General features: G+C 55.0%; 40 protein-coding genes and 6 pseudogenes (1 of these 46 running past the window's edge). 10 read left to right on the top strand and 36 right to left on the bottom strand.

Annotation, left to right across the window (positions count from 1 at the left end; translation table 11 throughout):
* Positions 1–290: 290 nt before the first annotated feature.
* Positions 291–1,013: a HAMP domain-containing sensor histidine kinase gene (locus NDI65_RS20115; RefSeq protein WP_310894178.1), complete on the bottom strand. Its 723-nt coding sequence runs from the start codon at positions 1,011–1,013 to the stop codon at positions 291–293.
* Positions 1,014–1,581: 568 nt separating this feature from the next.
* Here NDI65_RS20115 and NDI65_RS20120 point away from each other — a divergent pair.
* On the top strand, positions 1,582–2,400 hold the full coding sequence (locus NDI65_RS20120; RefSeq protein ID WP_310894179.1) for a helix-turn-helix domain-containing protein: 819 nt from the start codon (positions 1,582–1,584) through the stop codon (positions 2,398–2,400).
* Positions 2,401–2,463: 63 nt separating this feature from the next.
* On the opposite strand, the gene NDI65_RS20125 is transcribed toward NDI65_RS20120, so the two are convergent.
* Positions 2,464–2,769 carry a nickel-binding protein gene (locus NDI65_RS20125; RefSeq protein ID WP_310894180.1) on the bottom strand — a complete coding sequence of 102 codons (306 nt, stop codon included), beginning with the start codon at positions 2,767–2,769 and terminating at the stop codon, positions 2,464–2,466.
* A 246-nt stretch (positions 2,770–3,015) separates the two neighbouring features.
* A pseudogene (locus tag NDI65_RS20130) lies at positions 3,016–3,402 on the bottom strand (transposase); the annotation flags it as partial.
* A 1,007-nt stretch (positions 3,403–4,409) separates the two neighbouring features.
* Here NDI65_RS20130 and NDI65_RS20135 point away from each other — a divergent pair.
* Positions 4,410–4,694, top strand: a complete 285-nt coding sequence (locus tag NDI65_RS20135) for a PadR family transcriptional regulator (protein ID WP_310894181.1) — start codon at positions 4,410–4,412, stop codon at positions 4,692–4,694.
* Positions 4,695–5,302: 608 nt separating this feature from the next.
* Here NDI65_RS20135 and NDI65_RS20140 read toward each other — a convergent pair.
* The 7 genes and pseudogenes from NDI65_RS20140 to NDI65_RS20170 form a co-directional block, all read right to left on the bottom strand.
* Entirely contained in the window at positions 5,303–6,457 is a 1,155-nt protein-coding gene (locus NDI65_RS20140; protein ID WP_310894182.1) for a PQQ-binding-like beta-propeller repeat protein, read from the bottom strand.
* 223 nt (positions 6,458–6,680) lie between these two features.
* On the bottom strand, positions 6,681–7,580 hold the full coding sequence (locus NDI65_RS20145) for a DNA-binding protein (protein WP_310894183.1): 900 nt from the start codon (positions 7,578–7,580) through the stop codon (positions 6,681–6,683).
* A gap of 1,108 nt (positions 7,581–8,688) precedes the next feature.
* A pseudogene (locus NDI65_RS20150) lies at positions 8,689–9,827 on the bottom strand (orc1/cdc6 family replication initiation protein); the annotation flags it as partial.
* Between the two features lie 226 nt (positions 9,828–10,053).
* A complete protein-coding gene (locus tag NDI65_RS20155) occupies positions 10,054–10,962 on the bottom strand; it encodes a nucleotidyltransferase (RefSeq protein ID WP_310894185.1) in 909 nt (302 codons plus the stop codon).
* A complete protein-coding gene (locus NDI65_RS20160) occupies positions 10,959–11,546 on the bottom strand; it encodes a hypothetical protein (protein WP_310894186.1) in 588 nt (195 codons plus the stop codon). Before NDI65_RS20160 ends, NDI65_RS20155 begins: the two co-directional genes overlap by 4 nt.
* A gap of 9 nt (positions 11,547–11,555) precedes the next feature.
* The gene (locus tag NDI65_RS20165; RefSeq protein WP_310894187.1) at positions 11,556–12,608 is read right to left on the bottom strand and encodes a CBASS oligonucleotide cyclase; all 1,053 of its coding nucleotides are present in this window, start codon (positions 12,606–12,608) and stop codon (positions 11,556–11,558) included.
* A complete protein-coding gene (locus tag NDI65_RS20170; RefSeq protein WP_310894188.1) occupies positions 12,605–13,441 on the bottom strand; it encodes a hypothetical protein in 837 nt (278 codons plus the stop codon). The genes NDI65_RS20165 and NDI65_RS20170 overlap by 4 nt, the downstream gene beginning before the upstream one ends.
* A 161-nt stretch (positions 13,442–13,602) precedes the next feature.
* Here NDI65_RS20170 and NDI65_RS20175 point away from each other — a divergent pair, with 161 nt between their 5' ends.
* Both NDI65_RS20175 and NDI65_RS20180 read left to right on the top strand, forming a co-directional pair.
* Entirely contained in the window at positions 13,603–14,475 is an 873-nt protein-coding gene (locus NDI65_RS20175) for a DUF6293 family protein (protein ID WP_310894189.1), read from the top strand.
* Positions 14,476–14,541: 66 nt separating this feature from the next.
* A complete protein-coding gene (locus tag NDI65_RS20180; protein WP_310894219.1) occupies positions 14,542–14,991 on the top strand; it encodes a hypothetical protein in 450 nt (149 codons plus the stop codon).
* Here the strand turns inward: NDI65_RS20180 and NDI65_RS20185 are convergent.
* The 17 genes and pseudogenes from NDI65_RS20185 to NDI65_RS20265 form a co-directional block, all read right to left on the bottom strand.
* Positions 14,922–15,113 (bottom strand): annotated as a pseudogene (locus tag NDI65_RS20185) (hypothetical protein); the annotation flags it as partial. The gene NDI65_RS20180 and the pseudogene NDI65_RS20185 sit on opposite strands and share 70 nt — an antisense overlap.
* Positions 15,113–15,403, bottom strand: a complete 291-nt coding sequence (locus NDI65_RS20190) for a hypothetical protein (RefSeq protein WP_310894190.1) — start codon at positions 15,401–15,403, stop codon at positions 15,113–15,115. The pseudogene NDI65_RS20185 and the gene NDI65_RS20190, both read right to left, overlap by 1 nt.
* Positions 15,404–15,615: 212 nt before the next feature.
* Entirely contained in the window at positions 15,616–16,080 is a 465-nt protein-coding gene (locus NDI65_RS20195) for a nucleic acid-binding protein (RefSeq protein WP_310894191.1), read from the bottom strand.
* Complete coding sequence (locus tag NDI65_RS20200) at positions 16,077–16,328, bottom strand: ribbon-helix-helix protein, CopG family (protein ID WP_042662721.1); 252 nt, start codon at positions 16,326–16,328, stop codon at positions 16,077–16,079. Before NDI65_RS20200 ends, NDI65_RS20195 begins: the two co-directional genes overlap by 4 nt.
* A gap of 214 nt (positions 16,329–16,542) precedes the next feature.
* Positions 16,543–16,965 carry a hypothetical protein gene (locus tag NDI65_RS20205; RefSeq protein ID WP_345784715.1) on the bottom strand — a complete coding sequence of 141 codons (423 nt, stop codon included), beginning with the start codon at positions 16,963–16,965 and terminating at the stop codon, positions 16,543–16,545.
* A 546-nt stretch (positions 16,966–17,511) separates the two neighbouring features.
* Positions 17,512–19,023 carry a primase-associated protein gene (locus tag NDI65_RS20210; RefSeq protein ID WP_310894193.1) on the bottom strand — a complete coding sequence of 504 codons (1,512 nt, stop codon included), beginning with the start codon at positions 19,021–19,023 and terminating at the stop codon, positions 17,512–17,514.
* Positions 19,020–19,904 carry a DNA primase gene (locus NDI65_RS20215; RefSeq protein WP_042664192.1) on the bottom strand — a complete coding sequence of 295 codons (885 nt, stop codon included), beginning with the start codon at positions 19,902–19,904 and terminating at the stop codon, positions 19,020–19,022. Before NDI65_RS20215 ends, NDI65_RS20210 begins: the two co-directional genes overlap by 4 nt.
* Positions 19,901–23,740, bottom strand: a complete 3,840-nt coding sequence (locus NDI65_RS20220) for an ATP-binding protein (RefSeq protein ID WP_310894194.1) — start codon at positions 23,738–23,740, stop codon at positions 19,901–19,903. Before NDI65_RS20220 ends, NDI65_RS20215 begins: the two co-directional genes overlap by 4 nt.
* Complete coding sequence (locus NDI65_RS20225; protein ID WP_310894195.1) at positions 23,733–25,937, bottom strand: transferase; 2,205 nt, start codon at positions 25,935–25,937, stop codon at positions 23,733–23,735. The genes NDI65_RS20220 and NDI65_RS20225 overlap by 8 nt, the downstream gene beginning before the upstream one ends.
* Entirely contained in the window at positions 25,930–27,051 is a 1,122-nt protein-coding gene (locus NDI65_RS20230; protein ID WP_310894196.1) for a hypothetical protein, read from the bottom strand. Before NDI65_RS20230 ends, NDI65_RS20225 begins: the two co-directional genes overlap by 8 nt.
* A 2-nt stretch (positions 27,052–27,053) precedes the next feature.
* Entirely contained in the window at positions 27,054–28,115 is a 1,062-nt protein-coding gene (locus NDI65_RS20235) for a hypothetical protein (RefSeq protein WP_310894197.1), read from the bottom strand.
* 2 nt (positions 28,116–28,117) lie between these two features.
* Positions 28,118–28,984 (bottom strand): hypothetical protein, encoded by an 867-nt coding sequence (locus NDI65_RS20240; protein WP_310894198.1) that lies wholly within the window; start codon positions 28,982–28,984, stop codon positions 28,118–28,120.
* The gene (locus NDI65_RS20245) at positions 28,981–30,717 is read right to left on the bottom strand and encodes a hypothetical protein (protein WP_310894199.1); all 1,737 of its coding nucleotides are present in this window, start codon (positions 30,715–30,717) and stop codon (positions 28,981–28,983) included. Before NDI65_RS20245 ends, NDI65_RS20240 begins: the two co-directional genes overlap by 4 nt.
* A gap of 27 nt (positions 30,718–30,744) precedes the next feature.
* Complete coding sequence (locus NDI65_RS20250; protein WP_310894200.1) at positions 30,745–31,161, bottom strand: hypothetical protein; 417 nt, start codon at positions 31,159–31,161, stop codon at positions 30,745–30,747.
* A gap of 5 nt (positions 31,162–31,166) precedes the next feature.
* Positions 31,167–31,415: a hypothetical protein gene (locus NDI65_RS20255; protein ID WP_310894218.1), complete on the bottom strand. Its 249-nt coding sequence runs from the start codon at positions 31,413–31,415 to the stop codon at positions 31,167–31,169.
* 175 nt (positions 31,416–31,590) lie between these two features.
* A complete protein-coding gene (locus tag NDI65_RS20260; RefSeq protein WP_042664175.1) occupies positions 31,591–31,908 on the bottom strand; it encodes a hypothetical protein in 318 nt (105 codons plus the stop codon).
* Positions 31,909–31,913: 5 nt separating this feature from the next.
* Positions 31,914–32,307, bottom strand: a pseudogene (locus NDI65_RS20265) (helix-turn-helix domain-containing protein).
* 556 nt (positions 32,308–32,863) lie between these two features.
* Here NDI65_RS20265 and NDI65_RS20270 point away from each other — a divergent pair.
* Together NDI65_RS20270 and NDI65_RS20275 are read left to right on the top strand one after the other, a co-directional pair.
* Positions 32,864–34,075: an orc1/cdc6 family replication initiation protein gene (locus NDI65_RS20270; RefSeq protein ID WP_042664173.1), complete on the top strand. Its 1,212-nt coding sequence runs from the start codon at positions 32,864–32,866 to the stop codon at positions 34,073–34,075.
* Positions 34,076–34,675: 600 nt separating this feature from the next.
* Positions 34,676–35,360, top strand: a pseudogene (locus tag NDI65_RS20275) (SOS response-associated peptidase).
* A 189-nt stretch (positions 35,361–35,549) separates the two neighbouring features.
* Here NDI65_RS20275 and NDI65_RS20280 read toward each other — a convergent pair.
* The 7 genes and pseudogenes from NDI65_RS20280 to NDI65_RS20310 all read right to left on the bottom strand — a co-directional run bounded on the left by NDI65_RS20280 (position 35,550) and on the right by NDI65_RS20310 (position 43,414).
* Positions 35,550–36,950, bottom strand: coding sequence for a hypothetical protein (locus NDI65_RS20280; RefSeq protein WP_042664171.1), 1,401 nt, complete (start codon positions 36,948–36,950; stop codon positions 35,550–35,552).
* Positions 36,951–36,972: 22 nt separating this feature from the next.
* Complete coding sequence (locus tag NDI65_RS20285) at positions 36,973–37,095, bottom strand: hypothetical protein (RefSeq protein WP_008528531.1); 123 nt, start codon at positions 37,093–37,095, stop codon at positions 36,973–36,975.
* A gap of 153 nt (positions 37,096–37,248) precedes the next feature.
* Positions 37,249–38,496 (bottom strand): SAVED domain-containing protein, encoded by a 1,248-nt coding sequence (locus NDI65_RS20290; RefSeq protein ID WP_310894202.1) that lies wholly within the window; start codon positions 38,494–38,496, stop codon positions 37,249–37,251.
* On the bottom strand, positions 38,493–40,829 hold the full coding sequence (locus NDI65_RS20295) for a ThiF family adenylyltransferase (protein WP_310894203.1): 2,337 nt from the start codon (positions 40,827–40,829) through the stop codon (positions 38,493–38,495). The genes NDI65_RS20290 and NDI65_RS20295 overlap by 4 nt, the downstream gene beginning before the upstream one ends.
* A gap of 8 nt (positions 40,830–40,837) precedes the next feature.
* Positions 40,838–41,962 (bottom strand): hypothetical protein, encoded by a 1,125-nt coding sequence (locus NDI65_RS20300; RefSeq protein ID WP_042664167.1) that lies wholly within the window; start codon positions 41,960–41,962, stop codon positions 40,838–40,840.
* Between the two features lie 24 nt (positions 41,963–41,986).
* A pseudogene (locus tag NDI65_RS20305) lies at positions 41,987–43,016 on the bottom strand (Cdc6/Cdc18 family protein).
* 170 nt (positions 43,017–43,186) lie between these two features.
* Positions 43,187–43,414 carry a hypothetical protein gene (locus tag NDI65_RS20310; protein WP_042664165.1) on the bottom strand — a complete coding sequence of 76 codons (228 nt, stop codon included), beginning with the start codon at positions 43,412–43,414 and terminating at the stop codon, positions 43,187–43,189.
* A 303-nt stretch (positions 43,415–43,717) separates the two neighbouring features.
* On the opposite strand from NDI65_RS20310, the gene NDI65_RS20315 reads away from it, so the two are divergent.
* Positions 43,718–47,530 (top strand): helicase-related protein, encoded by a 3,813-nt coding sequence (locus tag NDI65_RS20315; RefSeq protein ID WP_042664162.1) that lies wholly within the window; start codon positions 43,718–43,720, stop codon positions 47,528–47,530.
* A 29-nt stretch (positions 47,531–47,559) separates the two neighbouring features.
* Here the strand turns inward: NDI65_RS20315 and NDI65_RS20320 are convergent, their stop codons facing one another.
* On the bottom strand, positions 47,560–51,192 hold the full coding sequence (locus tag NDI65_RS20320) for a DNA methyltransferase (protein WP_310894204.1): 3,633 nt from the start codon (positions 51,190–51,192) through the stop codon (positions 47,560–47,562).
* Positions 51,193–51,442: 250 nt separating this feature from the next.
* Here NDI65_RS20320 and NDI65_RS20325 point away from each other — a divergent pair, with 250 nt between their 5' ends.
* Positions 51,443–53,536, top strand: coding sequence for a type II restriction endonuclease subunit M (locus NDI65_RS20325; RefSeq protein WP_052367976.1), 2,094 nt, complete (start codon positions 51,443–51,445; stop codon positions 53,534–53,536).
* A gap of 39 nt (positions 53,537–53,575) precedes the next feature.
* Here NDI65_RS20325 and NDI65_RS22235 read toward each other — a convergent pair whose 3' ends face one another.
* On the bottom strand, positions 53,576–54,244 hold the full coding sequence (locus NDI65_RS22235; RefSeq protein ID WP_082256404.1) for a tyrosine-type recombinase/integrase: 669 nt from the start codon (positions 54,242–54,244) through the stop codon (positions 53,576–53,578).
* Positions 54,245–54,379: 135 nt separating this feature from the next.
* Between NDI65_RS22235 and NDI65_RS20330 the strand changes: the two genes are divergently transcribed.
* A complete protein-coding gene (locus tag NDI65_RS20330) occupies positions 54,380–56,965 on the top strand; it encodes a PD-(D/E)XK nuclease family protein (RefSeq protein ID WP_042664158.1) in 2,586 nt (861 codons plus the stop codon).
* Positions 56,962–57,671: the 5' portion of an ATP-dependent DNA helicase gene (locus tag NDI65_RS20335; protein ID WP_310894205.1), read on the top strand. Its footprint extends 2,140 nt past the window's final position; only the first 710 of its 2,850 coding nucleotides appear in the window; its start codon is at positions 56,962–56,964; its stop codon lies beyond the right edge, outside the window. The genes NDI65_RS20330 and NDI65_RS20335 overlap by 4 nt, the downstream gene beginning before the upstream one ends.

Consider the following 57,671-nt stretch of genomic DNA (forward strand, 5'->3'; position numbering starts at 1 on the left):
CCTCGTCAAGTCGGTTGACGAGGAAGTTAAGGAGCTGGTCCTCGTGGATTTCACTGTCTGCTTGCTTGGTATTAGACACACCTTCTGCAAGCAGACGTCTCAACTAACCGGCTTTGTGATGTACTGAAGTTGGTTCCTGGTGTAGCGAACACAACTGTTGCTACTATACCAGTGATTCCGAGAACCACATAGTGATATGTGTAGATTTGAGTGTATAGTCGGAACCATTTCGCCATATCTACCCAAAGGCTACTGTTGACAAGACATCTTTGGCGTCCGGTTTAGGTAGGCTATTTATCACGCTTATTTCTCGAGAAGATCGAGAAGAAAGAAGAGCTCTGAGGAAGTATCAACCGAACAATCGCGCCCTGTGGTTCATTTTCGGCAAATTCAACTCTCCCACCAGACATTATTAATGTCCAATATATAATCCACATTCCAAGTCCTTCAGTATGGGTAAGAGGAGTCTCAGTAGGAATTTCCATCGCCTCTCTATCTACAGCTGAAATCCCCTTTCCTGTATCTGAAATCTCAACGATTACTGTCTCATCGTTCTGCGTGTTGACCGAGATAGTTATCCTGACATCTGCTGAATTGTGGTCAATCGCGTTTAGAACAGCTTCCTCGATTGCGAGCGAAAGTGATGGATGTGCCTGCACTTCACATTGCTCCGGAAGTTCTGTAGTAATCGTTATCTCCGGGTACTCCTCTCGAAATTGTCCGAGTTGTGTTTTGACGATTTCAGTAAGGTCAACTGTGTGTAAGCCATCATTTTCCCATATCGTCACGATCTCTCGAGTCCGCTCAGTTGTCCCAAGAAGTTCATTCAGATGCCGACGAATGATCTGATTCGTTTCAGGTATCTCCTCGACATCGTCGACTGTTTCGAGATTTTCTAGATAGCCAAGAGCGATGGAGAGTTCGTTCCTAATGTTGTGGCGTAATACACGTTGATTGATCATGAGTAGTTTAGAGAGTTCTTGGGACTCTTTCAGACGCGCCTCCTCAGCCATGGCATAAAGACTGGTTTGGGTCCCGACGACCGCTCCTAAAACGGTGGCAAAGGAGATTAGAAACGAGAATTCTCGAGCCGGGTCTCTTATACTCCAGGTCAACCAGACAGCGAGGGCAAGAGTTGCAAATGAGGCTGCCACACCGACGCTTAATAACAGGGCCCTCCAGCGGCTGACAGGAGACAAATCCCGATTCGGCAGTCTATATGCGGTAAACAGCACGAGTACGGCCAAGCTCAATATGATGATTGATTCTAGTGCCGTTTCTAATCCACGACCCTCCAATAGAGCGTGCTGGGTACCAAGACAAAAACAGAAAATCCCCAAAGCGTAAAATCCTGTTTGTGGAGATACTTTGGGCGACATAAATGGAAGTGACCAGATACCCATAAAGCGTTTGGGCCTGATTTATTCGCAGGCGGGAGTTACCCCACCGGAGCGCGAACTCTCTGGACTCTGTCAGTACTCGCGTGCTGAATGTAGAGCGTATATCTCGAAAAGATTCATTTCCAGCGGGCGAAAACGGCGAGTATAACCTCTTTGTACATCGCTACCGAGAGTCACAACCATGTTCGAGGACATCCCAGTCGATTCCGACCTTCTCATCGAGGTGGTCAACAGATCACCGATGATCGCGGCCTTGCGCGAGGGAGCGAAAGATCGGCGCGAGTTAGAACAGAGTCTTGGAATCTCGAAGTCGACCGCCCATCGAAACACCAGTTCCCTCGCCGATCGGGGCCTCGTCGAGCGAAAGGACGGGGAATACAGCCTCACCGAATTTGGTGAGGCTGTCGCTGAGGTTGTCGCTGGGTTCGAAGCGGACATGCGAACGACCGTTCGCCTTGCCCCCTTGTTCGAGGCCGTTTCCGGTATTCAACCGCCGTGTCCTATCGACGCCTTCTCAGACGCGACGGTCACGACAGCCGACCGAGGTGATCCGTTTGGTCCGCTGGCGCGGTTCGTCTCCCTCGTTCAGGAGACGGAGTCGTTGCGAATGTTCGATTCATACGCCATCGCCCCGACCTACATGGACGAAATCCACGGCCGGATTCTTGATGGGCTGGAGACGAAAGTCGTCGAACGACCGGACGTAGCGGAGGACGTCATGGAAAACTATCCAAGGAAGTGCATTGAGCTGTGTGCCAGCGAGTTTCTCACAATGCGGATCCACGAGACTCTCCCTTTCGGACTCATCATTTGTGACTCCCACATCGGAATCGGTCTCCGCGACCCTGATACCGGCGCTCCGCGAGCATTTATCGATACGGACGACCCAGAGGGACGCGCCTGGGCGAAGACCCTCTTCGAATCGTATTGGTCCCGTGCGATTCAGTTGCCACGGTTCAATCCAAAGTCCCTCAAGGAGGCACTTGAGTCCGAGTCGTAACGTACTCCCCTCCTCGAACGGATGTGCCGTTCTCTGTTCCTGAATCGGTGCTCGAGTCGCTGTCTATCCATCCGGCCCGACGACGTGCTCCCCCCGGCGATGAACCTGTGAGACTGGAAGCCCGGCACAGTTGGCGTGCTCGTGGAGTGTTTCCTCCGTCTCCGCTCGGAAGTGACAGAGTGTCCCGGTCACCATGTCATCTTCATTCGTCATGATCTCGGATTTGACCCATTCGATAGCATCGCCGTCGTCACGGACCGTGTCTAGCGCCGCAATCGACCGCTCGCTGGCGCGTTCTCGCTCGGCGTGGGTCACGGGTGGATCGATCTCACGGAAGATAAGATAATCCACCAGTTCTCGTTCGCTCATCATCTCTCCCTCTGCTTCTCCGGTAGGATTTCTGTGTGATGCCCTGCCGGTGGTGTCATGTCTCGATGCGACATAGAAGAAGCTACGTGGCGTTGACGTTTGTAGTTAATCGACGGGATTTTCCCCCACGATGAGACGCTCCAGTGATGTGAAACGGTTCGGGTTCAGATGAACGGGTTAGTGAGCAGTCGGGATGACATTCTCCCCGCCGTGAACGGCGGAGTTTCCTCGTGATGGTGGTATCGCTTACCGACCCACGGAGGCAACTTGCGGGTTCGTATGCTCCTCGTTGGGACGATGAGAGTGTGATGACTCCAACCATTCATGGTTGTCCCACTTGAGGCATACAGGCCGTGCTATCGGCCTTGCTACGTCGGTCTGCCGTCTCAGGAACGTCTCGGACGCAACGAGGTCTGCGTGACCCTCAAAGCCACACTCGCACGTCAGCGTGTGCTTGTGGCGCGTCGTCCGGTCGGTCGACCCGCAGTTCGGACACGTCTGCGACGTCCACGCCTCCGAACGCACCTCGACGGTGATGCTGTATTCTTCGGGGGTGTGTGCGAGTCGGTTGATGAACCGGCGGAACGCCCAGAAGTTGTGTGTCTTCTCGTTCGCCCGGACGGACCAGCCACTGATGGCAAGACGACCGACCTCGTGGTCAATGATGTCAACATCAGGCGTTCGGGTCAGGTCCACACTTCGGGGTTCGACACACGGAACACCGCCAGATCGGCTCTCCAGCCCACGCCACGGGTTGGCTGTCGTCGCGTGAGTCGAACCGATGCGGTGTCTGCTCACCACATGACTGACAGCGGAGCCGTTGCCGTGTTGGTGAGGTAGATGTCGGCTGTGATGGCGACGTATCGGGAGACGCTCGTCGAAGCGCAATCGCTGGAACAACCCACGTCTCCGAGTCAGAGAGTAACTGTTCACGCCGCGTCCGGTCGGTGATCTGCGCTCCAGCAGCGTCGTACCACCGGGAGGAAGAGCCCTCCGTCGAAGGAGGAGCGGACCACAGCGGAACTGTCCTCGCTTTCTCTACGAACCCACTCGAACGTGACTCAGTCGCTGGAACGACGTCCGGGAGATGACCCCACCGCGTTCGGAGTGGCTCCGCGAGCGACTGTTCGAGCGCTGCAACAGGTGTACACTCATCGATGGTCGACGAGTGAGAACGCTGCAGTAATCGTGTGGCTGCAGTCCCTTTTGCGAGTGCACCCTGAGATGACTGTGACGGAACGAGCAGACAGATGATGCCGTAGAGTGATTGCTCGTGGGGCGCTGAGGTGTTGTCTGGCCCCGAAACGTCTTGTTCGAGGCAGAACCGACACTGGCTCTGGGTCGGAGGAATGGCCCGCTCACAGGTCTGACAGATGTCTGTGTCCAGATCGTCACCTGCGGGGTAGTCACGCTCCGGAATCACGTCGCCGTGCTCGGCGTGATCGGGTTTTAGCTGTACGTCGGGAATCTGCGTCGCTTCGCCATACGGTCGAAATTCCGCGGTCGGATCACGATAGGGTGGCATACCGCGTCGTGGCTGTACGTTCCGATATAAACGTTCGTCCAGCGAGGTCACTGTGAAAGCCTGACCGGAGGCCAACAGACGTTTATGTATTCTTAAACTAGCTGTGGGCAGCAAAATGTACGATCTGACCGGGTTCCAACGCGACCTGCTGTATGTCACCGCCGGCTTGGACGAGCCACACGGCCTCGCAATCAAAGACCAACTCGAGGGCTACTACGAAACCGAGATCCACCACGGCCGGCTATACCCCAATCTCGATACGCTCGTTGAGAAAGGTCTCCTCGACAAGGGTGAAAAGGACCGCCGAACGAACGTCTACGCAATCACCGCTCGCGGTCGCCGAGAAATCGAAGCCCGCGACGACTGGGAACAGCAGTATACGAGCGAACTCACCACCTGACTGCTGCTACGAGACGAGTGAGCGTTTTCTTCGACACCCAGTACAAGTGAGGCAGGCACCTATTTTGATCCGAGGTTCACGAACCTGTCCTGAAACGTTTGAGTCCTAGTCCAAGTGAGCCACCGAGGGTTCCGAGTATGAGCGCAGCACTCAGACCAACCAGCCCAGCCCACGCGATGCGAAAGACTAGTCCTGGCGAAGCCCCAGTAATCCCAATCCCAGCGAGGTGAATCCCGAACCCAGCGGCAAGGGCGAATGCGAACAGCCACGTTCGCACTAGTCCATCGTCTCGAGCGGCAAGGATAGCACTGACTACCAGTAATCCAAGCGCAAGGAACTCCCATCGAAGCAACGACACGAGAAGCTCGACACGCGACACGAAATTAAAGAAAATAGCTGAACAGATGAACACTACGAGGGAAACGAGTAGTGTTCGCGGGCGAAATTGCTTGCTGAGGTCAGACACTAGTGGGAGGGCCATACTGAATGCATCTCTGTGCAACCCCATGATAGTGTTGGGAGGGAATCATGATCGCAGACACTTGCCACTAAACGTAGATCGTTGAGTTCCCCCACTGACGAGTCCAGTATCGAGTCGGAGTAGTGAATCAACTGAATGCGTACATACCCCCTAAGCGGCTCCCAATATACAGACGGCGGTTAACGACAGCTGGCGATCCTGTGATCTCAGTACCAGTGTCGAATGCCCACATCAGCTTACCAGTCCGTGCATGGAGTTCATAGACGTAGCCGTCATAACCGCCGAAGTACACACGATTTTGGACGACAGCAGGCGAGGAGACAATTCCTTGGATCTGGTGTTCCCCAACTGTGAAGGCCCATTGTTCTTCACCAGTCGCTCGATCAAATGCGAGGAGTTGGTTGTTGGTAGAGCCGAGATAGATTAGTCGATCAGAGATCGCTGGCGAGTTGGTGATTGTCCCGACATAGACACGCCAGCGTTCTGTTCCATCGACTGCGTTGTAGGTCGCGAGATACGGCCAACCACCAACATACACGATACCATCGACGAGGACAATGTGTCGTGGAGAGTAAGGAACATGATGAGACCACTCGACCGCGCCAGTTGCTGCATCAAGCCGAGAGATCCGGGAATTAGAACCCCCAAAGAAAAGACTCCCATCACTCATCGCAAGTGAGGAGATTCCAAAGCCGGTGTCGAGGGTCCAGATAGCAGTCCCGTCGGCTGTTGAGACCGCGTGAATAACCCCCTCTGCGTCACTGAAATACACCACCCCATCAGCAACAACTGAATCACGATTAAGTATCGCACCAGCATCGTAACGCCAGCGTTCACTCCCAGTCGTACTATCGAATGCGTAGAAGACATGCTCCCAATCGCCGATATAGACAACTCCATCGGCTACCGTTGGTCTTGAGGGGGCGATTCGCCCGTTGGTTGGACTGTTCCAGACGGTGCTCCCATCTTCGACATCATAGGCGAAGAGGCCATTCGCGGCAGTCCCGTGGTACAGTAATTCTCCGACGACGGCTGGACTACTCGAGAATGATCCGTCGGTCGTTTCCCATAATTTTGTGATCTTGCCTGTAGGCCGTCTTCCATGCGGGTTGTATCCAGACCGACCATTGTCAAACTGAAACGTCGGCCATGACGGCTCTGTTGCTGCACGAGCAGCAACTGAACGTCCCGCGTTGAGAGACGCGGTTCCAATCGCAAATGAAGTCCCAAAAATGCGGAGTGCTTGTCGCCGATTCAGCCCTTGTTGGTTTCCCCGAAGCATGCTAGTCGCTGGAGAGACAACATAATAGTCATGATAGTGATACCCCAATTTAACAGTCATTTTCATTGTTAGATATCGAAGACACCAGCCCCCATCGTGACATCCAAAAGTGTTCCAGAGGTCGTGGCTGCGCGCGCAGCGTCCGCGAGCACGGAGCGGAGGGTGGGGCGGTGGGGTCTGGGTCGGCCCGGCCACCAACAAAAAAGAGGGCTGCCTCGCGCCGTTAGACGTCCCACCAAGCGTCGCGCTCGGGGAAGTGCACCGTCGTCCAGCCCGTCAGGGCAATCGAGACACGCCCGTCGTACCAGTTCCGCGCCGCTCCGTGAATCCGCACGCGTTCGCCCTCACGAATCCACGGCACCTCCGAGGCCTTCCAACTCGTCAGCTTCACCTGCCCGCTTTCGTCTTCGAGTACCCCCGCTTGCTGAATCGCCGGCGACTCTGACTCCCACACCGTCGTCAGCGTCCCTTCAATGCACACCTCGCGTCGCGACACGCCCTCAAGCTTCCCAATCGGCACCATCGTCCCCGGTGCGCCCTCGAGTTCCTCGAACACGCTTACCGCTGCCGACAGCATGTCTTTCCCGCTCAACACCGCCTCGCTCAGTCGCCGACTGATCGCCGCTCGCGACCAGCCATCCAACTTCTCTGCCAACTGTTTTGCCTGAGAGTTCACCGCGCCCAACTGGTCCTGAGTAAGCTCCGTCTGAGGATCCACTCGGTCAGGGTCCATCACCGGATTCACGCTCGCCGCCCGCTTCTGGAACTGCCGCCGCCGCTCAGCGCTTCGTTCGGCCGCAATCACCCGCGACCGCGCCTCACGACCGTCTTGCGAGCCCAGTTCCGCACGGGCACTAATCCGTTCAAGCTCGGCTTCCCGCGCTCGAATGCGCTCTTCTTGGGCCAACGTCACGCCGTCAATCCGCTCGTCGCTCGTGTCTGCGATCCCGTCAGGGTGGTTCGCATCCACCTTTGCCTGAATCTCCTGTTGCACCGTCGCTTGGAACGTCGGCGTCTCGTCGACGACCTCAAACCCGTCTTCGTCGACTGCCGTCTCGTCCGCGTGTTCGAACGCCTGTTCAGCCACCGAAACTACCTTTCGACTGGAGTTGTTACTAGACATTGTAGTCCTTGAAGGCGCTGACGCGCCGACGCCCGCGACCTCACTCGCGGGATTCTCACGAACCAACCTGCTTGAGCTACGGCTCCGACGTCGACCGATGACGCCGTCACCGAGGTGCCCGCGCCGCGCCTTCACGCCGGACCCTGTCCGGCGCGGCGCGGCACCGACGGCACCCCGACAAACGAGTGCGGGGGGTGAACCTCGAGGTGAGCGCGCGGTCACCGCCATATACCCAGCCGGTCACCGCGGGTCGGCGCCTCGCCGACGCCCGTCCGTCGGTAGACGCAACGGAAGCGGCCGCGGCGCCGAGGCGGCACGGCCGGGGGGTATACGGTGGTGAACGGCGTCGCATACGGCCACAGCGAGGCCGCAGAGAGCGAGGACCCGCCGGAACAGCACGCGCCCGGACCCGCACGAGCCTGTCCCGTCCGTCGCAGACGCAACGGAAACGCCTCGTGCGGTAGCCCGGTGCGGGCTGGATGCCCGCGGACCCACAGCTCGTCGCGGCCGAGTTTGAGCGCACGCCCGGCAGGCCGCACAGCCAGCCCTGAGTGACCCCCGGACCGTGGCATACTGGGGGTGAGCACGGCGAACCCCCAGTAGCCACCGCAGCCCGGGCGAACGAGGGGTGAGGGCAAGCGCCCGAACGGCGAGCAGCCCGCCCGGACCGCGCAAGCGGCCACGTCTGAACCAGCCGGCCGGCGGCGCGACCGCATCGAGGGAGCGCCGACGCAACGGCTGGTGAAGATGCAGCCGGCCCGGTTACGGTTAGGGCCCGGATGCGGGCCGAGTGCTCGCAGGCCCGCCCTCGGGGCTGACCGGTATCGGGTGGCTGCACCCGGCCCGACCCGGCCCCGCGACCGTGCCCCGTCCGTCGTAGACGCAACGGCAGCGCGAAACGCCCGGGCCCGGCAGGAACGGGCTGCCCGCCGGAGCGCGCGCAACCCGAGCAGTCGCCCCCCAAACGTACCGACACAACTCACCACCCAAACAGGTGCGATGCTGAGTTAATTCTGCTCGCCGGTCGTCAAGAACGTCGGAAACGTGGGGTCCCTCTGTGAACCATTTCGAGAACAGCGGTAACTGAGGAGAGAACCCGATTTCGAATTCAGATTGTCCGAAACTCCTCACCGGAGTCAGGAAGATACCCGAGAATGCTCCGATGGGCACCGAAGTCGCTAATAATCGTCTGTAGGGCGTCGACGACGGTTGCGATATCGCGGTTGAACTCATGCTCGCGATATGTGCCTCCGCCTGACCACGGTGTTCCATCTGCGAGAGCGTGAGATTGAGAATCTCGAAGTCAGACAAGAAGCTACGCATTCGGCGAGCCGTACGGGGGTCTCGGCCTCGATACTCACAGAGTTCTTTGTAGCGCTGGTAGACGACCCGGGATCGCACCGGCGTGGACTCCTCGGCAGCGAGCGTGGTCAGCGCGTAGAGTGTGAGTTGCTCGTGTTCGGTAAGGTCGCGCATGATGTCCATGCTCTGCTGTGCCTCGAGCTTCTCCTGGGCGCGTTCGACGTGGTCGGTCGTAACTGAATCCGCGGTCTCGGTGCGTGCAAGATCACCCGCCTTCCGAAGAAGTATAATCGCTCGTCGGGCGTCACCACCATCCTGGCGACCGAGGGCTGCACACAGCGGAATCACGCCCTCTTCGAGAGCGCTCTGGTGGAACGCGATTTCTGCCCGCTGTTCGAGGACCTTCTGGAGCTCTTCCGTACCGTACGGCGGGAACGAAATTTCGGTTTCACACAAAGAGGACTGAACCTTCGCATCGAGCTGCTCTCGGAACGTCGAGTCGTTACTGATCCCGATGAGGCCGAGCTGGATGTTGTCAATGTATCCGTTGTTGTCGGCACGGGTAATCTGGTAGAGGAATGTGTCGTCCGTGATGTGGTCGATCTCGTCGAGAACGATTATCACGGTTCCCGAGAGCTTGTTGAGTTCATCCCAGAGAAGTCGATAGACCTTGGATTGGGGATGGCCGGTTTCGGCGATGTGATGTTCGGGTTCTCGGAGGTTGTTCACCAGACTAATCGCCGCCAGGTAGCTCGTGCTGAGACCGTCGCAGTTGAGCGAGATGACAGAGAGGTCGACTTCGAAATGCTCCGCCGAATCCAAGAGCTCGTTCAGTAAGAAGTTCGTTACAGCGGTCTTGCCGACGCCAGTCTTGCCGTAGATGAAGATGTTGTCGGGGTACTCACCGTTGATGATCGACTGCAGGGCTGCTTCGTACTCCTCGATCACATCACCTCTCCATCTCACTAACAAACCGGCGTATCTTGCAAGGTGTCGACGGAGTTCGGGTAGTCGCCGAAGGGATCGACAATGCCGGTGGGAGGTTCCTGTGGGTGTAAGTAGCTCGTAGGGCATGATCGCTCGCTCCTGCTTTAACCAACAACGAACGTCAATGGCCTATTTTGTTGGTTAACATTCTATGAGACCGCGAACTAGTCGCACGTGAATAAAGTCAGTAATCATACCAGTTGTTCCAGAGATCCACAAGCTTTCGAATGAACTCATCCGCTTCAGAAGTAGACCACTGAGTAGATTTGCTCCCGAATAAATCCTGAATCTCGTTCTGACAATCAAAATCGTCTATCCTTACTTCTACCAGCCAGTCAACCACGTTCCTGTAGCGTTCCTGTAAATCATGAGTATACTTGCTTGAAGGAACGTGGTACAGCAAGCATTCAATGCAGTAGGACGGAGCCAGTCCTTCTTCAATTTCGCCTTTCTCCACCAAGTACGACCGAGCATTCTTGATAATTCGAATGGTTTCCCGATACCTGCTGTGGACAGATTGGTTCTTATCAGCTCCATTCTGGTAGTGGATTTTAGGATAGCTGATTATCTCTTCTCCAGTTTCTTGGTCTTTGAAACGGATTCCCTCATCGTAATCCTGGTCAAAGGTACTCTGGAATCGGTTGTAACGGCGATACTGCTGGCAGACAACAATATCAGCACTAAGAGGGAGCGAATCGCTATCTAAAACCAATGCTCGATCTTCTACACTGACCGAGGTTCTGCCATAATAGTCTCTGAGGGTATCTAATACATCCTGATGAAAGTCGCTCAACCCATAGCTTGCACTAGAAAACGAATCCTTGTATCTAGATTTCTGAGTGGAATTAAGACGGGAAAGATTACGTCTGAACGAGGAATCCAACTGAACGACTAAGTCGACATCACTGTCCGCGTAGATGTTCGTGGAGTTCCGATACGAGCCTTGAAGATAAACTTCGAAGTCCTTGTCCTTCTGTTCAGGTATTGAATCATCGCTCTCCATCAAGTTCTTGACCCGGTTATATGTCTTCGTAGCCGAGTCGTCGGCCCCGGGATTGCTCCACGTTTCTAACTGATTGGTGGGTATACTCATGATTCGTCATCTCCCTCTGAATCTTCTTGTTCGAATCCTTCTGGATCCAGTAGATCTCGTTCTTTGTCTGTCGTAGCTGCCTCTTCGTAAATCTCGTCGCCACGCCGCAATTTCAACCAGCGGTACCAAATCCCGCTTAGGGTGGCCTCAGCTTTCAAGTCGTGGCGTTCTGAAGCCAACTTATCGAACCGATCACGAATCCACTCTTTTTCGCGGTCATTATCCTTCAGGTCCAATTCTATGAAGTCCTGGATCTCGTCGTAGAGCTTCTGGTAATTTCTCCCCAGAGTATGTATCTTCTCAGCTCGTTTCCCCGGTTTTCTGTTTCCTTTGAAAATTGAGATAGCTGCGACCGACAACGAGAGTGTTGCCATAATCCAGACTGGAACTGTCCGCCAGGCTAATCCATAGGTTATTACAGCACCAGCGAGCGCCATATACGCGTCTGTCCCAACATCAACTGCGGACCAGAAACTCGCTGCCGTGTAATATCGTTTGAAATTCCACAGATTGCTGTTTTGCTCTTCTAAAGCACGATTATAAATCCGGTTTCGAAAATCAACGTCCATATCATTTCCAGTCATAAGAACACCTTAGTTGAACTTGCCTCCGTGGACCTCCCGAAGCTTTTCTTTCGCTTCTTCAGTCTTCCCCTGCTCTTTGAGCCGTTTAGCCTCCTCTAGTTTCTGACCGGCCTGCTTTGCTTTCTCAGCAGTTTTCCTGCGTTCGCTTCGGCTCATACCTTTGTCTACTGCTTCACCGTAGACAGGCTCTTCTGCTCGGCTTTGAACTCGGCTCGGAACCGACTGCATGAACTCTCGGGTTAGTTCACTGTATGAACTGGGTACTGGTTCGCCGCGTCGGGCCTTCTCCTCAAAGTAATTGTATACCATAATCTCCATGTGGTAAGACCGAACCGACACGTTGTTTTGATCTGCCCAGTCCTTCGCAGCACGAGTCAGCCCCGACACCCGACCATTATGTGCCTCATCACGAGCATCGAACATCTGCTTGTACTTCCGAGGATTAGTTCCCTGCCACGATTGCTGCCCATGCGTATCAGGTATCGCATAGCCATCACTAGCATCGTTGAACAGATTGAACCCGCTACTCGGATGATCCGCGTGCGGAACCTCACTGTAACGGAAGGCAGGCACTATCTCAATCGTCGAATCATGATATTTCACCTTTACTGCGTTCTGGTCGATTCTCACATCTGTCTGTGAGAACCTAGGATCGTTCTCAATCCGCCGCTTGATCGCCCGCAGTGCGTTCGTCGGACCGTTCTCCTGGTTTATCCAGTCCCGATGCTTGTCAGCATCGAGTACCACCATCACGTCTGCATCTGAGTCCTGCTTCAATGGCCCGGTCATCGTACCTCGGGTGAAAGAACCAATCAAACGGCTATCTTCAACCGCGAGATCGCCGTCAAGGATCCCGACCAAGACGTCTCTTCTGTCCGAAATCTTCTCTCCTTGGCGGTCGGTGATGTTTGTGTCTTCAACGTACTCTTCATAGCTCTCGTCAACCTCATCTTCGCTGCGAAGTGTTTCTTGCAGAACATCACCGGCTTGACCGGTATCGCCGGGTTTCCGCCCTCCCTGCGGATAACTACCGGGCGAGGTAGTGTAGCCGCCGCCCATCATGCAGTCACCTCGGTTGGTTCGGTGAACATGCTTAGCGGTGCTTGTCCGCTCGAAACGGCGTTGTGAATACGTTCATTCATCTTATCGTATAGATAGGCGGATGCCGGGGTCGGAACCTTCCGAAGCCTGGTTTCCTTGATCCAGCGCTGGCCGGCAGCTGCCACAACCTGCGGTGGTGCCTTCTCTAAGAGCCGAGGTGACTGTAGCCCGATTATCATTAGCTTGAGGTTCGGTGCTTCCGAAGCAATGTTCTGAAGCAGTCGCTGTAACGGTTTGAAACCCTTTCCGGAGAGGAAGTATTGAGCGCCGTAGACAGCAACGTACTCGGCACCGATATCCCTGTAAACCCTATAGCAGAGGTTGCGTTCACCGGATGTCTCTCCCTTGACTAACGGGATTATCTCTGTTTTGACGTCTCTGAGACGCTGGCCGATCCAGAGTGTTCCCTCAAGACAGTTCAGAACGTGTTCACGCCTCTGACTCTCTTGATCATGCTTGTATACTGGATAGTCACAAGGAATGTGGTAATCAGGTTCAAACTCTCGGATGACGTCGAGTTCTCTTTGCCAGGACAGGTCTGATAGTATTCTGTCGTGAACTGTTGTGGTGGTGATTACGGTTGTGTTTTCGCCGTAGTATGTTTCGGCGGTTTTACCTTTTCTCACCAGTCTTTCTGCGTGTTGGATCCGGATGAGAACCCTTGTTTCTAGTGGGATTTCATTGAGAAAGTCGCTGTGTGCTTTCTGCGGTTCTGCTAAGATAACTGTGCCTCTAGGTGCGTGGTCGCTGATTGCGGGGTTGAATCCCTGGTGTTTTCGGCTGGGGATTGTCATTGAATTTCCTCCACTCGAAATCGAGGTTCTATATTGTTCTCAAACGACATCAAGAAATATAAACCCTTCGTCAAACGAAGTCAAGAACGTACAATGAAATTTGTCTGGGAGCAAAACCATACAAACAGTTTTACAAATTTGAGGGTCCTGACTAGAACTATATGAACGAAAAAGTCCACATCATCCCCGTCGGATTCGACTACGAACGGCTCTTCCAACCCATCACACAAGGCAACCTTGAAGCAGACAAAATCCACCTACTGCACTCCGCACGCAAAGAGAACACCGAGGAAGTCCAGAACCTCGCACAGAGAATGGTCGACAAACTTGACGAGACCTTCGGAAACATCCTCGGCAAAGACGTCAAAATAACCTCTGTTGAAGACATATTCAAATTCGAAGATATCTACCCAATGGCCTACGAAATGATCAAAACAGAGGTAGAAAACGACAACGATGTCTGGGTCAACATCTCATCAATGCCGAGAACAGTCGCATTCGCATATGCAACAGCCGCCAACTCACTCGTAGTCGAAACACCTGAACTCAGGGATCAAGTACACACCTACTACGTCTCACCTGAACGCTACCTCATCACCGAGATGATACAAGAACTAAAAAAGGAAACAGAATTCCTTGATAAGCAAGATGGACCAGAGTTCGAAGAACGCCACGACACTCTAAACACGTTATTGAGCGAAATCGAGAACAGTGGCACCACCAAAGGCGCGAAGAAGATGAACGGCGGACTTCACGTCGAATTCCCTGTTGTACCCTTCGCCGAGCTCCACGAATTCGAAAAACAGATCCTCCGATTCTTATTCGACCATGGAGAGGCCGAATCAACTTCAGAACTTGCACGACAGCTATCCGAACAGACTGGCGAAGACATCGAAATGGACTCGTTCAAGAGCAAGGTCCAGTACAACATCAAGCAACTAGAAAACAAAGGGTTCGTCAAGCGCATACCCGAGAAAAACCGGTATAGACCACGGCTCTCTACGATGGGCGAGCTTTGGGTTCAAACACACTAAATCTCGCCATCCAACACCAGCCTTATGTAAGATTTTTATAATTTCAATGCCATTATTGTCTTTATTATGCCTACTATATCTGTTGATATCCCCAGAAGGTTCTATAGGTACGTGGAGTCCGAGGTTGAGGAAGGCCGGTACAAATCCAAAGCCGAGGCGATCCGGGCCATGATCCGCAAAGAGATGGAGTGGAAGCATTCGGTTGATGAAAAACTCTCACAAAGTACTGAGAGAAGATACAGGAAGCAAGAAAGCGTGGAGACATTGAGGGAGACGTTGGAGAGCTTATCGAAGACAGTCTTTGAACAACAGCTCAGAGTTGACTTTGAAGAATTCTCAGAACCAGTGAAAACCGATGTCGCCAAAGAAATCGAAGAACTGGGTGAAAACAATCTGTCTAATCCTTGGAAACATTCTGATGTCAAGTATCTGCCTGGGCAAGGAGGCGTGTCGACGACCAGTCCACAGCCGTCACAGGCGACGTGGTCGCGCTCGTCGGGATCCGGCTCCGTCTGAATCGCGCAGTCGACACAGATCGGGTGAGTGACCCGCCCATCTGTTCCCCACGAGTGCGCCTCGCCAGTCTCGGTGCCCGGCGGGACGTCACAGAAGGCACAGCCAAGGAGCGTCTGCTGCATCACTCGCCCTCCGCGTCGGCGTCGCGGCCGGCCGTCCAGCCACGGTGGAAGACGGCCAGCTGCGTCGATGAGTCGAACGCGGTGCCGCTCGGCTCGTGAACCAGAACTTGGTCCTCGGGTACCGGAGTGACGACGTCCGCGTCGACGAGGTCGTTGACCAGGCGTTGGCCTGTCGCGTCGTCGACGTCCGCCGTGTCGACCCCGATGGCGTCGCGGTCCTGGGTGAGCTGTTCTTTCTCGAACTGTTCGTAGTCGCAACTCGTGTCGTCGTGCGAATCGGGACCAGACATAATAGGTCACGCAGCGCTCATGGTCGCGTGCTGCACGCCTCTTGGCGGGCACGAGAAATAGCGTTCTCGTGCGCACACCAGAACGCGCCGCATTCTGGAGACGCTGAGAAACAGCCCAGTCGGAGAATCAGTCCGATCGCGGGTAGCGATAGCCGACGACGGCAACGTCGTCGGTGAACAGAACAACCTTCGGAAAGTCGAGAACCGACAAATTAGCTCTCATCGAGGAGTGAGATACCGTGCTCAACTACAGCGTCAGTAACGAAGAGACTCGTTTCAGTCTGGAGTGCTCGCATCAGCTCAGCCGCCGCTGATTTCTCGAGTTCTCCCCGTGTAGACGCAAGCACCAGAATCCCAATCGAGCCATGGACTTCCACATCGCGATCGTTCGCAGCGTCTCGTGCTGCAAGGTCATCAGTCAGGAGTACGGCAGCGCGTTCAGATGCGATGGCGAGTGCAGCTGTCTCACCGGGATCCAACTCGACACCAAGATCAGTTGTGTCACTCTCGACCAGTTCGTACTCAATGGTTTCAAGCGCAGATGGGACCATCCCCGCCTCGAGTTCTTGGTAGACAGTCTGTGGAATCAGCAGCTCGTCGACGACCGAGAGCAATGCAAGCGCGTCAATCTCGTCGAGATGAATAATGGGGCCCGCATCAGCAACCGCGAGGATCACGCATTCAGTCCCCACCGAACGTCGTCTTCGACGACCTGTACCTCCTGCTCTGCTCGCTTGACACGGTCTCGACCGACGAGGTTGATTGCGGTCTCGCGGTCGATGTCGTCGTCTATGTATCGCGAGAGGACGAGGTCAACCCAGAGATCTTCGACGCCGCGTTCCAACGCCTGTTCGAGGATCTCTGATTCGGGGATACCCCGCGCTTCGGCGATTTCTTGCACCCGTTCAGTGAGATCCGTGGCCATGGATAGATGATTGCTCTGTGGTGACTTAAACATCTGTGGACCCCCTCTGGGGGTTCCCAGAAATGACCTTGGACAACCGTTTCGTTCATGCTCACATCGACATCGTCCGAACTACCACTCTTCGCGAGATGGGGGTTCCGTTTGCGTCGCTGCCACTCCGTTAACCAACATCGCGGAAGTCTGCGGATCTGTGTTGGTTAACGGTGTGGCGAACTCAGAGCTGATGAGTAGGCATCACGCGGAACGTATCTGGCTCAGCATTCGGCGTCTCGTCAATTCGGTCAAGGGATAACCGCGAGAGTCGGCTAACCAGTTCGTCACGAACCGCACCACGGCTGACTGTCGTTTCGTGCCAGCCGAGACGCTCGTCGAAATACCGCTTCTGGAATCGCTGCCCGACATCGTCAACGGCGATGAACTGCGTCCGCTTCACGCCCGCTAGGTTCGTCGAGACGAACTCGGCTCCGACGTCTTCGTGAGTAAGTTCGACGAGTACACGCTCGACAAATGAGACGATGCCAGTTGGACTTCTGCCGTGAGGGAGTGCTAGTTCAAGACCTGCCCATGGTTCTTCGCTCGGTTGTTCAGTATGCTCGCTATGTAGTCGTGATCGCTGTTGCTCGTAGTCGGAAGACATGGTTGTTGAGTGGGGGCCTACGACAGCCCCCCTCGCCCCTCTCGGGGTGACAAACTCCACCGCGGATCGCACCCTCATCTAATGAGTGAATTCTGAGATATCGGCTAGAGACGCTCGTCGTTTGATGGCCCTTCGGCCGGAGAGAGCCAGCGGCGTTTGTACCCGTGTACCCTAGCCTTCCTTTGGATGATTTTGGAGGTGCAGAGAGAGTTGAAACGCCCTTAGATTTAGCAAGAGGCCCGTCGGGCAGTTTTCAGGCGTTACTAATGTCCTCGACGGGTTCCGAAAAATGGTGATTCAGCGAGATTGTGCTTGACGAGGTGTTGAAAGCCCCGTATTCGAGAGGGTTGGGGTCAGGTTAGAATCAAGCCCTAGCAGAACTGACCGATCCCAACTGATGAGTTGCGAGACTATCCTTCCAGCACGGTACCCATTCTTGTCCAAATTGGTCGACTGAAAGCCTGAAAAGTGCATGACGGGTTTTCAACCTCCGTCACATCGTTCTCCACTGAGAATAGTAATCTAACTGACTTTTGGCTATCTGCGTTAGAACTCGTTTCCGTTACCCTCCGTTCCACTTAGTTGGTCATACATCTCGTCTGGGAAGGGGAGACTTCCCCAGATCGAGTAGGGGCACTGCTCCTGGCCGATGCAGTACCGCTGCATATCGTCGTTGTCACAGTTCATCGGAAGCGGGGTGTCGCCTCCAATGGTGTTCGAGAACTCGTAGCGAATCTGGTAGTCAGTGACCTGTTCGTCGTACCAAGGCCACCGAGAGAAGACGTCCTTGAGGTCTGTGACAATCGTCTCGAGGCCACTATCCTGGTACTGGGGAAGCCACATCACCATCCGAGCGAAGTTGTACAGGTCCTTTCGGACTGGTTTCTTCTCGTGGAGGCGCTCGGCCATATTGGCCATACACGGGAGTTCGAATAGGTCCTCGATTGCCTCGACGTCGAGGGGCTGGACGCCACGCGAAGACTCCTGAATCCGATAGTGGTTCGTATTTCCGTGCTCTCGAATGGTCAGACTCCGGTGGTCGCGCTGGGATGCGAGAAGGTTTCCGAGACTCCGAGGACTCGAGATGCGATTACACACGTCTCGCTTCCAGCTCGCTTCTGGGTCGTACGCCTCCACTGCTTCAAACAGCTCCTTCGCCGAGTGGAACTCTCCCAGTGAGACGACCTCGTCTGGAGCGTCTCGAATCGCGTCTCTGAGCACACGGATGGTCCGTTCACCGGGGTTCCAATCTCGCCAGATTCGTTCGTGGTGTCCCGTCTCGATGAAGCGGTCGATACGCTCTGTGATGGCCGACTCATTCGTCGTTAGCCACGTCAGCTGGTCTTCAGAGAGGTTCTCCTCCTGGACCCGCAGGAGCTTCTTGAACGCACGCCTGGCGTACTCGCGATACTTCGTGTCGAAATCACCGACGGGCACATAGAGGCAGTTGTTCTCGACGCGAGTGAGCAGTTCCCCGGCTTCTCCGGACTCAGTATCGGCGTGAACGAGGCACTTCCTCGATGCTGCGGCCATCGGGATTTCGAGATACAACCCCTCACCGAACTCGGGCATCTCTTTGATCCCCGTACAAACGCGACCGGGGTGTGGTCCGTCCTCTCCGGGGTCTTTTGCGTACAGCACCTCTGCGATATCCTGTTGGAGACTCCCATCACCGAATTCTCGAAGGAGGGAAGCGAGATTGTTGACGTAGAGCTCACGAATATCGTAGAGGACCTGCACCGTTCGCGGTGGGGCGTGTTCGAACTTCGGGTGTGCCTTGACACAGATAGCACTCAACGTCGCGAGGACAGCAAGTATTCCAGGTTTATCGACGAAGGGCTCCTCTGCGGCGTCGGCTCTGACGTCTTCTTTGAACGCCGCCGTCCCAAACCGTTCGAGGTCGGTCAGTAGATCTCCTGGTTGCTCTTCGCCGTCGACGATGTAGCGATTGTAGCCCCGGGTGAACAGTTGGTTGATCCGCGTCGTACCATATTCGGGCGGAAGCGTCGCAACGCGATAGGCAGCCCGCTCGTCCTCAACAGGCGTTGACTGAGTCATTCTCTGAGCACCTCCGGTATCGTAGACTGAACGTCAAAGTTCGGGCTCTCAATCGGCGTGACGATACGACAGACATCAGTGTGCAACGAGTAGGGGAGCCGAGCAACCCGACGGCGGTCGGCGGTAACTACTGGGTCGATGGGAATCTCGTAGGTGTCTTGCAGAAGGTCGTTCAGTACTTCTCGACTCTTAGCGTCGTACCGATGAGCGAGGTCCGTATCGAGAAGATAGACGTGAACGCCTTGACCGCTGTACACCACCATCGTTTCCTCGGCGGTGAAGTCGTCCTCGAAGATGTCCCGCACCTCGAAACCGTACTCGATGGCCTGATCTATATCCTCGAAGGCATACGGGTAGCCTGCTGGCTCTGCCTCGAGAATACCCGCGGAATCGAGCAGTGCCTCGCTGTCTCCCAAACCATCCTCGTCCGACACTACCCGTGTTGCTCGCTCTCTGGCTATCGTTTTCGCGTCGATATCGATCAGGAGCACCCACGGTCGTTCCCAGTGATCGAGGGCGTAGTAGACCGCATCAGGACGCGGGTCTGGTTTGTCGAGCAGATCAGGATCGGCGAGCGCGAAGTCGCTCCGCCCGAGTGGATCGTTCCGTGCTGGATGGCGGATGAACTCGAGGACGTCGTCGAAGTCGTGGAACGCTGCTGAGGTCCGGTCACCTGAGGCGTTCGTCTGCCACGTATCTCGACGGATGAAGTCCTTGTCTGGGACTCCGTCTTTCCGTACCGGATGTGGTTCTCGAAACGCGAGTGCGTACTGTTTCGGCCCCTTCGCGGTGATGAACGATGGGAGTTCGTCAACGTATGAGGGGAACTCCTCTGTGTAGTACCTGTAGATCTCCTCGCGGGTTGCGTGGCGCCAACTCATGAATTGAACTCCTCGTCAAGCTTGTTGAAGCTCCGAATCGTCGTCATCCCTTCTGCGTTGAGCGATTCAACGGCTTCTCGAATATCCGAGAACCGACGCGCGGCGCGTCCGCCTACGCTATGCTCTATCCGGTCGGCTTCTGCGAGACAGTCCAACACCTCGACGGCTGTCTCGCGCCTGTTGAACGCCCAGACAGCGTTCGCATCTACCGCACTCTGCTTGTCATAGTCGTCAACCGGTGCGTGTTTGTTGTTACTCGGGAGTTCGGCTTCACCAACCCACACGAGTTCCCCGCCAGCGTCGAAGCCGGCGACGTCGAACACCGTCTCTTCATCGTATTCGTAGTACGGCTTGACCTGTATGACGTCGTCGCGGGAGTCTAACCACAGTTCGAGCAGCTTCACGCCGACCTTGTGCGGCGTCTTCTCACCAATATCTCCTTGACCAGGGCCGACCTTGAGCTTCTGTCCGAGCAGTTCACGCCCTGCCGGGAGGACGGTGTAGTATTTCCGACTGCAGGCTCGCCCTTCTTCGAGCAGGTTTTGCTCGGCGAGTCGTTGTACGTCCAAGTTCTCAAAGTCGCTTTTGAACGCACTCATATGATCCAAGAGCGTGTGAGTTGGTGCATCTCGGTTCATCACGTCCAAGACACGAGCCAAGAACTGGACATCATCATGAGTGAGCCCACGGCGCTGGAGCTCGTCATCCGGGACGGGTACACCACCAGACTGGACTGGTGACGACCCACTTTCGTCGACAGCAGCCTGCTCTTCTTCATCAGCTGGTTTGCCCGACTCAGCCATCCCAGTATTCCCAAACAGGGAGGTGGTAGTGTCAGTGCCTTTCTCTTGCTTCTCTTCGTCGCTTGCTGAACCACTGGTTGCTTGTCCAATGAACGACGACTGGGGCGAGTCCACCGAGTTAGCCGAATCAGCGGGTGCCGACTGTTCATCGGTTGGTCTACTCCCCCAGCCCTCGTCATCGGCCGTCTCCGGTTCGATGGGAGTCTCACCAAGTCCGTACTGAGCCTGTGTTCGCTCTGATAGTCGTGGCAAGGCCACGGTCTCGAAGTGGTCCGCCTGGTCGACAGAGAGCGGTTCGTCGCTCTCTGGATGGCCAGCCGCTATCGGGAGCGGCTTCACCGAAAACGGGGCAGGGCCCGTCTCCCCGAATGACGGGCTCGGGAGTTGGGCGATCCACTCCCCGCTCGGGAGCGTGTTAATCCGATTTCGAAGGTCGGTCGGACTCAGGTCTTCGTGGGCCAGCGATTCAGCGAGGCCGCGTTCGATGGAGATGTTTCCAATGAGCTTCGTCTTGATGTTGTTGAGAACCTCGTCGTAGGCGCGTTCGTTCCGATTTCGAACCTGCCCGGGGAACTGCATCACCAGTCCCATACTCAGACCGAACGACCGCCCCTGTGGAAGCAACTGCTCGGAGACGAGTTTCGTTGCTGCGACGGGGGCCGCCTCCTCGATGATGAGGTTGGTGAGGTTCTCGTAGTCCGTGTTCCCGTCACGTCGACGCACCTGCACCGCATCCCAGAGGTTACTCAACAGGAGGAGTGTGATCGCTCGCTGTGCCTCCGGGCGGAGGTCGCCCAAGTCGAACAGAATCGTGGTGTCTTCGTCCAGGAACTCGCGGAAGTCGAATCGGTTGTCGACGTATTCGCCGTTGTCGTCCTGTTCTGGGACGTGGCTGAAGATCCGTCGCAAGTGGGCGTCCTCTCTGAGCTTATCGAGGCGGTTCCCGACGGCGTCCATCGATACTTGGAACTGGTGGTCGTCCTTCGCGAAGTGCCGTGTAAGCGACTCCTCGATGCTCCGGTTGTCCGCCGAAACCGGTGGCACAGTTCGTTCCCGCTGCATCTCGAGTGCGGCCGCAAAGAGGTCGTCTAACCCAAAGACGTCGCTTCCGTACTCCTCGTCGAACAGCGCCTTGATGAGGTAGCTGAGGATCTCGTTGGCAACGAACGCTTGTCCATACTGCTCGCGGCCCATGATCATCCGCATGATATCGTGGAAGTGGTCGACCTTGTCCTGAATCGCGTCCGCCCGATTCCGTCCAGCTTCGAGTGCCGGCCGAATATCGAAAAAGGAGAATGCTGGAATCGTCTCGGGGACGCGGAACTGGTAGACATCGTCCAGCCCGTTGAAGCGCTCGTAATGACTCCGAAGGTAGTTGGCGCACATCCCGTCGCCCTTCGGGTCGACGATAACGACGGGCCCACCGGTCGTCGCACGGAGCGACAGCGCATCGTTGATGATTGCTTTTGACTTCCCGCTTCCAGTCGAGGCGAACCGACCGTAATGTGTCGTCAGGAGCTTCGGCGGAATCCGAATCGGACGCTGTTGCGGCGAACCGTTCTCATCGAGTGCATACCCGATGGCCATTCCCTCCCGGAACTGCTGGACTAAGTCCGGGTTGGGCCACGGAAGCGGATCACGGCTCTGCTGTTCGGCACGCGTCCCTCGCGTTCCTTCGACCGTCAGTTGGTCTGACGATGGAACCAAGATGAAGTTCGCAAGCTCAGCACCACAGAGAACTAAGTCAGGCCGGGTCTTACCACGTCCAGTCGTCACTTCCCGCGAGAGGAGTCGCTGGAGCGCTGCTCGCGCGTGTTGTTCTTTCTTCGATTGTCGGAAGCCACGGTCTCGAAGTCGCGTCGCTTCGATCTCGTAGAACGGGCCATCAAGTGGGTCGAACACTGGTGCCAGTGACGACAGGCGGTCATCAAGCGCGTCGCGACCAGCCTCACTCGTTGGTACGCCAATCGCCCGGATGTTCGTCGTGTACGAGCGTTTGGGGTTGACTGCATCAATCGCGTCAAGCCGCTTGACGACGATATCACTCAACTCGTCACGCGTCCGCCGTTCGTACTCCAGTTCGGGGTCAAGCAAGTCGCCAAGGATTTTCTGCGACAGCGTATCCCGGCCATCATTCAAGTCCTCTTTGCGGAGTTCCGCATCCGCTTGCCAGCTTTCCCGACGCTGAAACACGACTTGGAACGCGAGCGGTTCGCGCGCATCGTTCAGATGGTCGATCAGCGACGCGAGCACAGCCCCCGGCTCGTCGACCGCCGGCAACGTGCTCTCGTCGGGCGTCGCCGTCAGCGGTGTCAACGACGACATCCAGTCTTGCTTCCGAACTGCCGACCCACACCATCGCACGCCCCGTGGTGAGACGGAATCAACCGCAGGGCGGGCGAGAATCGTCCCGTCTGCGGTCAGCGTCGGCTTCTCGACCGACGTGGGCGAAACCTCGTCAGCGACCGACTCAGTCGTTTCGAGTTCGACAACTGTCTCTCCAACCGACACCAGTCTGTCCGCCGTTCTTCCACCCATCTCGTCGGCAGCGCCCGTCGGTGAATCCCCAGACTCACGTGTTGTGGTTGTGCCGCCGTCTGGCGCTGTACCGGCGTCGACGTCTGCAGCCGAATACTGCTCGTCGTCGGTGAATTCATACTGCAGATCACCCTGCTGGTAGCGCTCGACGAACTCCTCGTGAGACAATGCAACCGGATGAATCAACTTCGACGCCACGTCCACCTCGACACGCTCGATATCGAACGTTGTCGGATAGATTGACCGAAGCCGCTCTTCGAGTGTTCCGAGATAGTCGTCAGCACCATAGTAGAACTCAACCGGGGCGTCTTGCCCCGTACTAAGCGCAAGGAACTCGAAGCGCGGTGGTGTCGCGGATGTAAACGGGTTGAGTTTCGACCGCAGCCCCGAGCTGTCAGGGGTCAGTTTGTGGAGACTCTCAAGGGTCTGCGGGATGCCACGCGCTGTGAGTGCCTCCGATGTCGGCGTCACGCGAAGATACTCACGCTCACGCATCGTCGGTTCCTCCAAGCCGGCCGTTGTCAGTTGCTGTTGAATCAGTCTGCATGTCTTGTAACTCTCCGTTTGCGTGCTGCGCTAACTCCGTCCGAAAGGCCTCAATATCCGCGGAGACCGCTGTCTCACCAGCCCCGGGCAGCGACGCCCGCCGCTGCTCGGTCGGATCGAAGTCGATGACCTGCTTTTCCTTGGACATCGCTTCGACTCTGATACCACGCCACTCGCCGTCGACGCCGACCAAGGCTTCTGAAAAGCCAGCGTCTTCGTTCCCGGGAACCGCGTCCTGCACGTACCGCATCTGAGCGTGATTCAGGCCGAACTCGTTGGCCCATTCCGCGTCCATCCCATCAAGGCGATGGAACTGCTTAACGGCACACTGGTCAAGGATGGCTTCGGATTCAGCGTGCTCGAAGAACTCGTCGACGGTCTGGGTGACCAGTCGAATCGAGAGATCGTGGTGGCGGTGATGCCGAAACACCGTTTCGAGGAACGCCAGACTCGCGGCGTCCTGCATGATGTACCGCGCTTCGTCGATCACGAACACGACCTCCTTGTCCGTCTCTTTCGCCCGCTCGTAGACGAGCGAGATGAGCAACTGCATCGTCAGGGCCGTACTGCTGTCGACGCTCCCTTCTTGCTGGGCAAGGTCGAGGTAGATGACTTTCTCGTCGCGGATGTCGAACTCCGACTCTTTTCCGAGGTTCGCGTAGCGGCCCGCTTCCTCGAAAGGCCGCAGTTGGTCGATCAACCACGTCGCATCGTTGCTAAGTTTCTCGGCTTCTGCGTCCGACCGAACGACGAACGATTCGGGGTCATCAACCATCTCCTCAAAGACGTCTAACATTTCTCGAATCGTCGGGCTCGGGTTGCCGTGCGTCGTGATATCATCCGTAATGCCATGACGCTCATAGGCGTGTCTGAGTCCGAGTTCGAGTGTTGTTCGGCGGTCACCGAGTGAGATGCCACGGAGGGCGAAGAAATTCGTCAGGAAGCTCATCGCGTCGTCGAGTTTCTCGTTGAACGGACTCGCGTCTTCACCCATTGCCCGTTGGACATGTTCGGGCGTCTGGCGGATTTCGAGCGGGTTTAGCCCGAGTGTCCCGCCGACGGTAATTCGCTTGGCGTCGAGCGCTTCGGAGACGCCTGCCCAGTTGTTGAGCGGTTCGAGAATAATGCCGATGCGGTCCTTGCTCTGTTCAATTGACCGGATGAAGTTCTCTTTCGCACCGAACGATTTGCCAGAGCCCGTGTCGCCGACAGTGAACATCGCATAGCCGTTATCTCGGGCGAACGGGTCGATAACGACCGGACTCTGGTTGTCCTTGTGGATTCCGAACTCGACGCCGCCTTCTTCGAGAATCGTCGCGTTGTGTGGCGACGCCAGAAGCGAGCCCACAGCGCCACCGAGCGCAATCGACTCCCGACCAAAGACGTTGTCGCCGATTGGCGCGGCGGACTGGAGTGCGAGGTCCTGTCGGCAGATAGCCGTCTTCGGCGTGAGGTTCGCTGGTTCGTCACGGAGCGCGCTTTTGACTGCTCTGACGGCATCTCGGAGGTCGTCCGTGCCGTCGGCGCGGACGGTGACGAACAACCCTTGGTCGAACACACTCGCGCCACTCTCGACGGCCTTGTACGTCGCCGCCGCTTCGTTGGCTCGCTCTTGGAGGTACTCACTCCGGACGCTCTGTTCTAAATCGGCGTCGACCTGCAGGTCGTCTGCAATATCCTGCAGTTCGTTTCGTGCGCGTTGCTGGTTCTTCGGCGTGATGTGCGCCGTGAGATCGAACTCGACGTCGGTCAACTCGAAGAGGTCACTCAAGTAGCCGTCATTCGGGTAGTCGGCGTAATCAGCGATGTACAGCGTTGACGTCCATTGTTCACCGACGCGAGCTGCACGAGTATCCCATTCAATCGCTGCTGGGGCCGTCGCCGTCTTGTGTGACTCCGAGATGTCGTCGAGAAGTTGGCCTTCTGCGTCGCCCGCTTCAAGCGTCTCCTCGTCGAGGACGACCGAAAAGTCGACTTCCGGCTCGTCGTCGGTACGATATCGTTGCCAGAGGACTGTCCCACCAACGCCGAGCACCACGATGGTGCCCAGATAGAGTGCTGCACCTTCGGGGGATGTCGGCTGTTGGGCCCACTGCGAAAGTTGAGTAAGCACGGAGCGACTCGACTGCAACGGGAGGTTACGCATCGAACGCCACCTCGCGGCGTGAGCGGCCGAGAATCGGCTGTTCGCGAATTACGTCTGCTTCGGTCTCAAACTCGTGTTCCTCGCCGTTCCAGAAGTCCATGTTCAGAACGAACAACTCAACCGTGCTGAGTCGGTGGGCGGACCAGCCAGATGCCTGCTGGATGAACTCGGAGCGGACATCCGCGATACGGTCGTCAAGTTTCTCGAACATCTGGGCGCGACGCTCCGCGTCTGAGAGGTCCGCACGCCGCGTGACAAACGGGTTGAACAGGATGCCGATCACGGGGAACTGCGTCAACTTTTCAGCCGGCGTTCCTTCGTCGCGGTATCGGTCGTAGACTTCGAGCGGCGTGACTTCGACGCCGATGTAGTAGCGGACCTGCTGAATGCCGCGGTCACGCATCTCTTTGGGCCGCGTCTCTCGATACTCTTCGAGGAGTTCCCGGAAGATCGGGTTCTGTGTGACGTCCTCGTCGGTGAGTCGCTCCTCGATCGTCTCGGTGATCTGTTCGACCGGGAATGACCGGGTTGTTGCGTGGAGTTTGAGCTTCGAGTCGAGTTCTTTGTTGGCGAACTCAGCACCTGCATCCTGGAGTTGCGCCCAGTCGTCGGCCATCGCGAAGTCCATGTTCCCCGGGTCGATTTCGATGAACGCCTCCATCGCGCCGTCGGTCCGCTGAATCGCGCCGGCGCCGGGCCACGCTCGCTCGATATTCGTGAGGTCTTGGGTTCGCTCGTCTGGCGTGAATGGTGTGTAGTTCGCGAGTCCGCCCTCGTTGCGTACGGGCTCGTTTGTTTGGCTGTCTGGATGGTCTGGCGCACTCACCGTGATGCGGGGCCGTTTGACGTGCCGATAGACGTCTTTCGTCCAAGTCCACGCGTTCAGATGGTCAGGCGCGACGTAGACGATGGCCGCGCCAATCCCGAGTCCGCTTGCGATAAACGGGACAGCGAGTGATTCAACCCCAGTAAGGCCGGCGAGGAGCAACCCACAGATTGGGAGGGCGATGAGAACGCCGACGTCGCCCTCTTCGATGTTGAGGTAGGGAATGCGACTCGCTTCGCCGAACTGGTCCATGATACGCCGGGCGGCTGTGTCTTGATCTGTCGACATGGTTAGCGGGTGCGGGGTTCGTTTTCGGTCCGCCGGTACGACGGCAGTCCGTCGCTGTCATCAGTCGAGTCACGCTGTGCGGCTGCTCGCTGGGCGAGGGCTTGGCCGGCGGCGGCTTTCGGCCCCCAGCGGGCGGCGGTCGTTGCAACGCCAGCGCCGCCGACATACGCGCCGGCTGCGACGCCGCCGACGAGGGCTGCGCCTCGCGTTGCACCGCCGATGACCTTCGCGGTGAGTGGCGTCGCATACGTGAACGTCTTCCACGTGAGATAGAGCGCGATTAGTGGGAGTGATGTCGCGACAAGATACTTCAAAAATGGACTATTAGGGGTGAGAACGCCTTCAGAATAGAGCAAGTCGTATCCTTTGAACACGACTGCTGCGGGGAGAGGGAGAACTGCAAGAGGAACAAACCGCTTACAGAAGCCCATAGCGATGTCGGAAAGAACCGGAAGATTGCCATAGGCAATAGCAAACGCAATCGGCATTCCATACACATAGACGTAAACCAAGACCTCTCGAATGTAGTAGAGCGCTTCAAGCACCCACATTGAAAGACCGCCCATGACAGCGAAGAGTAAGCTGAGCCCGGGGTTGGTTACTGTTTCTCGGAGGAAATTCAGCATGACATCGCCTAGTGAACTCAAACTCGGTAGAAGGGCGATTGTAAACCCATCAACGATATACAGACCGAGGACGCTCACCCAGTACCAACTGACAATAAGACACGCCCCAACCCAAGCAGTCTTCTTCGTGCGTCTGGCTTTGTACTCACTCCCGACATTGAAAATCCGCATCGTGTGTCGCCCCTGAACGCACATCACCAACAGGAGTAGCGAGATCAACATGATCTCGCCGCCGACGAGAGCATCTTGAATGGCCGGCCATGCACCATTCGTTGGTGTCCCGAAAACGAACACACCATCAGTTTCGGGAGTCGGGGTTCCGAACATCTCAGTAGAAAGTGTCTCGTACCCCTGATTTACACCCTGCATGAACAGAGACGTCACCCAAGCAACGATCTTCTTGAATCCCTCTAAGACGATATCAATCAGGTCAACCATCGCTATACCTCGCTAATCGTGATCTCGCAGTTGTCGAACTCGTCTGAAGCAGAGTACTGGACTTGGTATGTTTCAGAGACTTTCTTTGCGTCAACTCGTGTTTCTAAAACGACTTCAAGTTCTCCCGCTTGGGGTTCATCTTTACACGAGGTCCCCTCAGATCGAATAAACGCGAATGGGGACCGGTAGCTGTATAGAGTGAGTTTCTGACCAGGAGGAACAGTTACTGCAGCTGTTTCAGCATCTGCATCTGGATCGTAGATACCACTCACACCATCGGCATCAGCGTAATTAGTCCCCTCTTCATCGGAGGGGTACGGAACATCCCCGACGAAGAGTAATTTCGTGACTGCGTTTGGCCCCGTGCCACGGTTCTCAACAGTCACAAACGCCTCATCAGTAACCTCGTCGCTCGAGGTAGTCCACATCTCCTCTGGTTGGTTTCTACCGATTCCCATCTCGACGATGTTGAGGTCCGGTTGAATCGAAAGTGAGCCTTCAGCAACCGTCTCCTCACCATCCAAGGCAACGACACGGTACTCACCGGGGTCGTAGGCAGTCCCGATTTCGAACGAAACCTGTCGTGCGCCGGCGGCAAGCCCACGCTTCCCGAACAGTTCCCCATTCGGCTGAATGAGGTTCACCTGCTCAACGGGCGCGTCAGCGTCGATCTCGACAACGATGGTTTGTCCCTCGACAGCGATGCGTGAAAGCGGGCCAGCACGCTCAGTCACCGCCGGCGTCTGGTCAGATGTCGTTGTTCCGGAGCCGCGACTACCATCGAGGCAGCCAGCAACGCTGGTGAGTGTGACCCCGCCGAGTGTTCGAAGGACGGTACGTCGATCAATCGGTGAATCGGTCGGTATCATTGGTTTCGGTAGGAGCTGTCTGTCGGTGCAAATATGCGGAGGAGCCGGCGACCGGCGTAGAACGTCACGACGAACGGGATCGCCTGCCAGCCGACTTCGAATACGAACGCAACCCACCCCTCGAGAGTTCCGAGTGGGTGCCAGCGAACCGAGGCCGTATCACCCACATATGCTGGGTCGTGGCCAAGCCACGTGCCGGGGTGGTAGCGGGCGATGTAGATCCCCGGCTCGTCGAGAGTGACGATCGCGATGCCACTTTCGTTGGTCTCGACACGCTGGTCACCAACGGTGATGTAGCCGCTGTGTGACGATCCGCCAATCGGGTACTGTCGGTCACTCCCATTCGATGCAATTGGTGCACCTGTCTGGTTGTCGCGCAACTCGACTTGGAGGGTCGCGTTCGACGTCGTCTGCGAAACGAGCTCGACAGAGAGGTTACTCTCTCGAAGCTGTCGCGCTGACCCGACTTGGGGGTCGACAATCGTGGCATTCACCCCGCGAACGATCCCGCCGACCCGAAGCGCCTCCCGGTCGACGGTCTTCGCACGGACGGCCAGCCCGTACGTCGGCGTGTACGACTGGTTGACGACTTCGACGGTGACGTTCTCCCCGATCGTTCGGTGAGGTGATGCCCGTTCAGCCCCCCACATGTCGATGATATCCGGGCCATCGCGAACCGGCTCTGCGCGCGGTCCGATCTGTGAGGGGTACGCGTGAACTCGGACGGGAATCGCATCCGACTGTGTCGTGGTCGTCGACGCGCCGGTCGACGTAACGAGTGTGTCCCAGTCCGTGTTGCGAGCCGTGTAGAACCGCCACACACCACGGACCCGGGAGCTCTCATCGTCGGTGAGCGTATAGCCCTGCCACGGCCGGGATTGGAAAATCGCGACGCCAGTATCCCCGTTCGGGTACTGCGCGTAGTAGGGGTACGCCGCGAGGTCGTAAATCTCGGTATCGAGTGTATCCGAGACGGTTCGTGTCTCGGTCCGGTAGTTGACTGTCGTCTCAGATTCACCACCAACCGTTGTCTCGACGGACTTCTTGAGGCGAACGGAGATGGTCGCTTCGAGCGTGAGATTCGCGCTCCACGAGTGGGTAGTCTGATACTGTAATTCTGGCGTGTGAGTGCCTGCAGTCGAGGCAACCGGGATACCATCGATTTTCAGACGGGTGTTCTCAATCTCGTGGGAGACAAGCGTCCAATCGACGGTCCGATTGCCCGTTTCGTTCCCGGTTGGAACACGAACACGGTAATCGACGAGCCCGCGAACCGTCCCATTGGGAGCGATATAGAGCGGTGTCTCACCTGCGTCGAGATGGCCGCGCGTCGATGGCGTGACCGCGAATATCGTCGCGTGCGCATCGTCGATGAACGTCCCATCTTCGAGTGACGCATGAGGTGGGTACGTCGACGTGTCGGGCCCGCCGGCGTCGAGATCAGCAAAGTCGTTGCGCGTCCACGTCGCGGCTGTTGCCGGCGGCCGCGTGAACGTGATGTCAGTTCCGTTGGCGAGTTGGTGGAGTGCCGTTCGGTCGTCGCCGTACTGCTGCTGGTAGGCCTGTTGGCTGACGTAGCGGTCGCTATCGCGAGACCAGAGCGTTGCCGACTCGTTTTCCGTGAGGCCGTTTGTTTCAGTCCCTGGTCTCGGGGGCTGTGCCGTGGCGAGGCCGATAATGGAACTCGACACGAGCAAAGCGGCTACCAGTACGGAGGGCACTCGATGCTCCATGGGAGGGCAAAGGTGGATTGGTGGGGCTTACCAGGGAGCGAGGTTCACACAGTCACCGAGTGGGAGGCCCATGATCGACGCTACAACGGTGTACAGCGGGCCGAGCACCGCCAAGATGAGGGCGGATTTGAGTGCCGCGCGCTTGTGGACTTTGAGTCGCTTTTTCTGTTCGGGGCTGGCTGTGAAGATCTCAGCGAGGGAGTCGGCCTGCCAGATGACTGCTAACCCAATGAAGCCGATCGTCGTCGTGATCTGGAAGAAGCCCTCAACCATCTTCGGCAACTTCTCAGCGCTGCAGACCACGCTGTCTTGTGCGGCGACTGGCTGGACAGCAGCGATCGTGAACAGGATGCTCCCGATCGCGACGTGTCGGAGGATGGATCGGGAGGGCCGTAGCCGATGGACGGACTGAGCGTCAGCAGAGGACTGGTGTGAGTCAGACACGGGAATCACTGGGTGTGGTCGTACACGAGCGCTTGGAGGTCGGCGTAGCGACTCGTCATGGTTGCAATCTCATCGAGCGAGTAGCCCAACTCTCGGGCTTCGGAGAGTTGTGCGCGGAGTTCGTGCGGCTCAACGTCGCGAAGTTGCATCTCGTCGCGGAGGGCTTGCCGATAGAGGGCCGATGCGTTGAGATGGTCGTTCCACCTGAGGAACAACTCATCGATGTCTTCGACGGTGACTGAGCGGGAGATCATGTGTTCGGTATCGTTCCGCACCGATTGTCTTGCGGTGCGTACATGTCAATCAGATTTCCGTAATATTATATATTTACTGGCCAACATGAAGTGTGGTAGCATGCCAAACTAGGTGCTATATTATCTGGTCGAATTAGAACACCGACGTTCCCGGACCTAACGATGCAGAGGGATGTCACTCGACATATTGTGTCTGTCGAGAGGCAGCCCTATCTGTGAACTCTGAAGTGACCTGAGCAACTGCACGCTCGATATCACTATCCATCAGCGAGACGATGGCCCACGGCGAAACAAACGACTCACGGTCTAGCGTTCCGGTCTCGTATGCGCCAGCAAGCGGAAGACTGTCCGAGTACTCCTTCGTCGAGATCCCGAGTGCAATATACTGGTTGCCGGCAAATGGATGACTCGAGTCGCTGAGGATGAGATACTGACGTCGGGGAGTATGCCCGAACGGATCTGCGGCGACGACAATTACCCCACGCTCATACATCAGATCTACTCCGCACCCGAGTCTGCATCTTCATACTCATCGAGATCTGGGAGGTTTGCATCCCAGTCCGGATTCTTGTCGTAGTAGTCGCCCTCAAACTGCTTTGTCGTAGTAGTCGCCCTCAAACTGCTCGCTCACGGCAGCCAAGCCAATCAAGCTCGCAGTATGTGCATCGTAGGCGTCGGGATTGATCGCCCAATACTCGCCCTTGTGACGCACAAACCCCTGATCATGGAGTCTGCTGAGTGTCGTCCCAACACTTCCTCGTGGGATGTCGAGCGCCTCAGCAATCTCACCCGCTCGATAGCCTGTTTCTGGAGTCGCTGCGAGGAAGCGAAGAATGGTCCGTCCATTCGTATTCGGTCCTGGAAGATCCGATGGCTGGTAGTTTTCGACCAGTAAGGATGACCTACACAAACAGCCTATAACCGAAAGCACACCCACCGTCCGCGTTGAATCGGACGACGAGTTCTTCGATCGTGCACTCGAAACTGTAGCGCAAGCCGACCTGCACTTGCACGTGTTCTGAGTGAAGAAAATTCTCGAACTGATCGGTACGACTGTCCACGAAGAGCCGAAGAGTGTCCTCAATTTCGTGGTCTATATTCGGACCACCATTTCCGAAGCTCCGTTTTTTATATACTACCCTCCCCCCACCATTTCCGAAGCTAATTCACGAAGGGGTAGTGCCTCCCTAGTGAACCCGTATACTTCTAGGTCTAACTAGGTGAAATAAAACTAGTTTAGTTTACTACGGGTTTGTTTTAACATACTACAATATAAACCTTGTTTTGATAATACTTCTTGAGAGGGACCAATCGTTCGAGTCGTTTTCTCCGGAAACAGTGGGGGGAGGGGGTTCACTTAAACTATTTAAACAAACACCGAGCTCCGGAAACTACGGAAGCTTCGGAAGCCGTGGTTTTATGACTCATTAGACATATCACGTCAATAGATGCCAGTCTTCACCCCCTCGACAGGGATATTCGATGACCCCCGCGTCTTGTCTGAGGAGTACGTCCCCGAGAATATTCTTGGTCGGAACAGTGAACTCGAGAGTTACAAGAATGCTCTCCAGCCGATAATGGACGGCCAACCAACCAAATCTATTCTTCTCTATGGGAAAACAGGTGTCGGCAAAACGGTCTCGACGAAATATCTGCTCAACCACCTCAAGACAGACGTCAAAAAATACAGAGATGTTGACTTGACGACTGTCTGGGTACTGTGTGAGAACACCAATACATCGTACCAATTGGCTGCATCAATTATCAACTCTCTTCGAGAGCCGGAAAACCATATCCGTCCAACGGGTTATCCTGCTGAGGATATGTACCAGATGATGTATCGAGAGCTAGATGCACTCGGCGGACACATTGTTATTGTCCTTGACGAGGTTGACAACCTCCAGTCAGACGACAAGCTCCTCTACGAACTCCCGAGAGCACGAGCAAACGGACGGATCGAGAATGTCCGAGTTACTGTCATTGGTATCTCTAACGATCTCAAGTTCAAAGATAATCTCCGCCAGAAGGTCAAGTCAAGTCTTGCTCAGCAGGAACTCCTCTTTCCACCATACGACGCCAATCAACTTCGTGAAATTCTGTATGCACGTGCAGATCAAGCCTTCCAAGAGGGCGTCCTGACTGATGGCGTCATCCCACTGTGCGCTGCATTCGCTGCCCAGGATATTGGTGACGCCCGTCAGGCGTTAACGTTACTCCGTGAAGCGGGCAATATCGCGAAAAAAGAAAATGCGACACAAGTCACTGAAGACCATGTCCAAACCGCCCAAGATGAACTTGAGCAGGATCTCATCACGACAAGTGTCTCTAAATTAACGACGCAAGGAAAACTTGTGCTGGCAGCAACGCTGTCACTCCATCTTGAAAATAAGACTCCTGCCCGGAACAAGGACGTCTACTCTCGGTACAAACGATACGCTTCTCTTGCAGATGCAGAGCCTGTTAGTCAACGTCGACTTCGCGATCATCTCGGCGACCTTTCGATGCAAACACTTCTTGATGAGCGAACTAGAAATACTGGCAGACAAGAGGGCCGGTACAAGGAGTACTCTGTGTCAATCGATGCTCATTCTGTCGTATCTCATCTCCGTGCTGATGGAAGAATGGAGCCTGTAATCGCTGATCTCCAGAAGCGACTCTAAACAGAAGGCAGCGAGAGTTCCACAGGTCACCCAACCCGTGGTTGTTTACCTTGTTTCATCGGAAGCGGTGGGGGGTGTTCGCTTATATACTATCTCTTCATCGGAAACTACGGAAACATCGGAACCGATGGTATGACGTGCGTCAGACGGGTCGATGTCTTTTGATTTCAACCTCTAGTTCCGTAGAACGCTGCTAAACCTGAATGAAGTGGATTCTCTGCTTAAGGGCCCTGAAAGCAGTATTTACTCCGGAAGTAGTGGGGGGTGTGAATCGACTCGGGACCAAGCCCGGGGCATTCTCCTTGCATTTCTAAACGACATATTGTAACGACTCTCCTAGTGACCGTAGAGATGAGCGATGACAACAGCACCCCGGCCGTTCGGTTGTTTGAGATCTATCTTTCACGAGTCTCTCGGAGATACTCTTTTGATGATGCTAGTGGGTCTTCTTGGAGACGTCCTCTACGAACAAACCGTAGATACAGCCAAATTCTGTAGCTACCCCACATTAACCAACAGCTCAGGCTCACCGGGGCAACCTGTTGGTTAACGGCGAAATGTGCAACTACGTTCAAGATGCTTCCCTCCGAACTCCTCGGTCTGTGTGGCCGGAACTCGCTCTTCAATCGACCAAGCAGACCTTGAGGCCCGCTTCGACGCCGAGGTCGTCGCAGACGGCGGGTACACACCCCGATACAACATCGCGCCTGGCTGCGACCTCTACATCATCACGAACGAGACTTCAGACGAGATCGACGCCTACCTCTGGGGGTTGATTCCATTCTGGGCGGACGAGTTCGAGGAGGGCATCATCAACGCTCGCTCCGAGACTGCCGATGAGAAGAGCGCGTTCAGGCGGGCGTGGAAATCTCGCCCCAGTCTGGTCCTCTCGTCAGGATTCCACGAGTGGAAATCGCCAAACAGCGGGTCGAAACAGCCCTATCGGATTCACCGCGAGGACGACCCCGCGTTCGCGATGGCCGGGCTCTGGGACGTCTGGGAGGGCGACGGCGAGACGATCTCGTGCGTCACGATTCTCACGACGGAGCCGAACAACTTGATGAACTCAATCTACGACCGGATGCCGGTTGTCCTCCCGCAGGACGTGGAATCTGACTAGCTCGCCGCAGATCCGGACACCCGCAAGAACTGTGCCAGCCTTACCTGAAGGACGATCTGGACGCCTATGAGATCTCGACGCGGGTCAACAACCCCGGCAACGACGATCCCAGGTCATCGAGCCGTTGACCACGAGCAATCGGGCCTCGGCGAGGTCAGTTCCTGATCGGTGACGGAGTCACGGTCACTGCATCGGCGACGCCGCTTCCGAATCGACGAGCGAGTACTCTCGATCTCGGATGACACCTTCTGCCGTGAGGCGGTCTTCGAGATGCTTACGCTTGGTCTGATCCATGTGTGCCTTCCGCTGAGTGAGCATCACGTCCTATGCGACGATGACCCGTCTGTTATCGGGCTAGCACCTATCCTGATCATCTGATGCCGTGTCCGATGGCCATGTTGGGCCCTCTGGGCGGGGGATCTCTTCTACTAAATCCTTCTCGAACTGCGAAGCTCTCCAGGCTATCACGTTCTCCTTCCGCTGGACATACTTTTCGTCGGTATCCAGCCACCGGGCAATCTCCTCGTACCTGTGACTAGCACAGAGCAGCACCATCACTGCGAAATCGAAGCGATCGAGATTGCTCTCGTTTGCATCAGCATCAATCCGGTCGAGGAACGCCTGTGAGGCAGCACCGACGAACTCCATTAATATCTCATACAGCTCTTCGTCATCAAATCCATCAAACGTGAATCCCTCCGTGATGTTGTTCCCAGGGTCACTCTCTTCGGTATCCCAGCGAATCTCTTCGATGGTTGCTCTTTCACAGTCGTGAAGTCTCGATAGGCGCTCTGGATACTCCTGTTCCCAGGTCGTGATTGTGTCGGCGACAGCCTCAGATTGAGCGTGTTCGATATAGGGATCACACCCTCGCTTCGCGATGACTGACTCGATGTTCTTTCCCGAGATCGTCAGTAGTACGGACGCACATCGATCAGTCTGTTCGAGGATCTGTGCGACTTCACGACGCGATTCGAGTTCGTCAAGGCCTGCACGCTTCTGCGCGTCGTGGACGAGGTTGTTTCTGCGTTCTTTGACCTCGACAAGCGACCCATGGTCACCTCCGGTCAGTATTTGGATATCACAGAGTTTCTCTAATCGCTTCGCGTGCCCCATACTCCGAACGTGCTCTGTGATGCTGTCGAGACGAGCTTCCTCGCGAAAGAGTTCGTTGAGGACTGTTTCTGTTGTCAGCTCTTCGATGAGTGCCGAGGCGAGGAGGAGATACGAAAAGAATGACCGCTCAATGTCGCTGTCGATCTCGTCGGTGGACCGGAGTTTTTCAGCGATTTCAGCACGCTGTTCGAGATAATACTCGAGGACGTTGTCTGAATGTCCGACGAGAGAGTTTTGGCGTTCTACGTAGGCAACTTGGAGGAGTAATTCCTTCTCGAAAGGGGTGCTCTCACTCAGCTTCTGGCACTTCTGGAGCGAACTTGTGGGGAGATGGCGAGTCAAATAATCGATGTCGTCGTAGACGAGCGGCGTATTCGTCGGACAATTGTCTACGATTGACTGAAAGTCGTCGTTGTCAGCGAGTTCGCTGAGTGCAGCACGTATCTCGTCGACGCTAAGTTCCCGAACATCTTCTGACGCGTCTGAGTCTTCACCGACCGGAACAACGCGGTACGATGCATCTCCAACGATGACGACCGGGCCTTCCAGATCGAGAACCTGATATTCCCCGATAGGGCTCAGAGAGACTGTCTCTGCGTCTATTTCGAACGATACGTCGAGATCAGTGTCGTCGCCCACGCGTCAAAAACTGCAAAGGGCTCTATTCGACTTGGGCTTCGTACTCGTCCCAAAGCGTGTCGATGTCCGTGCCGGTCTCCTCAGAGATATGGCGCAGCAACTGCGCCCTGTTCTCGAACCGACGGAGCTGGCCCTTTGCGCTCATAGTAGTACATAATCGCTCCTGCAGTAATAAATCACGGGGGTGCATGCTCTCGGTCAACAAAACACGACCTACCAGTGCTATAATCACCTCGTAGACGACGCGCTGGTGCGACATGATCGAGTCGATGCTCTCCTGGCAATGGGCACTGATTTGCTATTGCTCTTCTGAGGCGGTGTCTGAGCCGTCCGAAAGTGACTGATTCTGTAATCGACCAGCAGGATAGTACCGACCCTCGTCTTTGCTGTAGAGGTAGGTCTGGATCGGTCTAAGAGTGTTTGAGTTTCGCCCGAAGAGAAAGGCGAGCCCCATCGGGCCAGCTATGAAGAGATGAATTGTCGATGTTTTTGGCAGTTCTTTGATTGCGTCTCGTACCTTGGTACGGAAAACACCTGCAGCATGGGCTGCCTGTGCCGGGGACAATTCCACACCAGGTCCATCTTCCGGTGTCAATCTGAGAATACCGTTGAAATCCGGAAGGTCGTTATGCATCTGGTCGATCTCCGGTTGCACATCGGCTGCGATGTTGACGAGCACCGCAAGCTCGGTTCCGTGATTCGGTTGTCGCTGGAGATCTCCTTCTAACCCGCTTTCCTCTTGGTCGATATCGAGTGTCCATTCTGTCATCCCGGCAGGGCTGGTGGGTTGCATCCACGTTGCTTGGATACGACGTGTGGTTGGGAGACAGTAACCGGCCGCGAACGCAGCGGGAAGATGCGTTCGGCCACGGAATCGGAGGGGGCGGCCCGATGCGTTTTGAATGAGACTGTCCGTTACCGTGGTTAACGCCGGGAGTAGACGCTGGTTCCATTCTTCTTGGGATGGTGGACCATGTTCGAACGATCTTGACCAGTCGATAGCAATCGCTGGATCGATATTGTGAGCCGGCGATTCGTAGGTATCAAGTGAACATTCGAGAGGCTCACCGTCCGGTAAATACCCATCTATCCGCTCGATCCGCTCTGATAAGACGGTCTGGACGATTTCTGTAGCTTTGTCAGACGTGGTCTCCTCCAAGGGGAGCATTTTCCAGGCGGAGAAGTCGTGGAGGATCGGTGCCTCGTTGAGTATCGATTTGGCTTCTCCAACGCTGACATCGGGACATGGCACAACGACCACGAAAAACTCGTCATCCCCATCCCAGCGCTTGTTGAATCCCGGCAACTCGTCGTTAAGAATGATGTCGGAGTCGGCTACGCCCTCACTGACGAGCGCAATACCACTGGCCGTTTCCGGGTTCTCCAACTGGTCGATGATTTCGTCTCTGAGTGGCTCCGGCTTCAAATCGAAGATATCCCGCCAAATCGGCACCCCGTGTCGCTCCAGTTCCGTTTGCAGGAAATTGGCGACGTCCGTCTGTTCGTGCTTATAGCTGAGAAATACACGGCCAGTTGGATCAGTCATATATCATCACCGACGTTGAGAGTTGTAGCTGCATCTGGGTTGTCAATCCGTTCTAACTGCTCGTATTCCTTACTATCGTGGAATAGATAGGCGTTAATCGTGAATTGACCTTCTTCGTCCTGACCGACGATGAAGAGGAGCGGATGCGGACAGTCGTAGCCGTCGTCGTTGGCGATTTCATTCATCGCAGTTCGATCGTCCCGGCTGAGATTGGGTGAAGCGCCGGGATGGTAGTGCCATTCACCGAGATAGTCGATGCCGATGCTCTCCCTGGCATCTTTGAGCCACTCCTCGACTTTGTCGGTTCCGCGGAGGAATCGAGTTGGCTCTTGAATGGAGTCTCGGGGTGGGTCGCGGGCATTAACCACCAGTGCTGGTCCATCGAGACGGTCGGTTCCAGCCAGAATACCACCCGTCTCACAGGGGTGTTCTTCGCGACAGCGATCATACATCGCTTCAAGACATGTGGCCGGAATTTGGACGGTGATTGGTGATTCCGGTGCTCGCCATATTGTTCCGTCCTGGAAGGGAGGTGTGGCCTGTGAAATGGTCGGCAGTTCGTCGCCACTACCGGTCTCGAGCACGGTGAAGTGATTCTCGCGCAGGCTCAATGACGTCGCCTGATCGAGAAGTCGTGTCACTGTCCCTGCCCACGTCATCACCCGGTCCGTTCGGATAACTGATGCTGGGTGCCAGCAGCCGACTCGTTCGGGGATGGCATCCTCGTCTTCGTCCCATTCGATCTGTTCTTGCAACCGCCATGGATCGAACGCCTCGTTGTAATCGCTGTACGGAAAGGTATGTGAGTAAGCTGTGAAGCAGAACAACCGGTTCGCTTGTCGACCCATAGCCGCAGAGCAAAACACGACCGGGTGATTCCATCTAATCGCATCAAGAGCGCGCCGAACTCCCCGTGACGCGGTACAGTCAATTACTACCTCCGCTTCTCTAATTGGCTCCGGCAGCTCACCGCTCGGTGGAAAGGCGCTATCCACATCAAGGACCTGGGCGTACGGTGCAATTGATTCAAGCCGGTCCGCGATTGCTGTCGCCTTGTTTCGTCCCACCCCATCGATTGTTAGTGTGTGGCGAGCAACGTTCCCGATCTCATACGTATCATTGTCGACGATGGTAAGCTGCTGACAGCCGGCTCGAACGAGGTTCTCGGCAACCATACTGCCGAGCGCTCCCGCTCCGATGAGCACGATGTTGCGATCCAGAAACCACTCCGTCATATGTCCGCGTCTGGTGAGTTGCTCATGCGACCAGTTGTCCGAGTCCAGCCACCGAATCTGTTCCTCTCCGGCTCCCCGCCGTTCGGCTATCTCTGGCCCCTTTCCAGTATCTCGAAATCCGCCCGAGAGGTCATTCGGGTCCTTGAACTCCTGTATCTCGATTGGTTGCCAATAGATGATCTCGGGGTCGCCGTCAACCGTTGCTGGGATGGGGAATCCAATTAGAAGGGCCTTGACCGGTTCATCGTCCAAGACGGGCTTGATATTCGCCCGTAGTTCGTACGGGTCGGTCTCGGTACCCTCGAAAAACCCTCCCAAATCTTCCCACGTCTCCGGGGCCTCCCACGGGGGTTCAATCGGCATCTCTTCTAATAGTGCCCACGCCCCGGAAACGGAGTCATCAGGATTCGAATCGACGTATCCGCCCCATTGTGGCTGATAGACGACTTCATCGTCGCTATCTTTGAACGTACCAGTCGCGTATGTCTCTTCAGCAGTTGGCAACGAGCGGAGATTGACTGTCCCCCACTGTCCATACATCTCTCTCCAGTCTGAGAACGACTCCTGCGTCTCGTTGAATGCGATGGTTGGGGCCGAAGCCGAGTTCGTATCGAAGGCCGGGATTTCAAACGGTTCGTCTGGTTCCCGGAGTTCCCCTTTCGCAGCATTACTCAACCACCGCAGTGCTCGGTCCGTATGCCAACAGAGCCGATCACGGCTTGTGCTGGGTTCGCCGGTGGCTCCCGTTTGACTGAGGGTGTGCCCATACCGAGCAACACAGATATCGCCTCGTCGCCACGGGGTATCGTCGCTCCCAGCCACGTTCAGCTTCTGGTGGGGGAATGTGGCGGTAATGGTGTTCTCTTCTTGATCCGCAGGGTAGATCCCAATTGAACCGGCGGGGTACGTATCCCGTAGATGGAGATACCAGTCCGTCTCGCGTGGCACGTCCGGATGGGGTTCTAAGTCGTCTGGTGAAAGCCTGATCTTGACGATCCACCGTCCGTTGCTATCGTGTCGATATGGCTCTTTGAGGACGGTGACTCCGTCCCGTTCGGCAATGGCTGTGACGGCTTCTGTAATTTCTTGGGGTGGCATTTATTATATCAGCTGTCCGACTCGGCGAACTGGTGATCAGATGGATCCTCTACCTGTGAGGACGACCCTACTGACATGGCTTTCTCCCCTCCATCGTCAGAATCGTCGTCGCTTCCGAATGGAGGGAATTTCTCGCCGAAGAGCTGGTACCAGTAATCCCTCGATGTTTCTTTGTCCTCCTCATCCAGTGCTGTCCGCGCGAGCGCTGCGGCATCCTCGGCCTCATTGTAGAACGCCGCGAAATCGTCCCCGTCGATTTGTTTGAGGACGTCATTCTCGGGGGTTTCCGGGAGCCCGTGAGCCGGCAAGACGGGGGTTTCCTCGGCCATTGCTTCGGTCTTGAACTGCCGTGTAAGTTCTTCGAGCGTCCTTGTCACGCCTTCAGCGACGCTGTCGATATCATCTGGACAGCACTGACCAACGATGTGCTCGAGGGGATAGCTTGTCGGTCCTTCGACGTCCGGTGTCTTCGTTCGCCGCCACCATTTGATGGCTTTGACGACGTTCACGTAGTGGCCATCCGTGATATCGTTCTTATTCACGGTGAAGGCGATAGTCGCGAGGGGATGGGTATTCTCCCACTCGTTCTCATCTCGATGTGGGATCTTGAGCGGTTCGTCCTTCCACTCGTCGTCGCCATCTGCCGACATATTGAGGGCCTCCGCCACGGTCGAAAGGTCGTTCGGACTCAGGGCTGTGCCAACGTCCAATGAACTCAGTGATTTGACGGCTTCGCGTGTTCCCTCGCTGGGTGCCGCTGTCAAGACGAGATCGATCTCCACCTCCTCTTCCTCGATTTTGTAGGAATGCGCATTTGGTTCCCACTGCCCCTCATAGTGTTCCTTCAGGAACGGTTCGCATTTCTCCAGCGCTACGTCGGTATCAAGGTCACTGCTGAGATCAGAGACAAAGACAACGTCAACGTCGGATTTCTCGTCTTCCTGCGGTCTGAGTGCCGTCCACCGGCGATAGCTCCCTTGGAGGAAATCTGCCACGTAGAATTCGTCGATGTCGTCGTCGTTCTGCAAGTGATCGCGGAGAGTTTCGTGGCCCTCCTTGTAGGCATCATTGTGCTCGTCCTGTGGGCGGATGTCCGACAGGAAGGTCTCGAACAGTGTGGGGAGCGTGGTCATAGTGTATCGATATTCTGGAACGTGTTAAGTGGTTGTTGCAGCAGGCGGTGACTCAATGATCGCGTATTCTCGATCCCGGCTCGTGCCTTCGGCCTCGAGGAGGTTGTATTGAGTCATCTTTGACAGATATGCCCGAACGGTTCGCTTGGTCCGTGGATCATCGAGGTCCTCGGTATAGCGCTCGTGAATCTCGCTCGGGCCGAGCGGGCCGTGCTCACGAACGATGTCGTAGACGACGCGCTGGTGCGGCGTGAGTGAATCGAGGCTCTTCTGCTTGATCTGGGCCCGGGCATCCTCGGCGGCGTCCAGGAGGATGTCGTCGGTGATGCGCTCGTGGTTCTCGCGATCTGCATTGCCGGCGGCCGTTCGGAGGATGCCGATTGCGAGGCGGGCGTCGCCGGCGGCCGCGTCGGCGATCCGGTAGAGCTGGTCGTCGGTGATGACATCCTCGTCGAGGCCCCACTTCGCCCGAGCACTCAGGATATCGTATAGCTGCTCGTCGTGGTACTTGTCCATCCGGACGTGCTCGCTCGAACGGAGCCGACTCACAAGGCGGTCGTCGACGCGGCTGAACAGTTCCTCTTCCTTGTTCGCGATGCAGATAATCGCGAACTGCGGGAGGCTGTGGAGATCGTAGATGACGCTGGGATCTTCGAGTTGGTCGACCTCATCAAGGATGACGACGGTTCGCGGGCCGTCATGCTACTGGAGGCGATCAACGAGTTCGTCATGCGGCGTCGACTGCCGGTGGATGTCGATGGTCGCGCCGAGATCGTCGAGGATCTGGTAGAGCGTCCGAAATCGGGTGTAGTTACGCCAGCAGTTGACGTAGGTGGCCTCGACGTCGAGCACCTCCTCACGTAGGCGTTCGGTGACGAATTGCGAGATGCACGTCTTGCCGGCCCCGCTGGGTCCAGTGACGATGGCGGTGTCAGCGAGCTCCCCGTTCGTGATGGGCTCGAGGACGCTGGAGAGGTGGTTGACTTCGGCGTCGTGATGCTCAACTTCCCGAGGGGACGAACCCGGCACGGAGAACACGAGCATCGCGGATCATCTTTGCTTGATAGACTGGTTTCCGGCTAGTACTAAAAACGTAACCGGGTCGTTTCCGGAAACGATTCAATTAGCCCGTTCTGTCTGTGGTGATTCCCGCGTTGCAACGCGATTTATTTTGCGGAAAACCCAGGCTTCCAGGAACTTCCGGGATAACGTTAGAACAATACCTCAGAATGGCCGGAGGTCCCGCCAACGGACATCAGTTTTCGTTCCATCCTCCAGCTGAACACGATACAGCACAGCATCGCGAGTATCGCCCGTGACGAAGCCGGCATCGTCCTCGAAGATAGCGATAATCTCGCCGTAGCGTCCGTGGAGCCGGTCGTAGTCTGGATCCGTCTTGTCAGGGATATCGATTCGGACGCGGTCACCTTCCTCGTACTGGTGATCCGTCATTCTTGCTCCCGGAGGTACTCCGTCCGTTCGTAGATGTCTTTCTCGAACTCAACAGTCCGATTGAGGAAGGAAGTCCGTGGCGCAACTACCGCGGCCGCGGTTAGCGTAAGGAGGACAGATCGAACTATGAGGGAATGAGCCCACGCTGAGAGCCCTTCTCTCCAATCCCGATCATTCATTAATTCGGTCTCAACCGGACTTGCTCACTACCACCACATAATTCTGTCAATGGGAAGCCGATAGATGGACTTCAGTTTTCTCACCAAACACTAAGTCACCTTGAGGGATACATTCGGCAACACGATGATTTCTCTCCCTCCCCTCGTCGACAACGCCAACCGGACTGTCGAAGATGTCTACAGGAAGATTATTCCACAAATCGAAGAAGCACGAATCGCTACCGGCTACTTCTACCTTTCTGGATTCGATCTGTATCGCGAAGATCTCGAACAACTCGCTGACCCAGACGAACTTGGTCACGCGCCCCTTCGTATATTGATGGGGCGACAAACGAATCAGAGTACAGCAGATGAAATCGGAGAAGGACAAAGCCTACGTGACGAACTCAGAGATGAGGTCGAAGAGAGCATTGACGAGCTCAACAACGCACAGTTAGGACGGTTGGACCGGCTGCGAGATTTCATAGCTGAAAACAAGGTTAGCGTCCGTGTGCGAAATCCAGAGAACGGCTACTTCCACGCCAAAGGAGCCTCATTTAGAGCGCCACAGGACGATGATGACTGGGCAACTGACGACGATACGGATACCCGTCCCTGTGCGACGATTGTCGGGTCCTCAAACTTCACCGCGAGTGGCCACCGAAACAATATCGAACTAAATCTTACGAGTCAAGATCGTCCTGAAGCTGAGGCGTTCGAAGACTGGTACGATAACCAGTGGGCGAATGCCGAGGACTTCAGTGAAGAGATCATCCGGATCATCGAGAACAGTGACAAGTACCAGGACTGGCAGGAACAACAGGAAGAGGAATCAGACGATGAGGAAACGCCTGATGACTTAGGCACGTATATTGAACCGTTCGAGCTGTACAAAATTCTCGCATACGACGAACTGAGCGGGAACGTCAACATCCGGGATAGCCCGCTGTACTATTTCCAGACACTCGGATACGAAAGCGCGAAGGAGAAACTCTCTCAGTTCAACGGCTGTATCATCTCTGACTCCGTCGGGCTCGGAAAATCGTTCATTGGCGGTGAGCTTCTCCACGACTATCGTCAACGAGGAGATCACTGCCTCCTCATCGTACCTGCGAACCTCACCGAACAGTGGGAAGACCTTCTTCAAGACGATACTGATGAAGACGGCAATCCGTACTTCGGTCTCGAAGTTGATGGGACCCACTTAGAGGTCATGAGTATTAGCAAGTTCCAGAATCTCGCGTACGAGGAGGTAAAGGACCTCAAAGACAGATTCGATGTCGTACTCATTGACGAAGCCCATCGCTTCCGGAACCACGGCAAGTGGAGGCCGGACCCCGATGACGAGGACGATTACAAGGGAACCCGTCGACATGCGAATCTGCGACAGCTCCGCGGGAAGACAATGATCATGCTGACAGCAACCCCGATCAATAATTCTGCGACCGACTTAGAGAACCTCATTAGTCTGTTCACTAGTCCTGAGGAACTACGGAACAAGGCGTCGCTGGATTTCGATGCCTTCGAGGAGTACATCGAGCTTTCGGAGTCTCGGAAGAAGATCGCTGCTGGCAAGGAGGAAGCCAGTGAGGAAGACCTACGGAAAATAACCGAGCAACTCCAGCGGCACTCGGAGGAGATCTCGAAGATTCTGAACGAAGTGATGGTGCTTCGAACGCGGAAGCACGTCAAAGACCAGATCCAAGATGGGGAGGACTTCGAGATGAGCTTCAAGCCCCCAACGCTAAGCAAGGAGCAATACTCGCTCCCGGCGGCGTACCAGCCCGTATACCGAATGTTGCCGGACGTAATGGACGCGCTTCATCTCCCGCATATCACGGTGAAGAACCCGAAAGCAGGTGGCACACTGAAAGCGTTATACAAGCTGAATCTGCTCAAGCGTCTGGAGTCTTCGACGTACGCGTTTGTACAGTCCATTGAAACCCTCCATCAGAGTGAAAGGCAACTTCTCGGTCTTCTCGATGGGCTTCCTGAAGACGAGCAGATCGATATGCTGCGCGCGGCACAGGACGACGAAGAAACTGAGACGCTTGATGACTTTGTGGAGGGGAGTGATGCCGCTGAAGATCTCGAACAGACACTGGAAGAGTTCGGCTTCGATACGACCGCTGTTCGTGCCGATGAGGACTCTGAGAGTGATACTCCAGACGAATTGACGGATGCGACAATCGGTGAGGTGAAGACCTACATTCGAGAGGACTTGACGCTTCTGGCCTACTTCTTGTCGCAGTTCATCGGCGATATCGCACAGGATTCTGGCGATGTAAGCGATCAAGCTGTTTCGACACGGCAGTGGCTTCACGACCACAATGTCGGTGTCCTTCCGGACGTCCCCGAAGAGGAATTAAACCCGATCCTCTACCCGCAAAGTGACCTGACTGACGTTGATGAGGCGACGAGAGAGTTCTATGAGGCGGTATTCTCGTTACGGGAGTTTCGTGACCCGAAGGTTGAGCGGCTCGCGGACGTACTCAATGGATACGATGACGAGAAGGTCCTCGTCTTCACCCAGTACCGTGCTACCGCGGACTACGTTCATCGAACGCTCCTCAACAACCCTGACTCCCCGGTAACAGAGGCGAATAGTGCCGTCGTCAAAGGTGGTGACGACAACAAACAAGACGTTATCAAGCGATTTGCACCGGAGGCCTCGGGGTATCAGCAAACGCTAGCTGAGTCCGGTGAATCGGAACTACAGTACGTCGTGGCAACCGATACCCTATCCGAGGGGGTCAATCTCCAGGACGTCGCAGTTCAAATTTCGTTTGACCTTCCGTGGAATCCGATGCGGATCGTTCAGCGTGTGGGGCGTATCGACCGGATCGGGAGTACTGAGGAGAAGTACGTCCACAACTTTTATCCTGATGGAGATATCGAAGCTGCGATTAAGCTCCTGAAGCGGCTGCAGGCAAAGATCAACGACATCGCGCTCATCGTCGGGAAAGAGAACAATATTCTAGACCCGAATGAGGACCAGATCCTGGAGAAGACGGGTGTCGACACCGAAAAGACGATTGGTGAACTTCAGGTGGATGAGATCGAAGACTCGCTTCAGAAGTCCCGAGAAATCGATGACGTGAACGAGCTTGATGACACGAGTAAGAATCCTCTCCTTCGAAATGCGGGGAGTAACGAACACGCGGCCTACGAGCGATTCTTACTCAAGAAGGAACTGAACGAGGACTTCGGACTTTCAGAAGACGACTTCGAATACGCGGCAGACTACTTCGAAGAGGCCCCAGAGGAGCGCGAACGCCTGTACACGAACGTAACCGACCACGATGTAGGGCCACGGCCCGGCGTGTTTGCTCTTGCTCACCTCTGGTTTGATGACGAAGATCACAACCCACCACTTGGGCGTGTTCGTCGGGGGTTCTACTACAAACCGTTCACTGACGACGTCAAGGAGCGTCCTGTTGGTACACTCAAGATTGATCCATCGGTAGGTGGTGAACCGATCACTGGAGACGCTGAGAACGTGCTGTCAAACCGTGAGACAATCCAGGATGTTCTCGATGACCGTTTGGAAGCGATTCGAGAAGGGCAAGTCGAAGGTGCATTCAAGCAGGGGGAGGCATTCTCGAAAGAGCAAGAGACTATCCTCGATTTTATTGCTCACTACCTACAGCCAAACCACGGTGAGATGCCTGTTCAGAGAGATGACTACGAGACCCTTGAAGAGTGGGCTAGTGACCTTCGTGAGACGCTTCAAGATGTGAAGTTAGCAAATACTGACGAAGACCGAATTCTTCGGAATACATTTCGGCATAACGATCAGTATGACTCGTTCCCTGAGTGGCCCCCTGTAGAATTCTTGAAGCAGCTTGAACTCTTCCTTGAAGAAAACGTAGAAAGTTCAACAGAGTACCAAGCTAAACTCGTAGGCGAAAGCGAGGTACAGGCCAGACTAATGTGTTGGGGCGTTATCGGAACCTGACTAAGTTCGGTAACCTGTAGTGAGGGGACCTACGGGTAAGGCCCCTCTTCATCTAACTCGGAGTACTTCTCAAACACGAGATCGAAATAGGGATCATCCATTAGCTTTGGATTGTCTACCTGGTAAAAATCATTGAGTATGAACCTTGTCTCTTCTTCATTCATCCCATAGGCATGGAATGCAGCAGCGTCGATCTCCGCTTGTAACTCCCGGCGTTTTTCTGCATCAGTAGCTGGATCAATACCGCCGAGGCGGTCGCGCATTTCGGAGAATTCGTCTCCATAGCAATTCAGTCTCGCCGCACGCTGAGAAATCCAATTGAACCAGTTGTCACCGGCAGTGAGTCGAGGAAGTTGCGTCTCATTAAGTTTGTATTGGACGATATTGGTGTCGATCTTTGTCCTCATCAGGTAGTCGATTGGGATGCTATTCAATAATCCAAGAACGACGAATAATTCCTCATCGGTAAACACCTTTTCGTAGGCGCTGTGCATCGGGTAATTACCGAGATCATCCTCTGTTGGTTCCACAACATGGGGGCGGACTGTGGCGATGCTGTGTACAGTGACGGTGTCCTTTGGAATGACCCCCGCGATTAATGTCCGTTCATTGGTGCTATTCGTAATCTTTCGAATAGCGATTCGGTACTTCGTGCAGTCAAGCAGCACATCTTCCTTTGATAGTTCTGGTCGACCATGTTGCTCAAGCAGATCGTTGACGAACGACTTCTGCGAGCCTGATCCATCGAATTTGTTGTAGATCGCCTTTTTCAAACTTGCATCAGGATCACGTGATCGGAAGTTCTTCATCCGAACTCTGTGTTTCGCACTTCGGTCTGGATCGCCTTCGTCCACTCCCCATAGAGATATCGGGTTAATGTTGAAGACGGAGGTGTCATCATAGGCGAACTGGTGCATATTCTTTCCCTCGTAGATTGGGTAATCGCCGTCCTCTGGTTGTTCTATGAGGAGATTGGAGTCATTTGCCCGGTCAAGCTCCTTCATGTACAGAGAGACAAACCAATCGTCTCCTACTTTCTCTCCAATTGGAGGGTGGTCTACGAATTTAGACAGCGAGTCGATCAATTCTTGTGACCGGAAGAAGGGGAAGATACGTGATTCAGGTGAGTATTCAGCAAGAACTTCTGATGGGATATCAATTGAAATGTTATCGAAATTGACAAGAATGGAGGTATCTCCGCTTGCAAAGCCGCCGTTTACTATGTCCGTGGAGCCAGAGTTTCGAAAAGTACAGATAGCAAAATGATAGCGGTCATCCACATTGTTGAAAATTCCTTTATTTTCAAACTGGACAAAGTGCTCCAATTCAGTTTTATTGATAATATACTCCCGAAGGTCCTTGGCTGTCGCTCCAAGGAAAAAATTACCCGGCATAATCTGGGTAACATATGATTGGTCTCCAGCTAATTGGGTAACTCGCTCAAAAAACAGGAGTGAAAGGTCCGTTTCAGTGGCAACGGTCTGACCACTGACAGTGGGTTTCTGTAGTTCATACTGGTCTGATGAGTTATAATAATCAGACCGAATCTGCATATTTTTCTTGAATTCTTCATACTCGGCTGCGATGTCAGGATTCGATAGAAGCTCCTCCTCTTTTCGGTCTTTTTCACTTGGTGGTCGGGTTCTGAATCTCTCGTCGTACTTGGGGAAGAAGTGACTTCGATCCGGTGTGAGTACGTCCCAGGGTGGATTTCCGATGATGATGTCGAACCCACCATCCCGATAGATTGTAGGAAATTCAATCACCCAATGGAACGGGTGATATTCTTCTAGCATCTTTTCATCAACCTTCTCGATACCAGCATCGTGGAACTGGTCGAGGATTTTTTCATTCAGTTTCTCACTGTGGGAACCGATTCGTGATTCTGCCAGCTTCCTTGCATTTGTAGCGACTTTAGAGCTTGTCGCATCTTGGTGACGTTCAATGGCTCCGATCACCCCTTCGTACATCTCTTTGATACCAGTCCCAGCGCCACCCCCGTAGTTCGAAAGAGATGCATCCCCACTCTCAGTGGCTACTTCTTCGACATCCGTGAACCCAATGAGTGTATTCCCCTGGCGTATGTTAAAATCGATATTCGGCAGCGGTTCGACCTCGTGTGGCTCGTCTTCGATATCCGCGACCATTGAGAGCCACAATCGAAGTTTGCAGATTTCGACAGCCCCTTCATCAATGTCTACCCCGTAGAGATTATTCAGAATAACTGTCCGCTTCGCGTATAGCGAGGGCCCTCCCTGTCCTTTATTGACCTCTTCTATCTCATCACGTGTGCGGGAATCTAACTCCCACCCCTTACCTTCACTTTCGAGTTGCTGGAAGTACTCGAGACACTGCATATAGATATCCACCAACACATCCTGTGCAGCGAGCAAAAACGCACCACTACCAACTGCTGGATCAAGGACGTGCGCCTCTTTCAGTATGTCGTGATACAGCGTTTCGACGTGCTTCGTGTCTACGTTCTCAGTGGGTACCTGCTGAGTCATCGTTCCGCCATCTGCTAACGCCACTTCACTACTACCGGATTCTACACTCGGGAACCCGAATACGTCGTCAATTTCGTTGTATTCAGCATCTACGGCGTCATTGAGTTGGTCAAGCAGGTACGGGTGAATCGTCCGGCGAGACATGAAGCCGGTAATCTCCTCAGGGGTGTAGTACGCGCCCATCTCTTTCTGGTTGACCGTCTGTTCGAAGATATGCCCGAGAATAGCAGGCGAGAGGTTCTTCGGATCAACGATATCAAGCCGTTCGTCCACATTCCAGTTCCACCCCGACAAGAAATTCAAGATCTCGTTGAAGAGCTCGTTCGTCTCCTGAGCTGATTCACCAAGCTTTGCGTCCGGGAATTCTTCCTCAACAGGGTTCTTGGCGAACAGTCCACCGTTCAAGTACGGGAGGCTCCCGAAGTCGGGATTCTGCTTGTCTTCTGCAAGGTAGTCGAAGAACAGCAGCTGATAGAAGTTTTCGTAACGGTCTTCGCCGTCAGCCACTACCTCGCTAGGCTGTTCGTGAAGGTAGTTTGGGTTCCGGTCTAGCAGGCGCTTTTCCTGTATGAAGTACAGGAAAATCATCCGATCAAGGATAACTTGCACGTAGCGTTGCTTCGCATCGCCCCGGTCACTTGGGATACCGGAAACTTCCTGAACGAGATCGGTGCGGAGGTCTTCGAACTCCTCGTAAAATTCTTTGACTACTTGTTGCGTATCGTACAGCGTATCGTAAATCGCAGCTGGGGAACCGTATTCGATTGAATTGAGCTTCTTCAGAACGGTGTTCTTTTCTCCACTATCTCTTGTGAACTGTTCTTTGGTGAACGATATTTTCTGGTGCTTGATTCGACCGTGCTGCTGACCTTCCCAACTGCGCGTTCGGGTGAGAAAGGTAAACTCATTGAAATCTTTCGTGGCGACAAGGTTCGTGTGTCGGGAACGGTTGTCTGGTTTGAACTCGGTCGCTGATTCACCAGGGCCGGCGTTGACGAGTACGACGAATTCGTCATCGGCTAGTTGGAGGACAAGTTCGTTGTCCTCCCCGAGATTCGGACGGGGTTTCAGTCCACGTTTCTCAAACGAGTCAGCGATATCCTGTAGAGAGTCCCAGCTCGCGATATGGGTCGCGGTGATTTGCTGGAGAGCCATGGATCATTGAAGAAATCATAACGTAATGAATGTACGGATAGCAACGATTCAGTAGAGTTCTCACGAAGTCTTTTCCCACAGAACCCATCTCAATTGATTAATCCAGTTTGGCTATCCTATCTGAGGTTCGGTATTGCAGCTGAGCTATATCCCCATAATTGCGTTATGATGACTAACCTATCGTGATTACTGAGGGGTAGACATTGATGAAGGGGCTGTCGAAATCTGCAAACTTCGATTGTGGCTCTCAATGGTCGCGGATCTTGAAGATGAGCCACATGAGGTCGAGCCGCTACCGAACATTGACTTCAATATCCGACAAGGAAATTCCCTTGTCGGGTTCACAAATTTAGTAGAAGTAACTGACGACGGCGATGCATCCCTCACCAATTGGGGCGGCGGTGTCGGAACTGGTGTACAGGAGTTATATGAGGATGTAATCAACGCGATCAGACGCCATCAAAAGGCCACTAGTACCGCTGAGGCGCAAAATGCACGCCAGGTTGCTGAATCGCTAGTTGATTCTCATAGCCAGGAATTGAATGAAAAAGTATTAGACCAATTCCACGCTGCGGGGCTTGACGAAGTTGATGAAGAGAAACTACAGGAATTTAGTCCATTTCACTGGGTATTGGAGTTCGCTCCTGTGTACGAAGACGGTGGATTCGATGTTGTCATCGGAAACCCTCCATGGGATCGTATCAAGCCGCTTCGTGACGACTATTTCTCCAAATACGATGAGACGTTTCGAACACGACTACCCGACGACAAAGATAGAGTCCAAGAAGAGCTTCTAGAAGATGATGATATCGCTGAGGGGTGGCAGGAATATCAGGATGAAATGGAACTTCGCGCAGAATACTTCAAGAACACGCCTGCATATGACCTACAGCGTCCTGTAATTGACGGGCGAGTCAATCCCAGTACGAATGATCTTTCATCTCTATTTTTTGAGCGCGTTTTCAAGCTTGCTGGTGACTCTTCTCGTGTCGCTCAGATTCTCCCTGGTGCAGTTTTTAATGGAGCATCTGGTAAAGACCTGCGAACCCACCTGTTGAATAACACGACTCTGGATGTACTGACAATCTTCGAGAATCACGGGATCTTCAAGCAGGTTGATGATAGATACAAGTTCGGCGTAGTAGTGTTCAGGAATAGTGGTTCGACAGAATATGTTTCTGGGAGATATGAAGCAGGCGATCTTTCAATCTTCGATAACTTCGATGAAAAAGCAATCCGGATTCCACGGGAGGTGCTTGAATCGTACTCTCCAGAAGCAGGTATCTTCCCATATATTGAATCGGAGCAAAAACTCAGTGTTCTCGAATCGATTATAGATAACCCACCCATCGCTCCAAAGGGCGCTCCGACTGGATATATGGAGCCGTATCAGGGACTCCGTCGTACAAGTGATGCAGACCGTTTCGTGGATAAATCAGAAGCCGATTACCCTGTCTACGGTGGTAAGAATATTTACCAATATTCCTATACTCCGGAATTCATAACAGACGTACAGGAACCCGAATTTTGGAGTGTCGAAGAAGATGACGACCCAGAGCGAAGTGCCAAGCAACGAATGCGGGAGAAGACTGTTCGCGATCTCAAATCCGCTATCTATGAAGCATTTGATGGCACGGGGTCTCAGAAAGGATTCGTCAATGGCCTATTGGAGCAACATCGTGGGGAACCACTCACCGAGAATGACGTACTTCTGGATTCCACTGAATATCGAATCGGTATTCGTCGAATTACGAACTCCACTAATGAGCGGACACTCATCGCCTCGGTGTTACCTAAGGGCATCGTTTGTCACAACACATTGCTGACTATCCCTAGCTACCTGATTCAGCCCTACGAGGAGGGACTCTCAGAAAGCCCACTTCATAACTTCTATACCCGGATGTTCTCTGACGAGGAACTGTTCGCTAAGCTCGGGCTTCTCAACTCGATCCCGCTTGATTACTTGCTTAGAACTAAGGTGGACACCGGTATTGTCATGTATAAGTTCAAGGAATCACAGATGCCCGATCTTTCTGAGGATGATAATTGGTTCCACTACATTTCCGAACGGGCTGCTCAGCTGAGTTGCTACGGTGATGAATTCGCCGAAATGCGCGACCGTCTCGGAGGAATTGATCCTGCAACGACTGAAGAAGCAAGGCGTGACATCCAGGCCGAAATTGACGCTGCGGCATTCCACGCTTACGGTCTTGAACATATGGAAGTTCAATTTGTACTTAAGGATTTCCACAGGGTCTCAAACCCCCGAATTATGACTGAAGACTACTTCGACACAGTGCTTGAGAAATACAATATACTTAAAAAAGAAGGACCGAAGCCATAGAAACGCATATTCTGAATACAGCTCACTGACCAACTCGCATTAGTGAATATTGTTGAGCGCTCGTCGAGTCATCGCCCCATCTACGTTGAGATATTGCCGAGCTGTAGCGATGTCCTCCCAACCGAACATAGCTCGGAGTGCTGCCAATTCTAACCCTCTGCTGGCGTGGTAGGAGGCTGCTGTCGCTCGAAGACCGTGTAATGAAGTTGCGTTTCTGGAAAGACGTGGAGCGAGATCAAGGGCGGTATTCAATCTTCGTTGTAATGTTGAGAAGGAGTACGGCCAGCCACCGTGTTCCGTAATCAGGAGATCGATCGCGACTCGGACCCGATACGAAAAATGAAACGGTACTGTTCGAGCAGCTGCGTCTGTTTTTGGAAGCCAATACAGGTCCGCAAAATCTTCGAATCTACTATCTGGATCATGTCGTAGGCGTTGTTCGATTGCCTGCCGACAATATCCACAGAGGCCACCATCTCTCCCTTTGGTGCAAGCGTGGTGCTCGGGAATGCGGATCATTTGTCGCTCGTGATCGATCCACGATGAACTCAGATGTGTCGTCTCACCGGGTCTTAGTCCGAGACGTCCACCGATTAGAATCGCAGCCCGCGATTCGAGTCGTTGAACGGGCTCGTCGATACGTCCTGCTCCTTCTAACAGTAATTCAAACTCGCGTTCACTAAGTGACTTTTCTCGTGTTGGTGCCATCTAGATAGGAAACGACTTTGAAATTGTTTAGAAGGCGAGCAAACGGGATCTTGATACGGAGAATCTGCATATACTTCACCCATTTATGAACTCATCTGACAAAGATTTAACCGAGGTCGCTGACTGTCTCTGTGCGTGCCATTTCCCCGCGCCAAATCGCCACGCCAACTCTACGATGAAGTCAAATCGTACGACCGGGTAATCACCCCGGACGGACCGCTTGCGAGTGCCCTCAACCGCCACCTCGATCGTTCGCATCTCGGTCCGTTCGCGATCCCACCACGCCGACTTGCAGTCGGTCGACGGCAAGAGTCTGAGGACCGTCTCGCCTTCCTCGGCATGCTTGATCACGAGGACTTCTCCTGGAAGCGTTGTGCATACGCGGTTGGGAATATCCTCCAGTGTTGGGAACACCGAGGGTCACACGACGCCATCTTCGAGTACGACGGCTACGTCGACGAAGCCACCGAACGAGCTGTGGAGCGAATCGCGGAACTCGAGACCGCCTCGATGAAGCTCACGAACGAGACCATCGATCCGGATCTCGACGTGGTCGTCGTCGAGCCGGCGATGCTCACCCAACTCGAACGAGCGTATCTACCCGCCGAGTACGACACGGTCGACCTTTTCACTGATACGGAGTTCGAGCTCCCTCCGTTCCGTATACACGACTCGACGACGGAGATCGCAGAGACCGTCGTCGATTCCGTGGATGACGAGAACGCTGATAACGTTGGGATTGTTCTCGACCAGGAAAGCGAGTACTCACCGCTTATCGAGTCCGCACTCGAAGCGGCCGATATCCCGTTTTTCGGCGGGCCGGGTTTCACAGATCGCAGCGAACATCGGTTGTTCCTCCACCTCCTCCGGACCGCCCACCGGGGGACTGATACCCGAATAAACGAGATCCGGTCACTGTTGACGGTCTTCGATTGCGACGTCGACGACGCTGACACAGACAAGCGACTCCATGAGCTTGACGATGGAGATCTCAAGTGGCTGATTGACTTCTGTCACGATATTCAAGAATACACGTTCTTGGACGCCCTCTCAGTGTTTGAACGCCACGCAGACGACACGCTCGACGCCTTCCGCGAGGAACTGGAAACACTCAACATCGCCGACGAATCCATTACAGAAGCGCGCCTCGACGATTTGTCGTTCTATCTCCAGACCTACGAGGTCCCGGTCGACCGAGAGAACGAGGGCGTTCTGCTCGCCGACGCGAAATCGGCGTCGTACGTGGGTCGTGAGGTTGTCTTCTACCTAGGGCTCGACGACCGCTGGACCCACTCGGCACCACGTCGTCCGTGGGTCGACCAGGACGCCCAGTTCACACGGAACCTCAAGAGCTTCCAGCTGCTGTTACAGAGCGGCAGCCAGCAACACTATCTCGTCCAAGACGCGACCGGCGGATCATCCGTTACGCCGTGCCTGTACTTCGAAGAGCTCCTCGAACCGGAGTACGACCGTTTCTCCGATCTGCCTTCGACAAGCCATCAGATCCAAACCGCAGCACGAGATGGTGACGGATTCGAGAACGAATCCGTCGGCGTGACGTCCGACCCAGTCGAGACGATCAGCAAGTCGAGTCTCAACACCTACGTGAACTCACCGCGGGACTACTACTTCAGCCGGATCGTCGACGGTCCGGAGAAGGCGTATCTCACCGAGGGCAACCTGCTCCACGACTTCGCGGAGTTCTACGTCAACCATCCGGACCCGGTTGACGAAGAGACACTCTCGGAGGTCGTCGAACTCATGCTCGACGACGTCCGTCCGCTGGTTCGCTCCGTCGACGAACGGACCCGGCGCACTGAGTATCGTGCGAGCCTCGAAACGATCGTCTCATATCTTGACGCGAACCAGCCGACCGAGGGCGCGTTTCTGACGCCGTCCAGTGGGGGTGACAATGCTGTCGCCGCTCACTTCGGTCGGGATGTCGACTCCCCCGTGACTGAACGCCGGTTTACTGATGAAGAACTGGGCATCAACGGAATGATCGACCTCGTTCAGTCGCAGCGAGACCTGCTCGACTACAAGAGCGGCAGCGAGAGCAGCGCCACCTCGATTGTCAAACACGCCGCGATTGACGAGCCGACAGACGAGCCTGACTTTCAGGCAGCGCTCTATCTCACCTATTGGCGTTCGCAACGTCCGAGTGAGCAACTCTCGTTCACGTTCTTCTACGTCACCGAACTCGTCGACGACATGATCGCCGGCGGCGCCGACGTCGACGACGCGCTGACGACTGTAACATACTACCCTGAATCGCTCACCGAGCACGTGCGACGTGAGGAGTTCTTCGAGTATCTCCGTGAGGAGGGGGCACAGAAGTGCCAGAAGATCCTCTCGAAGATCGACTATCAGACATACGCCGCGCTCTTCGATGCTGCGCCACTCGTCGAGACCACCGACAGCGACGAACTCATCGAATCGGAGTTCGGAGAGACGATGATTGACCGGCTCGAAACCGAGATTGGCGAGTACAAGTACGTGACAACAGGGAGCAAGCAGGTGATGCGAGCAATCGTCGACCGGCAGAAGGGTGCGTTCTTTAAAACCGATCTCGATGCGTTCGAATCGTTTGTCGACGATCGACTGGCGGAACTCAACCGGCGTCGCACTGGCGACGAGGCGTTCCCAATCGAGGGGCTCGCCGGTGAGCCGAACTACCGACGGGTTGACAACCGAGATCTCCTCCTGGAGGGTGAACAATGAGCGGCGTCGACCCGAACCCGGAACAACGCGAGCTCATGGAGGCGATTGACGGCCTCTATCTCGTCGATGCGGGTGCTGGCACCGGGAAGACGTTCACCGTTACACGGCGATACGCCAATATCGTGGCCCAAGATGGCGTCGATCCCGAAGACGTGCTGTTGGTGACCTTTACGAACAACGCGGCTGAGGAGATGCGGGAACGGATTGTGCGTCACAGTGAGTACGGGATGCGGGAGCTCGCGAACGCGCCGATCCAGACGTTCCACTCGCTGTCACACGATCTGCTCGACGAATACGGACACGACGCACCGATGTCCCTCGGGATCGAAGAGACGATCACTGGCTCGACACGGATTATCGAAGACGAAATCATCGAACAGGCGCTGTTTCGTGAGTTTATCGGCCAGTTCATCGATAATCACTCGGAGTATGACGAGTTCTTCACAGCACTGTCGGAGACATCGGAGCTGCTCGATCTGATCAAGGAACTGTCCGCAAAGGGTGTGTTCCCCACTGCGGATGGCTGGTACCGGGACGGTGAGTCACACCTCGACGGGAATTTCGAGGCGTTCGAGACGCTGTTCACCGACCGGAATGAACCACGCAACGGCGGGAGCAAGCAATCGAAGCTTCGAAAGAAGCTCTATCAGTATGGTGAAGACAAGACGTACCTCCCGGAGGCGCCCGCGAAATGGGACATCCGCGG

This window comes from Haloferax sp. S2CR25, from assembly GCF_031624535.1.
In the GTDB taxonomy this organism is placed as follows: Archaea; Halobacteriota; Halobacteria; order Halobacteriales; family Haloferacaceae; genus Haloferax; species Haloferax massiliensis.

Coding starts and splice junctions, on each gene's coding strand:
- NDI65_RS20255 (WP_310894218.1), bottom strand. CDS start 31,415: ATGATCTCCCGCTCAGTCACCGTCGAAGACATCGATGAGTTGTTCCTC.
- NDI65_RS20260 (WP_042664175.1), bottom strand. CDS start 31,908: ATGTATGAGCGTGGGGTAATTGTCGTCGCCGCAGATCCGTTCGGGCAT.
- NDI65_RS20325 (WP_052367976.1), top strand. CDS start 51,443: ATGGTCGCGGATCTTGAAGATGAGCCACATGAGGTCGAGCCGCTACCG.
- NDI65_RS20120 (WP_310894179.1), top strand. CDS start 1,582: ATGTTCGAGGACATCCCAGTCGATTCCGACCTTCTCATCGAGGTGGTC.
- NDI65_RS20190 (WP_310894190.1), bottom strand. CDS start 15,403: ATGTCTGGTCCCGATTCGCACGACGACACGAGTTGCGACTACGAACAG.
- NDI65_RS20140 (WP_310894182.1), bottom strand. CDS start 6,457: ATGCTTCGGGGAAACCAACAAGGGCTGAATCGGCGACAAGCACTCCGC.
- NDI65_RS20240 (WP_310894198.1), bottom strand. CDS start 28,984: ATGATACCGACCGATTCACCGATTGATCGACGTACCGTCCTTCGAACA.
- NDI65_RS20310 (WP_042664165.1), bottom strand. CDS start 43,414: ATGACGGATCACCAGTACGAGGAAGGTGACCGCGTCCGAATCGATATC.
- NDI65_RS20170 (WP_310894188.1), bottom strand. CDS start 13,441: ATGACAATCCCCAGCCGAAAACACCAGGGATTCAACCCCGCAATCAGC.
- NDI65_RS20285 (WP_008528531.1), bottom strand. CDS start 37,095: ATGAGCGCAAAGGGCCAGCTCCGTCGGTTCGAGAACAGGGCGCAGTTG.
- NDI65_RS20230 (WP_310894196.1), bottom strand. CDS start 27,051: ATGTCGACAGATCAAGACACAGCCGCCCGGCGTATCATGGACCAGTTC.
- NDI65_RS20125 (WP_310894180.1), bottom strand. CDS start 2,769: ATGAGCGAACGAGAACTGGTGGATTATCTTATCTTCCGTGAGATCGAT.
- NDI65_RS20115 (WP_310894178.1), bottom strand. CDS start 1,013: ATGGCTGAGGAGGCGCGTCTGAAAGAGTCCCAAGAACTCTCTAAACTA.
- NDI65_RS20205 (WP_345784715.1), bottom strand. CDS start 16,965: ATGTCTTCCGACTACGAGCAACAGCGATCACGACTACATAGCGAGCAT.
- NDI65_RS20300 (WP_042664167.1), bottom strand. CDS start 41,962: ATGACCACGCTCCCCACACTGTTCGAGACCTTCCTGTCGGACATCCGC.
- NDI65_RS20215 (WP_042664192.1), bottom strand. CDS start 19,904: ATGAGTTGGCGCCACGCAACCCGCGAGGAGATCTACAGGTACTACACA.
- NDI65_RS20220 (WP_310894194.1), bottom strand. CDS start 23,740: ATGCGTGAGCGTGAGTATCTTCGCGTGACGCCGACATCGGAGGCACTC.
- NDI65_RS20290 (WP_310894202.1), bottom strand. CDS start 38,496: ATGACTGATCCAACTGGCCGTGTATTTCTCAGCTATAAGCACGAACAG.
- NDI65_RS20160 (WP_310894186.1), bottom strand. CDS start 11,546: ATGACTGGAAATGATATGGACGTTGATTTTCGAAACCGGATTTATAAT.
- NDI65_RS20180 (WP_310894219.1), top strand. CDS start 14,542: ATGCCTACTATATCTGTTGATATCCCCAGAAGGTTCTATAGGTACGTG.
- NDI65_RS20245 (WP_310894199.1), bottom strand. CDS start 30,717: ATGGAGCATCGAGTGCCCTCCGTACTGGTAGCCGCTTTGCTCGTGTCG.
- NDI65_RS20200 (WP_042662721.1), bottom strand. CDS start 16,328: ATGGCCACGGATCTCACTGAACGGGTGCAAGAAATCGCCGAAGCGCGG.
- NDI65_RS20235 (WP_310894197.1), bottom strand. CDS start 28,115: ATGGTTGACCTGATTGATATCGTCTTAGAGGGATTCAAGAAGATCGTT.
- NDI65_RS20210 (WP_310894193.1), bottom strand. CDS start 19,023: ATGACTCAGTCAACGCCTGTTGAGGACGAGCGGGCTGCCTATCGCGTT.
- NDI65_RS20135 (WP_310894181.1), top strand. CDS start 4,410: ATGTACGATCTGACCGGGTTCCAACGCGACCTGCTGTATGTCACCGCC.
- NDI65_RS22235 (WP_082256404.1), bottom strand. CDS start 54,244: ATGGCACCAACACGAGAAAAGTCACTTAGTGAACGCGAGTTTGAATTA.
- NDI65_RS20320 (WP_310894204.1), bottom strand. CDS start 51,192: ATGGCTCTCCAGCAAATCACCGCGACCCATATCGCGAGCTGGGACTCT.
- NDI65_RS20175 (WP_310894189.1), top strand. CDS start 13,603: ATGAACGAAAAAGTCCACATCATCCCCGTCGGATTCGACTACGAACGG.
- NDI65_RS20225 (WP_310894195.1), bottom strand. CDS start 25,937: ATGCGTAACCTCCCGTTGCAGTCGAGTCGCTCCGTGCTTACTCAACTT.
- NDI65_RS20165 (WP_310894187.1), bottom strand. CDS start 12,608: ATGATGGGCGGCGGCTACACTACCTCGCCCGGTAGTTATCCGCAGGGA.
- NDI65_RS20155 (WP_310894185.1), bottom strand. CDS start 10,962: ATGAGTATACCCACCAATCAGTTAGAAACGTGGAGCAATCCCGGGGCC.
- NDI65_RS20270 (WP_042664173.1), top strand. CDS start 32,864: ATGCCAGTCTTCACCCCCTCGACAGGGATATTCGATGACCCCCGCGTC.
- NDI65_RS20145 (WP_310894183.1), bottom strand. CDS start 7,580: ATGTCTAGTAACAACTCCAGTCGAAAGGTAGTTTCGGTGGCTGAACAG.
- NDI65_RS20295 (WP_310894203.1), bottom strand. CDS start 40,829: ATGCCACCCCAAGAAATTACAGAAGCCGTCACAGCCATTGCCGAACGG.
- NDI65_RS20315 (WP_042664162.1), top strand. CDS start 43,718: ATGATTTCTCTCCCTCCCCTCGTCGACAACGCCAACCGGACTGTCGAA.